General features: G+C 40.5%; 62 protein-coding genes, 2 tRNA genes and 3 rRNA genes (1 of these 67 running past the window's edge). 59 read left to right on the top strand and 8 right to left on the bottom strand.

What is annotated here, in order from left to right:
- From FY534_RS06130 to FY534_RS06155, 6 genes are all read left to right on the top strand, one after another.
- Window positions 1-313 carry the end of a stage II sporulation protein M gene (locus FY534_RS06130; RefSeq protein WP_083574230.1) on the top strand. It extends 347 nt beyond the left edge of the window, so the window shows 313 of its 660 coding nt (coding positions 348-660); its start codon lies beyond the left edge, outside the window; the stop codon is at window positions 311-313.
- Between the two features lie 15 nt (window positions 314-328).
- Window positions 329-664: an RNHCP domain-containing protein gene (locus FY534_RS06135; RefSeq protein WP_072874224.1), complete on the top strand. Its 336-nt coding sequence runs from the start codon at window positions 329-331 to the stop codon at window positions 662-664.
- A 355-nt stretch (window positions 665-1,019) separates the two neighbouring features.
- Window positions 1,020-1,907, top strand: a complete 888-nt coding sequence (xerD, locus tag FY534_RS06140; protein WP_072874264.1) for a site-specific tyrosine recombinase XerD — start codon at window positions 1,020-1,022, stop codon at window positions 1,905-1,907.
- 49 nt (window positions 1,908-1,956) lie between these two features.
- Window positions 1,957-3,147: a phosphopentomutase gene (locus tag FY534_RS06145; RefSeq protein WP_072874225.1), complete on the top strand. Its 1,191-nt coding sequence runs from the start codon at window positions 1,957-1,959 to the stop codon at window positions 3,145-3,147.
- 52 nt (window positions 3,148-3,199) lie between these two features.
- Window positions 3,200-3,406: a DUF1540 domain-containing protein gene (locus tag FY534_RS06150; RefSeq protein ID WP_072874226.1), complete on the top strand. Its 207-nt coding sequence runs from the start codon at window positions 3,200-3,202 to the stop codon at window positions 3,404-3,406.
- A 146-nt stretch (window positions 3,407-3,552) separates the two neighbouring features.
- Complete coding sequence (locus FY534_RS06155; RefSeq protein WP_203115441.1) at window positions 3,553-4,812, top strand: D-alanyl-D-alanine carboxypeptidase family protein; 1,260 nt, start codon at window positions 3,553-3,555, stop codon at window positions 4,810-4,812.
- A 187-nt stretch (window positions 4,813-4,999) separates the two neighbouring features.
- On the opposite strand, the gene FY534_RS06160 is transcribed toward FY534_RS06155, so the two are convergent.
- The gene (locus tag FY534_RS06160; protein ID WP_203115442.1) at window positions 5,000-6,277 is read right to left on the bottom strand and encodes a helix-turn-helix domain-containing protein; all 1,278 of its coding nucleotides are present in this window, start codon (window positions 6,275-6,277) and stop codon (window positions 5,000-5,002) included.
- Window positions 6,278-6,450: 173 nt separating this feature from the next.
- On the opposite strand from FY534_RS06160, the gene spoIIAA reads away from it, so the two are divergent.
- From spoIIAA to FY534_RS06200, 9 genes are all read left to right on the top strand, one after another.
- Window positions 6,451-6,795: an anti-sigma F factor antagonist gene (gene spoIIAA, locus FY534_RS06165; protein ID WP_083574243.1), complete on the top strand. Its 345-nt coding sequence runs from the start codon at window positions 6,451-6,453 to the stop codon at window positions 6,793-6,795.
- 5 nt (window positions 6,796-6,800) lie between these two features.
- Window positions 6,801-7,274: an anti-sigma F factor gene (spoIIAB, locus tag FY534_RS06170; protein WP_203115443.1), complete on the top strand. Its 474-nt coding sequence runs from the start codon at window positions 6,801-6,803 to the stop codon at window positions 7,272-7,274.
- Between the two features lie 13 nt (window positions 7,275-7,287).
- Entirely contained in the window at window positions 7,288-8,043 is a 756-nt protein-coding gene (gene sigF / locus FY534_RS06175) for an RNA polymerase sporulation sigma factor SigF (protein WP_072874229.1), read from the top strand.
- Between the two features lie 160 nt (window positions 8,044-8,203).
- Window positions 8,204-8,665, top strand: a complete 462-nt coding sequence (gene spoVAC, locus FY534_RS06180) for a stage V sporulation protein AC (protein WP_238413692.1) — start codon at window positions 8,204-8,206, stop codon at window positions 8,663-8,665.
- A 14-nt stretch (window positions 8,666-8,679) separates the two neighbouring features.
- Window positions 8,680-9,714, top strand: coding sequence for a stage V sporulation protein AD (gene spoVAD, locus FY534_RS06185; RefSeq protein ID WP_083574232.1), 1,035 nt, complete (start codon window positions 8,680-8,682; stop codon window positions 9,712-9,714).
- The gene (spoVAE, locus tag FY534_RS06190; RefSeq protein ID WP_072874230.1) at window positions 9,711-10,070 is read left to right on the top strand and encodes a stage V sporulation protein AE; all 360 of its coding nucleotides are present in this window, start codon (window positions 9,711-9,713) and stop codon (window positions 10,068-10,070) included. The genes spoVAD and spoVAE overlap by 4 nt, the downstream gene beginning before the upstream one ends.
- Window positions 10,067-10,666, top strand: coding sequence for a stage V sporulation protein AE (locus tag FY534_RS06195; RefSeq protein WP_072874231.1), 600 nt, complete (start codon window positions 10,067-10,069; stop codon window positions 10,664-10,666). The genes spoVAE and FY534_RS06195 overlap by 4 nt, the downstream gene beginning before the upstream one ends.
- A gap of 28 nt (window positions 10,667-10,694) precedes the next feature.
- Complete coding sequence (locus tag FY534_RS14815; RefSeq protein WP_255567434.1) at window positions 10,695-10,826, top strand: hypothetical protein; 132 nt, start codon at window positions 10,695-10,697, stop codon at window positions 10,824-10,826.
- A gap of 96 nt (window positions 10,827-10,922) precedes the next feature.
- Entirely contained in the window at window positions 10,923-11,714 is a 792-nt protein-coding gene (locus tag FY534_RS06200) for a spermidine synthase (RefSeq protein ID WP_203115444.1), read from the top strand.
- A gap of 50 nt (window positions 11,715-11,764) precedes the next feature.
- On the opposite strand, the gene tatC is transcribed toward FY534_RS06200, so the two are convergent.
- The 3 genes from tatC to FY534_RS06215 form a co-directional block, all read right to left on the bottom strand.
- Window positions 11,765-12,526, bottom strand: a complete 762-nt coding sequence (tatC, locus tag FY534_RS06205; protein WP_203115445.1) for a twin-arginine translocase subunit TatC — start codon at window positions 12,524-12,526, stop codon at window positions 11,765-11,767.
- Window positions 12,526-12,783: a twin-arginine translocase TatA/TatE family subunit gene (locus FY534_RS06210; protein ID WP_072874234.1), complete on the bottom strand. Its 258-nt coding sequence runs from the start codon at window positions 12,781-12,783 to the stop codon at window positions 12,526-12,528. The genes tatC and FY534_RS06210 overlap by 1 nt, the downstream gene beginning before the upstream one ends.
- An 82-nt stretch (window positions 12,784-12,865) precedes the next feature.
- Window positions 12,866-13,591, bottom strand: coding sequence for a ferritin-like domain-containing protein (locus FY534_RS06215; RefSeq protein ID WP_072874235.1), 726 nt, complete (start codon window positions 13,589-13,591; stop codon window positions 12,866-12,868).
- 334 nt (window positions 13,592-13,925) lie between these two features.
- Between FY534_RS06215 and FY534_RS06220 the strand changes: the two genes are divergently transcribed.
- From FY534_RS06220 to FY534_RS06275, 12 genes are all read left to right on the top strand, one after another.
- Entirely contained in the window at window positions 13,926-14,498 is a 573-nt protein-coding gene (locus FY534_RS06220; protein WP_072874236.1) for an RNA polymerase sigma factor, read from the top strand.
- A complete protein-coding gene (locus FY534_RS06225) occupies window positions 14,495-15,364 on the top strand; it encodes an anti-sigma factor (RefSeq protein WP_072874237.1) in 870 nt (289 codons plus the stop codon). The genes FY534_RS06220 and FY534_RS06225 overlap by 4 nt, the downstream gene beginning before the upstream one ends.
- A gap of 252 nt (window positions 15,365-15,616) precedes the next feature.
- Window positions 15,617-16,096: a site-2 protease family protein gene (locus FY534_RS06230; protein WP_165611983.1), complete on the top strand. Its 480-nt coding sequence runs from the start codon at window positions 15,617-15,619 to the stop codon at window positions 16,094-16,096.
- 143 nt (window positions 16,097-16,239) lie between these two features.
- Window positions 16,240-17,037, top strand: coding sequence for a segregation and condensation protein A (locus FY534_RS06235; protein ID WP_203115446.1), 798 nt, complete (start codon window positions 16,240-16,242; stop codon window positions 17,035-17,037).
- A gap of 1 nt (window position 17,038) precedes the next feature.
- A complete protein-coding gene (scpB, locus tag FY534_RS06240) occupies window positions 17,039-17,605 on the top strand; it encodes an SMC-Scp complex subunit ScpB (RefSeq protein ID WP_203115447.1) in 567 nt (188 codons plus the stop codon).
- Window positions 17,606-17,686: 81 nt separating this feature from the next.
- Entirely contained in the window at window positions 17,687-18,340 is a 654-nt protein-coding gene (locus tag FY534_RS06245; protein WP_203115448.1) for a DUF2953 domain-containing protein, read from the top strand.
- The gene (gene ytfJ, locus FY534_RS06250) at window positions 18,316-18,744 is read left to right on the top strand and encodes a GerW family sporulation protein (protein ID WP_072874241.1); all 429 of its coding nucleotides are present in this window, start codon (window positions 18,316-18,318) and stop codon (window positions 18,742-18,744) included. The genes FY534_RS06245 and ytfJ overlap by 25 nt, the downstream gene beginning before the upstream one ends.
- A gap of 71 nt (window positions 18,745-18,815) precedes the next feature.
- Window positions 18,816-19,412 (top strand): nucleoside recognition domain-containing protein, encoded by a 597-nt coding sequence (locus FY534_RS06255; protein WP_072874242.1) that lies wholly within the window; start codon window positions 18,816-18,818, stop codon window positions 19,410-19,412.
- Complete coding sequence (locus FY534_RS06260; protein WP_072874243.1) at window positions 19,412-19,942, top strand: spore maturation protein; 531 nt, start codon at window positions 19,412-19,414, stop codon at window positions 19,940-19,942. Before FY534_RS06255 ends, FY534_RS06260 begins: the two co-directional genes overlap by 1 nt.
- A 123-nt stretch (window positions 19,943-20,065) precedes the next feature.
- Window positions 20,066-20,911 carry a pseudouridine synthase gene (locus FY534_RS06265; protein ID WP_072874244.1) on the top strand — a complete coding sequence of 282 codons (846 nt, stop codon included), beginning with the start codon at window positions 20,066-20,068 and terminating at the stop codon, window positions 20,909-20,911.
- Window positions 20,912-20,969: 58 nt separating this feature from the next.
- Window positions 20,970-21,677: a response regulator transcription factor gene (locus FY534_RS06270; RefSeq protein WP_072874245.1), complete on the top strand. Its 708-nt coding sequence runs from the start codon at window positions 20,970-20,972 to the stop codon at window positions 21,675-21,677.
- On the top strand, window positions 21,674-23,425 hold the full coding sequence (locus FY534_RS06275) for a HAMP domain-containing sensor histidine kinase (RefSeq protein WP_072874246.1): 1,752 nt from the start codon (window positions 21,674-21,676) through the stop codon (window positions 23,423-23,425). Before FY534_RS06270 ends, FY534_RS06275 begins: the two co-directional genes overlap by 4 nt.
- A gap of 207 nt (window positions 23,426-23,632) precedes the next feature.
- Here the strand turns inward: FY534_RS06275 and FY534_RS06280 are convergent, their stop codons facing one another.
- Window positions 23,633-24,040, bottom strand: a complete 408-nt coding sequence (locus FY534_RS06280; RefSeq protein WP_072874247.1) for a helix-turn-helix domain-containing protein — start codon at window positions 24,038-24,040, stop codon at window positions 23,633-23,635.
- Between the two features lie 115 nt (window positions 24,041-24,155).
- On the opposite strand from FY534_RS06280, the gene FY534_RS06285 reads away from it, so the two are divergent.
- The 3 genes from FY534_RS06285 to FY534_RS06295 all read left to right on the top strand — a co-directional run bounded on the left by FY534_RS06285 (window position 24,156) and on the right by FY534_RS06295 (window position 26,343).
- Window positions 24,156-24,827, top strand: a complete 672-nt coding sequence (locus FY534_RS06285) for a Sir2 family NAD-dependent protein deacetylase (protein ID WP_238413693.1) — start codon at window positions 24,156-24,158, stop codon at window positions 24,825-24,827.
- A gap of 250 nt (window positions 24,828-25,077) precedes the next feature.
- Entirely contained in the window at window positions 25,078-25,443 is a 366-nt protein-coding gene (locus tag FY534_RS06290; protein ID WP_129583586.1) for a hypothetical protein, read from the top strand.
- A 12-nt stretch (window positions 25,444-25,455) separates the two neighbouring features.
- Entirely contained in the window at window positions 25,456-26,343 is an 888-nt protein-coding gene (locus FY534_RS06295) for a DUF2797 domain-containing protein (RefSeq protein ID WP_203115451.1), read from the top strand.
- A gap of 17 nt (window positions 26,344-26,360) precedes the next feature.
- Here FY534_RS06295 and FY534_RS06300 read toward each other — a convergent pair whose 3' ends face one another.
- A complete protein-coding gene (locus FY534_RS06300; protein WP_083574238.1) occupies window positions 26,361-26,693 on the bottom strand; it encodes a DUF1450 domain-containing protein in 333 nt (110 codons plus the stop codon).
- Here FY534_RS06300 and FY534_RS06305 point away from each other — a divergent pair.
- The 3 genes from FY534_RS06305 (at window position 26,687) to FY534_RS06315 (ending at window position 28,520) form a co-directional block, all read left to right on the top strand.
- Entirely contained in the window at window positions 26,687-26,857 is a 171-nt protein-coding gene (locus FY534_RS06305) for a hypothetical protein (RefSeq protein ID WP_165611985.1), read from the top strand. The two genes, FY534_RS06300 and FY534_RS06305, sit on opposite strands and share 7 nt — an antisense overlap.
- A gap of 148 nt (window positions 26,858-27,005) precedes the next feature.
- The gene (locus FY534_RS06310) at window positions 27,006-27,722 is read left to right on the top strand and encodes a S1C family serine protease (RefSeq protein ID WP_072874248.1); all 717 of its coding nucleotides are present in this window, start codon (window positions 27,006-27,008) and stop codon (window positions 27,720-27,722) included.
- A gap of 75 nt (window positions 27,723-27,797) precedes the next feature.
- A complete protein-coding gene (locus tag FY534_RS06315) occupies window positions 27,798-28,520 on the top strand; it encodes a class I SAM-dependent methyltransferase (RefSeq protein ID WP_203115452.1) in 723 nt (240 codons plus the stop codon).
- A 1,003-nt stretch (window positions 28,521-29,523) separates the two neighbouring features.
- Here FY534_RS06315 and FY534_RS06320 read toward each other — a convergent pair.
- Window positions 29,524-30,213, bottom strand: coding sequence for a metallophosphoesterase (locus tag FY534_RS06320; protein WP_072874251.1), 690 nt, complete (start codon window positions 30,211-30,213; stop codon window positions 29,524-29,526).
- Window positions 30,214-30,325: 112 nt separating this feature from the next.
- On the opposite strand from FY534_RS06320, the gene FY534_RS06325 reads away from it, so the two are divergent.
- From FY534_RS06325 to ndk, 26 genes are all read left to right on the top strand, one after another.
- The gene (locus tag FY534_RS06325; protein WP_203115453.1) at window positions 30,326-31,696 is read left to right on the top strand and encodes a UvrD-helicase domain-containing protein; all 1,371 of its coding nucleotides are present in this window, start codon (window positions 30,326-30,328) and stop codon (window positions 31,694-31,696) included.
- Window positions 31,697-32,424: 728 nt separating this feature from the next.
- Window positions 32,425-33,961, top strand: a 16S ribosomal RNA gene (locus tag FY534_RS06330).
- 146 nt (window positions 33,962-34,107) lie between these two features.
- Window positions 34,108-37,057 (top strand): 23S ribosomal RNA (locus tag FY534_RS06335).
- A 42-nt stretch (window positions 37,058-37,099) separates the two neighbouring features.
- Window positions 37,100-37,216 (top strand): 5S ribosomal RNA (gene rrf, locus FY534_RS06340).
- The 16S, 23S and 5S rRNA genes sit together here with 1 tRNA gene alongside, the layout of an rRNA operon.
- A gap of 69 nt (window positions 37,217-37,285) precedes the next feature.
- Window positions 37,286-37,368, top strand: a tRNA-Leu gene (locus tag FY534_RS06345).
- A 204-nt stretch (window positions 37,369-37,572) separates the two neighbouring features.
- Window positions 37,573-38,550 (top strand): substrate-binding domain-containing protein, encoded by a 978-nt coding sequence (locus FY534_RS06350; RefSeq protein WP_072875249.1) that lies wholly within the window; start codon window positions 37,573-37,575, stop codon window positions 38,548-38,550.
- Between the two features lie 119 nt (window positions 38,551-38,669).
- Window positions 38,670-39,257 carry an adaptor protein MecA gene (locus tag FY534_RS06355; protein ID WP_203115454.1) on the top strand — a complete coding sequence of 196 codons (588 nt, stop codon included), beginning with the start codon at window positions 38,670-38,672 and terminating at the stop codon, window positions 39,255-39,257.
- Between the two features lie 93 nt (window positions 39,258-39,350).
- Window positions 39,351-40,625: a Glu/Leu/Phe/Val family dehydrogenase gene (locus FY534_RS06360; protein WP_238413694.1), complete on the top strand. Its 1,275-nt coding sequence runs from the start codon at window positions 39,351-39,353 to the stop codon at window positions 40,623-40,625.
- Between the two features lie 138 nt (window positions 40,626-40,763).
- Window positions 40,764-40,970, top strand: a complete 207-nt coding sequence (locus FY534_RS06365) for a hypothetical protein (protein WP_072875246.1) — start codon at window positions 40,764-40,766, stop codon at window positions 40,968-40,970.
- Between the two features lie 220 nt (window positions 40,971-41,190).
- Window positions 41,191-42,444: a PepSY1/2 domain-containing protein gene (locus FY534_RS06370; RefSeq protein WP_203115455.1), complete on the top strand. Its 1,254-nt coding sequence runs from the start codon at window positions 41,191-41,193 to the stop codon at window positions 42,442-42,444.
- 83 nt (window positions 42,445-42,527) lie between these two features.
- Entirely contained in the window at window positions 42,528-43,169 is a 642-nt protein-coding gene (locus FY534_RS06375; RefSeq protein WP_072875244.1) for a flagellar brake protein, read from the top strand.
- Between the two features lie 40 nt (window positions 43,170-43,209).
- The gene (gene cmk, locus FY534_RS06380; protein ID WP_083574388.1) at window positions 43,210-43,926 is read left to right on the top strand and encodes a (d)CMP kinase; all 717 of its coding nucleotides are present in this window, start codon (window positions 43,210-43,212) and stop codon (window positions 43,924-43,926) included.
- Window positions 43,923-44,516: a lysophospholipid acyltransferase family protein gene (locus FY534_RS06385; RefSeq protein WP_238413695.1), complete on the top strand. Its 594-nt coding sequence runs from the start codon at window positions 43,923-43,925 to the stop codon at window positions 44,514-44,516. The genes cmk and FY534_RS06385 overlap by 4 nt, the downstream gene beginning before the upstream one ends.
- A gap of 294 nt (window positions 44,517-44,810) precedes the next feature.
- A complete protein-coding gene (rpsA, locus tag FY534_RS06390; protein ID WP_072875243.1) occupies window positions 44,811-45,989 on the top strand; it encodes a 30S ribosomal protein S1 in 1,179 nt (392 codons plus the stop codon).
- Between the two features lie 133 nt (window positions 45,990-46,122).
- Complete coding sequence (locus FY534_RS06395; RefSeq protein WP_072875242.1) at window positions 46,123-47,505, top strand: DUF512 domain-containing protein; 1,383 nt, start codon at window positions 46,123-46,125, stop codon at window positions 47,503-47,505.
- A gap of 93 nt (window positions 47,506-47,598) precedes the next feature.
- A complete protein-coding gene (gene der / locus FY534_RS06400) occupies window positions 47,599-48,927 on the top strand; it encodes a ribosome biogenesis GTPase Der (RefSeq protein ID WP_083574391.1) in 1,329 nt (442 codons plus the stop codon).
- 39 nt (window positions 48,928-48,966) lie between these two features.
- Complete coding sequence (plsY, locus tag FY534_RS06405) at window positions 48,967-49,560, top strand: glycerol-3-phosphate 1-O-acyltransferase PlsY (protein WP_072875240.1); 594 nt, start codon at window positions 48,967-48,969, stop codon at window positions 49,558-49,560.
- Window positions 49,553-50,614 carry an NAD(P)H-dependent glycerol-3-phosphate dehydrogenase gene (locus FY534_RS06410; RefSeq protein WP_370541563.1) on the top strand — a complete coding sequence of 354 codons (1,062 nt, stop codon included), beginning with the start codon at window positions 49,553-49,555 and terminating at the stop codon, window positions 50,612-50,614. The genes plsY and FY534_RS06410 overlap by 8 nt, the downstream gene beginning before the upstream one ends.
- A 118-nt stretch (window positions 50,615-50,732) precedes the next feature.
- Entirely contained in the window at window positions 50,733-51,116 is a 384-nt protein-coding gene (gene gcvH / locus FY534_RS06415; protein WP_072875239.1) for a glycine cleavage system protein GcvH, read from the top strand.
- Window positions 51,117-51,420: 304 nt separating this feature from the next.
- Window positions 51,421-52,899, top strand: coding sequence for a stage IV sporulation protein A (gene spoIVA / locus FY534_RS06420; protein ID WP_072875238.1), 1,479 nt, complete (start codon window positions 51,421-51,423; stop codon window positions 52,897-52,899).
- Window positions 52,900-53,013: 114 nt separating this feature from the next.
- A tRNA-Pro gene (locus FY534_RS06425) sits at window positions 53,014-53,090 on the top strand.
- Between the two features lie 119 nt (window positions 53,091-53,209).
- A complete protein-coding gene (mtrB, locus tag FY534_RS06430; protein ID WP_072875237.1) occupies window positions 53,210-53,464 on the top strand; it encodes a trp RNA-binding attenuation protein MtrB in 255 nt (84 codons plus the stop codon).
- A 145-nt stretch (window positions 53,465-53,609) separates the two neighbouring features.
- The gene (locus FY534_RS06435) at window positions 53,610-54,350 is read left to right on the top strand and encodes a heptaprenyl diphosphate synthase component 1 (RefSeq protein ID WP_203115456.1); all 741 of its coding nucleotides are present in this window, start codon (window positions 53,610-53,612) and stop codon (window positions 54,348-54,350) included.
- Between the two features lies 1 nt (window position 54,351).
- On the top strand, window positions 54,352-55,086 hold the full coding sequence (locus FY534_RS06440; protein ID WP_203115457.1) for a demethylmenaquinone methyltransferase: 735 nt from the start codon (window positions 54,352-54,354) through the stop codon (window positions 55,084-55,086).
- A 39-nt stretch (window positions 55,087-55,125) separates the two neighbouring features.
- Complete coding sequence (locus FY534_RS06445) at window positions 55,126-56,097, top strand: polyprenyl synthetase family protein (protein ID WP_238413696.1); 972 nt, start codon at window positions 55,126-55,128, stop codon at window positions 56,095-56,097.
- Between the two features lie 136 nt (window positions 56,098-56,233).
- Complete coding sequence (ndk, locus tag FY534_RS06450) at window positions 56,234-56,677, top strand: nucleoside-diphosphate kinase (RefSeq protein WP_072875250.1); 444 nt, start codon at window positions 56,234-56,236, stop codon at window positions 56,675-56,677.
- Window positions 56,678-56,723: 46 nt separating this feature from the next.
- On the opposite strand, the gene FY534_RS06455 is transcribed toward ndk, so the two are convergent.
- Complete coding sequence (locus FY534_RS06455) at window positions 56,724-57,644, bottom strand: patatin-like phospholipase family protein (RefSeq protein ID WP_072875233.1); 921 nt, start codon at window positions 57,642-57,644, stop codon at window positions 56,724-56,726.
- Window positions 57,645-57,671 lie beyond the last annotated feature (27 nt).

A 57,671-nucleotide genomic window follows, 5' to 3' on the forward strand; every position in this document is an offset into this window, starting at 1 on the left:
ACTTTTTCTGCGTGCTTTCTCAACGGGTTTCGCCATTGGTTACACTATACTTCATTTTGGTGTCAAAGGGCTATGGATTGCCATGTTAGGCATTTTTTTGCACGAATTTCTCGCATATTCCACTTTACTGGCTGCTGCTTTAACAGCGATTCGTTTTTCCAAGACAATTCTCATTCAGAAAATCCAGTTGAGCGACTTAATTGTCCGTGCTCTGCGATTTACGGGATACTTTATTGTATATCTGGGTGGTTTGGCCATTGCTGATTGGGTACAAGCCAGTGTGGTGCCTCATTTACTGGCAAGCCTGTTTTGAACAGGAGGGATTTTCATGCAACACGCTCGCTTTACGCATCGAAACGAAGGCTTTATCTGCGCCCATTGTGGGGTCGATGTACCACCTTCCACCTCAACTTGTCGAAACCATTGTCCAAATTGCCTTTATTCTGTACATCTTGACAATTTTCCCGGCGATCGCGCTGCAAACTGTGGAGGCTTGATGGAGCCTATCGAGATCATCCAACATTCCAAAAAAGGATGGCAAGTGGTTCATCGTTGTCAACGTTGTGGACATGAAAGTCGAAACACGCTCCATTTTGACGATCCGTTGGCTGCTGATTCATTTAATCGAGCACTGGAGTTGATGAGAAAGGGGCCATCCATATGATCCAACGTCTTTCGTCACTTTGGAGTTTTTTACGAATTTGTTTGTTCTTTTTTTCAATGGCGTTGCTTTTTCATTGGATGGTCTCCATATCTATAGCATGGCGGCATTCTTACCAACTTCCCACGCCTCTTCATCCTCCTTATATTGCTGTGTGGACGCGTACGGACGTACCTACATTCGATTTTATGTTCAATCAATTCCTACAATCGTGCCTCTCTTTTTTCCGATTTGGCAATTGACAACTATACTGTATGGAAGTGTCCTGAAAGTGCAGGACTCTTCATTTATTTATGGAATCATTTTTATGAGGCAGAAAGAAAAAGAGAGTTGGAGAACGATTAAAGGAGTCATATTGATGCATAGCTTGGTAGAACAGTTTATCAATTATTTGTCTGTAGAACGTGGACTGTCTATGAACACGCTGGAATCGTATCGAAGAGATTTAGCAGGGTTTCAGCGTTTTATGGATCAGAAGCTCAAATTGAGTTTGGAAGATGCATTAGAAGAGCATCTACAGGCATATTTAGTGGAATTGACTCAATCGGGGAAAGCCTCTTCCACCATATCAAGAAACATTGCATCAATTCGCTCTTTTTATCGATTTCTGGCCAGTGAAAATCGACAAGTGAAAAATCCCGCTCAGCGCATTGTTTCGCCTAAAATGGAGAAACGCTTGCCGAAGGTGCTCACAGAGCAGGAAATTCGGCTCCTACTGGAACAACCTCACGTTCATACTCCGGCTGGATGTCGAGACAAGGCCATGCTGGAGTTACTTTACGCTACAGGGTTACGCGTGAGTGAATTAATCAATATGAATCTGCATGATGTTAATTTAAGCGCTGGTTTTACGCGTTGTTTAGGAAAAGGGAAAAAAGAACGTATTATCCCAGTTGGTGAGATTGCTCAAAAAGCTTTGCATCGATATATTCACACGGCTCGTCCTCAATTGTGCAAAGAATCTTCTTCTAGCGCGTTGTTTCTCAATCAACAGGGTAAACGAATTTCTCGCCAAGGATTTTGGAAAATTCTTAAAAAATATGCGTATTCTGCAAAAATTTCTGAAGAAATCACACCTCATATGCTCCGACACTCCTTTGCCACTCATCTTCTCGAGCATGGAGCCGATTTAAGGGCTGTTCAGGAGATGTTAGGACATGCTGACATTTCCACTACACAAATTTATACACATGTAACGCGATCACGCATGAAAGAAGCGTATTTATTGGCCCATCCAAGAGCATGAATACGTCTATCGAAAATTGATGGAAAGTAACAAACGGGGAGTTGTAGGGATGACGTCAAAGAAACGATGGATATGGATTGTTTTGGATAGCGTCGGCTGTGGTGCGGCACCTGATGCTAGTCATTATGGGACATCAGATGAAATGTCTAATACATTAGCCCATATTGCACAGGCGAAGGGCGGATTATACGTACCTAATATGGAAAAGTTGGGGCTTGGAAATATATTGGAAATCGAGGGTGTAAAACCAAGCCATCAACCAACCGCTTATGGAAGAATGCAGGAAAAGTCCCATGGTAAAGATACGACTAATGGCCATTGGGAATTTGTAGGTGTTGTGCTGGAGCAAGATTTACCGGTATATCCGAATGGTTTTCCAAATGAGATTATTCAACCTTTTGAAGCATACGTGGGCAAACCCGTACTCTGTAATCGTCCTGCCTCAGGCACGGAGGTTATTGAAGAGTATGGTGCTATTCATATGGAAACAGGTCGACCCATTGTTTATACCTCAGCAGACAGTGTTTTTCAAATTGCGGCACATGAGGAAATCGTCACTGTCCAACAGTTGTATGATTGGTGCGAGAAAGCTCGCGCTTTATTGACCGGACCTCATGCTGTCGGCCGTGTGATTGCGCGACCCTTCATTGGTAAACCTGGTGCTTTTCAACGAACGCATCATCGAAAAGATTTTTCCTTAAACTTTGGCCATACGGTTCTTAATTCCTTACAAACTGCAGGTTGGGATATTATTGGTATCGGAAAAATTTACGATATTTATGGTGGTTCGGGTATCAGTAAGGGAATTCATACCGATAACAATGAAGATGGAATGAAAAAATTACTCCAGGCTATGCGTGAATATTCTTCCGGGCTACTTTACATCAATTTGGTTGATTTTGATTCTCTCTATGGTCATCGCAATAATCCTATTGGTTTTGCACAAGCGGTAGAGGAGTTTGATCGTTGGCTGGGAAAGGTACTTTCAACCATGCAGGATTCGGACGTTCTTTGCATTACAGCCGATCACGGTTGTGATCCGACGACGCCTGGAACAGATCATTCCAGGGAATGGGTACCGCTTTTGGTGTATCACAAGCAGATGAACCAGTTACATTCGCTTGGAGATCGCTCGACGTTCGCTGACTTAGGTGCTACGGTTGCAGAGTTTTTTGGTGTTTCATTGCCGGAGATTGGAGAGAGTTTTTGGAAATCAATTCAAGATGAAGCGATGTTTTAAAAGTATGGTTTTGCCGTTCTCTCTCATACTGAAGTACAAGGAGGGGATGAGCATGCCGAATCATGTAAAATGTGCAGTTGAAGAATGTTTATATAACCAAAATTCAGCTTGTTCAGCAGAGGAAATAGAAATACGAACTAATGGAAATCCTATTGTAGGAACATCCAAAGGTACGATGTGTGAAACTTTTATTTATAAAGATTATCGTGGGCATGGACGAGATGCCTACCATGCGCATCAAGAGTCACAACACTCCTAGGAAGCACTCTTTAATGAACCCTCCAGTATATCAGGAGGGTTTTTTATTTTTCCGTATCATATTCACACGATGGACGAGCAAACTATACGCTAGCCAGAGTCTCTTGTAACTGGACATCATGATGTCAAAGAAAGGAGCAGACAACTATGTCAGAGAAGAAACAGCAATTATCTGGAGTCAAAAAGTTGGCTGTTTTCAGTTGTCTCGTTCTGCCAATTTTCTCCTTTGTTGAACCGCCTCTTATCCAGGCATCTTCGTTATCTCAATCTGCATCCACGTATCATGTTCAAAAGGAAAAAAGTTCTTCAAACGATGATCACCAAGAAATTCAATTAGCTGCTCATGCTCGATCAGCAGTTTTAATGGAAGCTTCTACTGGCAAAATATTGTTTGCCAAAGATGAGCATGAACGATTGCCAATGGCCAGCATTACTAAAATCATGACAATGTTGTTGATTATGGAAGCTATTGACAATGGTAAACTGAAACTCACGGACAAAGTAAAGGCAAGTGAATATGCCGCGAGCATGGGAGGTTCGCAAATCTTTCTCGAACCTGGAGAAGAAATGACTGTTTCAGACATGCTCAAGGGGATTGCCATGGCTTCAGCAAATGATGCTTGTGTGGCAATGGCGGAGCATCTGTGTGGAACATCAGATGCTTTTGTACAAAAAATGAACGAGAGAGCATCTCAATTAGGCATGAAAGATACTCATTTTGTTAATTGCAATGGATTGCCTGCCGAGAACAATTATTCATCAGCCTATGATATTGCTCTCATGTCACGCGCCTTGCTAAATCACCCGGAAATTACGAAATGGACATCGGTATATAGTGATTATTTACGAAAAGACAGTGCGAAACCCCTTTGGTTGGTTAATACCAATAAGTTAGTCAAGTTTTATGAGGGTATGGATGGATTGAAAACGGGATACACAGCAGAAGCCAAGTATTGTTTGTCGGCTACTGCCAAGAAACAAGGTTTGCGCATGATAGCTGTTGTTATGGGAGAACCCAAAACGACCATACGTAATGCTGAAGTTACTGCAATGATGAATTGGGGATTTAGTCAGTATGAATATAAAGCTCTGCACGCTGCCGGTAGTACAATTACTCAGGTGGATGTGAAAGGTGGTAAAGAGAAAAAAATAAATGTCATGGTATCTAGAGCAGTAGGTTTAGTTACTGAAAAAGGTAAGCGTCCTGACATAGATGAAAAAATCATCATACAGCCTTTACAGGCGCCAATTAAAAAGGGTCAAAAGGTAGGCGAATTAGTGGTTGAAGAGAATGACCATGTTGTGGATAAAGTAGCTCTTGTAGCTGCAACATCGGTAGAAAAAGCGTCATTGTCCTATCGACTTGGCCGCTCCCTACGTGCATTCTTTTCATTTGGACAATCTTGATTGTCGAACCATCTCAGTTGTTGACGAATGAGCACAAAAAATATTATTTCTAAGGCAATAAGTAATGAGTAACTTGAAAGTATGTTCAACTGTAGAGAGGGGTTTCCACAAAAGTCATTTTAGGAAACTTTTGAGGTAACCCCTCTTTTCAAACAATATTTGAATTGTATGCGTACTCTTTTCTGATTCAAACGAGTAATTTCTCACGAAGAATACTGTTAGCCAGCTGAGTAGCAATGGTCATCATGCTGGACTGATCCCCTGACCATTTCTGAGTCCAAATCGCTTGATGGCGTTTTAATTCAGTAAACTGCTTCAAATCATTGCTGTCCACCTTTTCAAGAGAAACATCTAAATATTCTAAAGCTGTTTTATAATCTTGTTTTGAGGCTGCAACGCGAGCCAAAATAAAGTTTGCCTGTATTTGCAGTGTTATATTTTGACCGTCTTGTTGAAGAGCCATTTGTGTATCTTCAACAGCATTTTCCAATTCACCAAGATCAAAATACGACTCAGCTCGCTCAATATATGCTCCGGCCAATCGAATGTTGTCTCTCGGAAATTCTCGCAGGTCAATTAATTGTGAACAATAGTCAATAGCCTGGCGATATTGTTTAGCACATCTCAAAATATAGGCTTGATTGATCTGGCATTGACGCATGCCTCTCAATTGTCCAGACTTTTCATATGTCTGAATAGCTTTTTCATTGAAAATCAGTGCATTTTCAAAATCCATAAGTTCCGTGTAAGTATAGGCTAATCCGTGATATGCACGAGCCATATCATTTGTGGTTCCATATTCTTCAGCAAGTTGCGTCATTCGCAAATAAGCTTCATGCGATTGTTGAATATCACCGCGATCGAGATAAAGTCGAGCTAGATTACCATATATCTTCATTTCTAGTGGCATATGCAAGGAAGGATGTTGTGCAAGCATTTCACTGGCACGAGTCCAGTACATTAGTGATAATTTTTGACGTTTTCTGCGTCTTTCCAAATTGCCAAGATGAAAATAAGCATGTACAGCCGTCGCAATATCATTTTTTTCCACTGCAAAACGAATGACTTCTTCATAAGCCATAGAAGCATCTTCCAGTTGTTCTAGCTGAACATAGCATTCTGCAAGTAATTGAAATATACTCTCTAATTTGGCGTTATTTTCTTGAAATGCAGAAAGTTCTTTCAATATAGGAACGGCTTCTTCATAACGTTCTTTGTCCACCAATGAACGAGCTTTTCGGAGGCGCTGTGTCAGATCGGTGGTTGTAGTACGTTCTACATGAAATACACTAAATGGTACTCCTAATCGTTCTGCTAATTGTTCCAAAACTTTTGCAGAAGGAGTAGCTCTATTTGATTCAATTTGGCTTATCATGCTTGGTGTGACAATATTTTGACTTAATTCTTGTTGGGTCATACCTTTCTCACGACGCAAGTTGCGAATCGTTTCTCCAATGCTCGCCATACTCTGCCTCCATTAAATTTTCCTATATTGTACTATAAAAATATGTATCTCGCTCAACGGGAAATTGTCGGATTCAGACGAATTCTTAGAGCTTTTGTCGGCTTGCAGGATTCTTGCTGATGACTTAAGAATTGTTTGCCTGAATCAACAACATGCAGAGAGGGCGGACGTTGGTGTCATTGCAAACCACAACCATATCCGGAGTGCTCGTTGCTCGTTTACAGGGAGAACTCGATCATCACGCTGTAGAAAAAATTAGAGAAGATATTGAACAGACTGTACAGCAAGAGGGTATCAATCGCCTTGTCCTATCTTTCGCCAACATTCACTTTATGGATAGCAGCGGGATTGGACTTGTTTTAGGCAGATTGCGTACCATTCAAGCTCTTGGTGGGAAAATGGCTCTTTGTGAAGTGCAAAACAGTTTACAGAAAATTTTTGAGATGTCTGGTATTTTAAAAGTATTAAAACTGTTCCCTAGCGAACAAGAAGCGATTGAATACGTGAGGGGAGAGTAATATCAGTGACAGAATACCTTCAGGAAAAAGTACATGTTCAAAATTATATTCGCATGCAATTTCCTAGTTGTTCGGCTAACGAGTCTTTTGCCAGAGTAGCTGTCGCCTCTTTTGTCGCTCAACTTGATCCAACCTTAGAAGAATTGACAGAATTAAAGACTGCAGTTTCTGAAGCGGTGACGAACGCAATTATTCATGGCTATGAAAATTCGTTTGGTGAAATACGAATAGAGTGTTCTTTATATGACCAGACTGTAAAAATCACTATAGAAGACGATGGGGTAGGAATTGAAGATGTCGATATGGCTAGGCAACCCCTCTATACTTCCCGTCCCGAACTAGAAAGAAGTGGCATGGGTTTAACAATTATGGAAAGTTTTGTGGATCGTATGGAAATTCAGTCTGAGCCAGGCCAAGGTACGCGAGTGACGCTGGTAAAAAGCATGGGAGGTCAAAAAACCTCTCAACGTCCTTCTTAGGAGTCGGCAAGAGATGGAACAACCAAAAGATAAAACAAAAAGAAATGCAAAGCTGGCGGATGAAGAAGTACGTCAGTTGATACAGAATAGCCAAGCAGGAGATCAAAATGCTCGTGACGAGTTGGTTTTAAGCAATCAGCGTTTGGTATGGGCTGTTGTACAACGTTTTCTCAATCGTGGTTACGAGGCGGACGATTTGTTTCAAATTGGTTGCATAGGACTTATGAAGGCTATTGATAAATTTGATCTGAGTTATGAAGTCAAATTTTCTACTTATGCTGTACCTATGATTATTGGTGAAATTCAACGTTTTCTTCGCGATGATAGTACAGTTAAAGTAAGCCGTAGTCTTAAGGAAACTGCTAAACATATTCGTCATGTCAAAGATGATTTGGCTAAAAAACTTGGCAGGCAACCCCATATCACTGAAATTGCTGAAGAAATGGGTTTAGATCCAACAGAAGTTGTGTTTGCTCAAGAGGCTTTACGAACGCCGGCTTCCATTCACGAAACTGTTTTTGAAAACGATGGAGATCCAATTTATTTAATGGATCAAATAGCGGACGATGAAAATCATGAATGGTTTGATAAAATTGCATTACATGAAATTCTGAATCGCCTGCCAGAAAGAGAAAGATTCATTGTATATATGAGATTTTTTCGTGATAAAACACAATCTGATGTTGCAGAAGTTCTAGGAATTTCCCAGGTGCAAGTGTCTCGGTTAGAAAAACGAATACTCCAGCAGATACGAATGCAATTAGAATGATACGATGGACAATCTTTATGCAAGGCGAGCGTAGGCTCGCTTTTTTTGTTGCATCCTTTTGCGTAAAGCATCGTGAAATGGGAAATCTAATGCTGTTTAGAAAGAACAAGTCATGACTAGTATTTGTTTTGATTCCAACATAAAGGAGATGAACTATGTTTTGACAACAGCAAGCAAAAACGAACAAAAAGCTTATCAACAAACCATCAAAAAATATCGTCCCGCCAAACCCATGGGTAAAAACATGATTCGAGCTTTTTTGGTAGGGGGATTGATTTGTGAGATTGGACAGATCGTGCAATGGTTTTTCGTCAAATTTGCACATTTTTCAATCCAAGATGCGGGTAACCCAACAGTAGCAGTCATGATCTTTTTAGCTGCTTGTTTGACAGCTTTAGGGGTATACGACAAATTTGCGGGATGGGCAGGTGCCGGATCGGCCGTACCTGTTACTGGTTTTTCAAATACGATGACTTCTGCAGCCATGGAACATCGTGCAGAAGGGTGGGTAGCCGGCGTAGGTGGGAATATGTTTAAGCTCGCTGGACCTGTCATTGTGTATGGTGTGGTTTCTGCCTTCTTTGTATCCCTTATTCGTTATCTTTGGATTCATCTTGTTTAAAGGAGTGTATCATCGTGTCCAAGTTGGGAGCGCAAACCTGGGAATTCCAACGTCCTCCTGTGCTCATTTCTACTGGGACAGTGGCTGGCAAATTAGAGAGTGAAGGCCCAATTGGCCATCTATTTGATGTCAAACACAGTTCTGATAGAGTAGAAAATCTTACATGGGAACAGTCGGAGCAAGTATTTTTTCAGGAGGCGGTCCATGTTGCTTTACAAAAAGCCAACCTTTTGCCTCAACAAGTGGATGTGATGGTAGGGGGTGACTTAAGTGCGCAACTGACCTCATCCTATTTAGGCCTAAAACAATTTTCTGTTCCCATACTCGGTGTCTATAGTGCTTGCGCTTCCATTTGTGAATCGCTATTTTTTGCCAGTTTTCTCGTAGAAAATGGGTTTGCCAAAGTGGCTGTTGCCGGAACATCTAGTCATACAAGTGCGGCTGAACGTCAGTTTCGCTATCCAACAGAATACGGTGTACAAAAACCGCCTACTGCACAGCGAACCGTCACTGGAAGTGGTGTAGCCATTCTTGGCGATTCACCAGCGGCTGCCCTTCCTATTCGCATTACCCATGCCACAGTTGGAAAAGTAATGGATTACGGGATTAGTAATCCCTGGGAAATGGGAGCTGCTATGGCACCAGCCGCTGCACATACGTTGACTACTCATTTTAAGGATACCGGACGTTCTCCAGCTGATTACGACTGCATAGCTACGGGCGATCTCGGTCATATTGGTCACCAAATTCTCCGCAAGTTGCTAGCTGATGAAGGTTACACTCATCTGACTCAACTAACCGATTGCGGAATACTGATTTTTGATCCTAATCAACCAGAAGTGTTTTCTGGTGGCAGTGGTGGTGCGTGTTGCTCTCTTGTAACTTTTTCGCATCTTATTGACAGAATGATAGATGGTCAATACAAACGGCTCTTGATTAGTGCTACCGGCGCTTTGCTGTCTACAATAAGTGCCCAACAACATGAGACAATTCCAGGAATTTCACACGCTATCGCGTTTGAACGTATAGAGGAGGAAGAATTGAAATGAGCCCATGGATTTTTCTTACAGCCTTTGTGGTCGGTGGATTGATTTGTGTGGTAGGGCAGCTCATTCTCGATTTGACGAGTTTAACTCCTGGACATGTCATGGTCATTCTTGTTATAGCTGGTGCTGTATTGGACGGATTTGGACTGTACGATCCACTCATTAAATTTGCTGGAGCAGGAGCTACGGTACCTATTACATCGTTTGGGAATGCTCTTGTACATGGTGCGCTGCTTGAAGCATCAACGCACGGACTGGTTGGCATTATCACAGGCATATTTGAAGTGACAAGTGCAGGAATTTCAGCCGCTATCATTTTTGCTTTTTTGGCAGCGGTGGTGGCGAAACCGAGGGGATGAGAAATCGACAGAGAAAGCGGCGCGTCATTGTAGTCACAGACGGCGACTCCATGGCTTTAAGAGCTTTAAAGATGGCGGCCAAACAGACTGGCTGCCGATTGATTTCAAGGAGTGCTGGAAGTCCAACTCCGCTCTCAGGTCCAGAAATCGTACATTGGATCCTGAGGGCTCAATCAGATCCAGTTATTATTATGTTTGACGACAATGGTAATCAATTGGACAATACTGCAGAAATCTCTATGTCGTATGTCTTGTCTCATCCCAGCATAGAAGTTATTGGTGTGTTGGCAGTTGCTTCGAATGCTCAGAGTCAGCAAGGAATTCAGGTTCATTGTTCGGTTACCCCAGATTTGCGCATTGTAACGAGTGCGGTGAATAAAGAGGGATGGCCAACACAAAGGTTTAATCTAAAAGGTGATACAGTAGACATATTAAGAAAATTCTCTATACCTATGATTGTCGGTATAGGTGATTTGGGGAAAATGCATGGAAACGATGCACCAGCCAAAGCGTCTCCAGTGACCACTAAAGCGATTCAACTTATATTAAAGACGCAACAAAGCCCACAGCATTCCTGCTTTGAACACATAGAATAAATCGGAATCGTTGGGAGGTGTCAGTATCGTGATATCCATGCTTATGTTTTTACCACGACTGTTTCGTTACTTTGGCATGTTCCAAAGTTTTATGGGTTTTGTTCGACCGCTATTTCCCCAAATGAAAAGAATTTTACGTCCTTCTTCTGCTGCAGCATGATGAGTTATATCCAGTATGTGATGAAAATGTGGACTTTTGCAGCCCCTGTCACATTAAAAATATAATGATATAGAAAGAAGGCAGGGGGAGAGTTGAATGACTTCACAAACGCCAATGAGCCTGCTTGCGCCACAAGAAAAGCAAATGCATGTGGCGCAAAAAGGACAACTTCGTTATATGCGTTTTGGTTTGAATGGGGGCTGGCAAGGAGCACTTTCTCTTCGTTTTCCAACTCGTCCTGTATTTCCATATCAACGTGCATTTGAATATCTCTCTGCCTCTCTCAAACGTTCTCCGCAACGTTTTCTTTCACTTGGTGTTGGGACAGGCACTGCGTTAGCCACTATCCAACGTCTATATCCCCAAACACTTTTGTATGGTGTTGATATCGTAGGGGAAGTGATGGAAACAGCTATCCAGCATTTTCAGGCTCCAGATCACTCAGCATGTCAATATTATCAATGTGATGCTATCCAGTTTGTCGAACAGACCCAACTTCGTTTCGATTTCATTTTTGTAGATGTTTATCTGGAGGATAGAATTCATCCAATTATTATACAATCGTCATTTCTTGATGCTTTAGAACGAATCCTCAACAATAAGGGAACTGTAATTTTTAATTTGATTGCTAAAACTCCACCAGTCTACCCTTATACTTTGTTTTTAAAATATAGCCAGACTTTGTTTAGAAGTCGTATATGGCTGCCTGTTGGCATGCCTTTCATTGAAGGAAACTTATTATGCGTACTATCCAAAGATGCAAACCCTTTTCAATTTCATTCAGACTATCTTAGAAATATAAGATCTAGAGCGAATTTTTACTATAATTGGTTTGATCAATTAGAGTGTAAGTTGTGGATGCATCGATTACAAATTTTGAATTCATAATCATCATTTTTGTAAAAAAAAAAGCCGACAGTTTTAGACATATCGGCTTATTAAATACCTTGAATATTTTTAGATACTACGCTTGATGAGTTAGAAATATTGATATTTTTGGCCATACGGCGAGCTTGCAGACGACAAAGCATAATACTGATTTCATAGAGAGCCATCATAGGTGTTGCCACACTCAAATGAGAAACAAGTTCTGGTGGACTGATGAGTGAGGCAAATACAATAATTGCAAAATATGCATATTTTCTCATTTTCGATAGCATTCTTGGTGTAACAACATGAATTCTTGTAAGAAACAAGAGCGCTATTGGCATTTCAAAAATCAAACCAAAAGGCAACGTTAAATTGACCAAAAAAGAAAAATATCGATGAGCAGTCATCACGACTATGAAATTTTCAAATGACAGTTGAAGCAAGAAATGTAATACAATTGGAAAAACAACGAAATATGAAAATGCTACTCCTCCTAAAAACATCAGGAACGCAAAAGGGAGCATGGTCATGGCTGCTCTGCTTTCTTTAGGCGATAGGGCGGGTTGGATGAATTTCCACAATTGATACAAAATAAATGGTAATGACATGCCCAATGACCCAAATCCAGCAATCATAAAGTAAATTTGAATAACGTCTCCTGGGCCAAGAACAGCAAGTTTAACATGGCCCAAAGGAGCTTCTAGAACAGAGCATATTTGGTGGACAAAGACAAGAGAAAGGATAAAAAACAGCACAACCAAAATGAGTGAATAGACGACTCTGCGACGTAATTCGGAAAGATGTTCAACTAGCGTCCATTCATTGTCCATTATTCATTCGACACCTTGGACTCAGTGTGAATTATATTTTCTCCCATATCTTCTGTTGGTTTTACAGTTGCCGCAGCAGTCGTAGCAGAAACTTCTACGGTTTCTTCGTCGCCAGTCAGTCCTTTGGTTGCTGATTTAAATTCCTTTAGCGTTTTGCCCATTGACCTTCCTAACTCCGGCAATCTTTTCGGACCAAATACAATTAGTGCAAAAAGAATAATCAGTATAAGCCCAGGAACACCAATATTTGATAACATCAGAATCTCTCCCTATTTAAAATTTGTGTGGAAGATTCTCCGGACTCTTGAATTGGAGTCCGGAGAAAGAAAGTGGAAAGAATTAGTTAGGATTATAGACACCACTGACTACATTTTGAATTTGTGACTGAGTTGGTAACCAAAATGGTCCATCAGGATTACTGTCGTTTTTAGATAAGAACGGAATGAGCGCTTTAGCTACATCCGCAACAGTAGAACCTTTTGGGGGAGCTTTTTCGAGTGAAATGTTATTTGGAACACTTTCATTGGTAATCACTCTGCCCAGAACTCTATGTTCCGCTTCAACTCCCATGATCTGACCAGCTAACTGAGCAAGGTCATTCCGGCCATTGCTCGCAAATTGATATATAGCTGCAAGATAAGCTTCAATAAATGCCGTTTCCAAAGCTTCAAGAACAGCTGCAAAGGTTTGATCACTTGTAAATGTTCCTTTTGGAAAATAAAATTTCGGGTTATCTCCTGCAACGGATTTTGCTCCAGCTCCAGAAAGAATTTGCGCATGAATATTTTCTTCGTCTAGCGCTGCTCGAAGATAGGGCTGGTTGTCTTGATTGTTGGTGACTGGCAATGTAGCTGCATTCATAACACCATTGTAGTAAAATGTAGTTGCGAGTTGTTCTGCCGTTAAGGCGAGATTAATAATTTCTTGTGTGGGTTCGGCGGTAGCTGCAAAAACTTTGGTTGGTCCAGATAAAATGGGTTCAGCCAATCCTCCAAGAGTTACAGCAGCTCCCATGAACCCTGCTTTTTTGAGAAATTCTCTGCGAGTTGTACGGCTTTCAGTCAATTTTTTCACCTCATCTGTGAGATTTGTTTGATTTCGCCTCTATATACGTAGCCTGCCAAATAAAAGATCACGCAAAACCATAAATTTAAAAATTTTTTAGTAAGTATCTTAAGAATAGACTCAGATCATTTTGATAAATAATTTCAAAACGGAGGGTGCTTCACATCGTTATTTTGGGTGTAACCTCACCGGCTAATATTGCGAGCGTTGCGGATAAGTACGAAGTATGTCAAAATTCTTTAGAATGCTATTCGGATTGGAGTTATGCAAAGAGGTGCATGAATTCTTATTTTATGGAAGATAAAGTCCTAATTGAGAAAACAGGAGCGGCGGCATGGTAGAAACTTGTTCAGATGGCGAACTATTAAAAAGAATAGCTAATCGAGATCGAACCGCTATGGAAGTTCTTTATGACCGCTATGAGCGATTGTTATACAGTTTTGCGAGAAAAGCCGTTCCCGATGATTTTGTTGCGGAAGAAATTGTTCAAGATGTGTTTATTAAAGTATGGGGTGCTGCGCATACCTATGATGAACGTCAAGCTAAATTGACAACCTGGCTTTTGACCATAGCAAGGCGTACCGCTATTGATCATGCAAGAAAGCGGCAAAAATTGATTCATTCATCGACTAATGATGAAGTATTACAAATACTACCTGATGATACTAAACAACCGTACGAGTGGACAGAAGTGCTCGCTTTGCGTCAAACAATTCAAGATGCGCTTAATGAATTGCCTGGTGATCAAAAACTTCTGATTGAACGTATATACTTACAAGGCCTATCGCAACGTGAAATGGCCGAATTATTACAACTTCCCATAGGTACGGTGAAGAGCAGAATTCGTTTGGGATTGGCTAAATTAAAAGATAAATTGACAGCAACCGGATGGGAGGTGACACCATGAACGAACAGCAGGTGTGCTCTCTTCGGGAGTTATACGTGTTAGATGGTTTAACTAAAGAAGAGCGGCAAATGTTTGAAGAGCATCTGACAAATTGTAAAGAATGTCAAAATGAAATCAGTTTGTTGATGCCGTTGAAAGATTGGTTGCTATATGATTTTGAAATGGCTATGCCACCTAAGGATATGAAGCAGAGAGTTTTGAAAAATGTTTACGATGCCATAGATAATGAAGAAGGAACAGAAACTGTAGTTCTATCGAGTCATCAGATAAACGATTTGAAAGAAATTACGTCCGTATTACCTGATCAAACATCTAATGACTCTGATCGTGAAAAGTTTGGGAAAATAAATGATGGTCATCGAATTCCTATAACTTCTGGTTTTGGAAAGTATCGAAATAGATACCGTTGGTTTATACCCATGACGGCAGCGGCTGTGCTATTCATTGTGTCAGGCATTGTCTATTATACTGAAAATCCAGTTTTCCAAAATCGATCCCAATTGACTGATAGAAATCCTTTGGGGCAAATGACAGAGGCGATACAATTAAAGGCTACTGCGCAATTTAATACCACTAGTGGGCAAGCTTTGATAGAGAATGGACAGATGGGCAGGAGTCTTTTCATCCATTTTTCTGGGTTACAACCGGTATATGGTTCTCAGGTTTATCAAGTTTGGTTGATTAAAAAAGGTCAACCTCCAGTTTCACTGGGTGTTTTTACACCCAATTCACAAGGTAAAGCTATTTTTGCAAGTTTGATCCCATTCAATGAGACCTTTCAAACTGTTGGCATCACTCTTGAACCTAGAGCTATAGATAAAACACCCAAAGGTCCATTGGTACTATTGGGGAGTATTTCTGTTTAATTCTATATGATAAATTGAAATTTAATTTGGACCTATGTCTTTTCTGTAGTGAAGTAATTTCCAATTTGTTTTATTGGCTTGAGAATTTTTTGACTATGGAGGCGACAATACATTTTAGCTAATCTTACTCAGCCGCTATTTATTGTACAAATTTTTATCGTGCTGGCTAGCTTAGTCGTCCACGAATTCAGTCATGCCTTGGTTGCTGATCTGCTAGGTGATCATACAGCTCGCCTGGAAGGTCGATTGACCTTGAATCCATTAGCACATTTACAACTTGTTGGACTTCTGCTGATGTTATTTGGGCCTATAGGTTTTGCCAAGCCAGTGCCTTTTAATCCTTCTAATCTCAAGCATCGTCGGTTAGGCACGATTTTAGTGGCTGCTGCAGGTCCATTTTCTAATTTCTTACTGGCATTGATCGCCTTAATCATATGGCAATGGGTTCTGTTTGACCCTTATTCAATGTTAGGACAAATTATTGAATTGATTGCACTGGTGAATGTCAGTCTGTGTCTCTTTAATCTTATTCCCATTCCCCCTTTGGATGGGTCACAAATATTGCGTAATTTATTTCCTGATTCAACGCAAAAGTGGTTTTATAAGCTTGATTTTTATGGTCCCTTTATTTTAATAATTCTTTTTTTAATTCCTTCAGTTATCGATAATTTTTATATCCCACTCATTAACGAAATTGTAGGGTTGTTATCTCAAGCAGTCGCGAGGCTTTGAAATAAATATAATATATCAATGAGAGAAATAGCTATGGGAGTACAAAGGCATGTTATGTTTTAAGGTAAGCAGCAGTTTTGGATGAAAACGAGTTCGAGAAACAAAAAGCAAGGACAGTTCGTCGATAAAGCGAGGTTCTTTTTATGGAATCGAGTGAAGGTGTCTATATTTTAAGTATTGGTGATTTTAATGGACCGCTCGATTTACTTTTGCATTTAATCCGCAAACAAGAAATTGATATACACAATATACCCATCGTTCAAATTACAGAGCAGTACATGGCCTATCTTGATACCTTACCTGAGAGCTACTTGGAACAAGCTAGTGAATTTGTGGTTATGGCAGCCACATTATTAGCCATTAAAAGTCGCATGCTCCTGCCAAAAAGCAAAAAACAAGATGAAGATGAAGAAGAAATGGATCCACGCGCTGAGTTGGTGGAACAGTTGATTGAATATGAGAAAATTAAAATAGCATCGGAATTATTGAAAGAAAAACAGCTTCTTCGTTCGGATTTATTTGGTCGGCCAGCTACCGACTTATCTCCTTATGCACCTGAGCATTTGCCTCCTTTATCTGAAATGAGTGCTTGGAAACTATTTGAGGCTATGCGCCAATTATACCGACGTAGGCCTAAAGATAAACCCGTAGCTGCAATTCGCGCTTATGTTGCTCGGGTGGAAGATGTCATTGAAGAAATAAAGGAGAAATTACTGCGATTGCAACACTGTACATTGCGTGAGCTTATGTACAATGTCTATTCGCGTAGCGAATGGGTAGCTTATTTTTTAGCGTTATTGGAATTAATGCGCTATCAACAAATTTATTGTTACCAATCAGAACTTTTTGGCGATATTACTATTATTTCCAAATTATCAGATGAGAGTTTGCAAACTATGGCTGAAACAGCAACAACTTCAGAAACTAAAAATGGAGGTTAAGATGCTCATTAATTTGATCTCTGCGATTGAAGCTATTTTGTTTGTTGCTGGAACAGATGGACTCAGTACGGAAGAAATTGCTGATATATTGCAAATACCTCAACAAGAGGTAATTGCTTCTTGTAGACAATTGCAATTAAAATTACAACAACCAGAATCAGGAATACAGTTGATTGAGAGTGCAAACACTTGGCAATTGGCAACAAAACCTGAACATGCACTTTACTTACGAAGAATGGCGGATACTCCTATTGCTACTTCATTATCTTCCGCTGCTTTAGAAACATTGGCTGTAATTGCCTATCAACAGCCCATAACGAGATCGCGTATAGAAAAAATACGTGGGGTAAGTTCGGAAAGAGCGATTCAAACATTGCTACATCGTTTATTAATTCGTGAAGTTGGAAGAGAAGAAGGACCAGGAAGACCTATTTTATATGGTACGACGGATCACTTTTTAAAAACATTCGCTATTTCTTCTCTAGAAGAACTACCTGAATTGCCAATTACAGATCGTGATGAAACGACTCTACTCTTTGAGAGAGAGAGTCATGTACCTCAAGAATAAAATTTAGATTCTCATTTCATGCGTATAGTAGGCAGGGGCTTGACACAAACTTTAGTTGTCCAAAAAGGTGGGCGATGATTTGTGTTAGGCGCTATTTTTTTTATTGTTGCTGGACTGGTTGTATTTGTTCTAATCATAGCCGTTCTTCCTATACGTTGTACACTACAGTTTATGCGCACTGGACATGATGATGAGGGTATAGTAACCATCAGTCTTCTTTTTGGTCTGATTAAAATTAGGCATCAACTTTTGAAAATCCAACCTAAAGTAACGCATCATGGACCAAGTCTTCATGTCGATGGACACAAGAACGGCAATCATGCTACAGAGCATTTTTCTCTAGAAGAGATTTTTAACTTTATTGAGAATATTCCTCAATGGAGTCATTTTGCTCGTGTCTGTCTAAAAGAGCTTAAACCGGTATTGCGCAGAATCAAGATTTTGACTTTTCATTTCAAAGTTGCCATTGGTTTAGAAAATGCTATGTACACCGGGGTTTTAACAGGATTTTCATGGACAGTATTGTCTCTTGTGACTGGAGAAATGTCTAAAATGTTCAGGCTCATGGTAAAACCGAAAATTCAAGTTGAACCTGTGTATCACCGAAATTCTTTGGAACTATCCGCGAAAGGCATATTTTCAATTTCCACAGGGCATGCTATTGTCGCTGCGATTCGTTTCTTTTTTGTTTGGAGGAGGATGAAAAGTTCATGGAGCATCCCATTCAAGGATTAATGCAAACCGCCATGGCCAATATAAGAGAAATGGTCGATGTCAATACTATCATTGGCGATCCCGTTGAAACACCAGACGGTACCGTTATTTTGCCAGTCTCTAAAGTGGGTTTCGGGTTTGCTGCTGGCGGCAGTGAATTTTCTGTAGATCACGATCGCGGCCATGTATCCGATGATGACAATTTACCATTTGGCGGTGGCTCAGGTGGTGGAGTGTCTATTACTCCCATTGGGTTTCTTATTGTTCATGGCAACCAAGTCAGGCTCTTATCTACTGACAACGAAAATCAACTTTACGATCGACTTATGGATATGGCTCCAATTGTTATGGAGAAAATTCAATCAATGTTTAAAGGCTCTTCGAATAAAAATCAAGGTAAATCTGATCAAACCCCGGTTGTTTGATAAATTTCGGTCATGCCTGTCCCTCTGTAAGCATACTTTCAATCAAAGGATATGCTGCACGGGGGATACGCATGATTGATTTTATTTGGCTTCTTTTGTTTCTGGTTGGAATTGGAACTGCTTTACTAACTGGTAAAATGCCTGCTGTCTCAAGTGCTATTCTGACTGGAGCAGAACATGGTGTAGAGCTTTGTTTTGGTCTGATAAGTGTTATTGTTCTCTGGATGGGATTAATGCATATTGCAGAAAAAGCTGGAGCTATTACTTTTCTGTCGCGATTAATGAGGCCGGTGGCCAAAAAAATATTTCCATCCGTTCCTTCTGACCATCCAGCTATGGGAGCTATCTTAGCGAATATGAGTGCAAATATACTTGGGATTGGTAATGCTGCGACACCACTTGGGTTGCGCGCTATGAAAGAATTACAAGATCTTAATACAAAAAAAGATACTGCAAGTGATGCAATGTGTACGTTACTTGCTGTCAATACAGCAAGTATTACTCTGATTCCAACCACTGTTATTGCCATTCGCATGCAATTGCATGCACAGCACCCCACCTCTGTCATTGGACCTACTTTACTAGCAACTTTTATTGGCACTATAGCTGCTTTAATCTTTGATAAAATATTTCGATCCTGGTCACGTCGTTCCGGGAGATGGGTATAATGCAACAATTTTTCATACAAATTTCCGAATGGTTACTCCCTATTTTAGTTTGCACTATTCTAATTAGCGGTTTTATTCGACGTGTTCCTTTATATAATACGTTTGTCGAGGGAGCTAAATCGGGTTTTGCCACTGCGGTTAAACTTATTCCTCATCTAGTTGCTATGATGGTTGCTGTTCAAGTTTTTAGTGCTTCAGGAGCTATGGGGATATTGATTCATTGGTTAACCCCAGTCTTAAGCATTTTACATATTCCTCCCGAAGTGGCTCCGCTTGGTTTGCTCCGTCCGATTAGCGGACAAGGAAGTCTCGCTATGATGATCCAGGTACTGAAAAGTAAAGGACCAGACAGTACGACGGGAGTATTGGCTTCGACTATGCAGGCAAGTACAGACACTACGCTCTACATTTTAACAGTTTATTTCGGCAGCGTAGGAATTCAAAAGTTTCGTTATGCACTTACAGTAGGGCTTTTATCTGATTTGGTTGCCATTGTGGCTAGTGTGTTTGCAGTGCATGTTTTTAAATAAGAGTAAAGGATATCATTTTCAAGTCAGTTTATTTCTTGTCAAGCCACTCCTTGAAAAAGCGTGGAAATGCGTGTAATTAGGGTATAATGACTCCATGTCCCATAGAAATGGAGATATTCATACATGGAAGAGCGATTACAAAAAGTCTTGGCGTCCGCAGGAATTGCTTCAAGAAGAAAATGTGAAGAGTATATTCTATCTGGTAGGGTGGCCATTGATGGAAAGATTGTTAAGGAATTGGGAACCAAAGCCGACCCAATGATTCAAGAAATCACAGTGGACGGACATCCAATTGCTGCAGAACCTAAAATATCTATTCTGTTGCACAAACCTACTTCGCGTATTTCCTCTGTTACCGATCCAGAGGGAAGAAAAACAGTTATGGAGAAGATATCATCATTGCCTTTTAGACTTTATCCCGTAGGAAGGCTGGATTATGATTCTAGTGGTTTATTGCTACTTACAAACGATGGGGAATTAACTCATAAACTTCTTCATCCAAGTCATCATATTGGCAAATTATATCGAGTGACAGCTTTAGGTATGGTGGATAAAAAAATTGTAAGAAATTTGGAGCAGGGAATTGAGCTGGAAGATGGCGTAACTGCTCCAGCAAAAGTCTGGGCTTTGCGTCAGCATCCTAAAGAATCTGTTGTAGACATAGAAATTTTCGAAGGAAAAAACCGTCAAATTCGACGGATGTTCGAGAAATTGGATTTACCCGTTAAACGTTTAAAAAGAATAGCATTTGGTCCTCTCCAGTTAAATGATTTAAGAGTTGGACAATGGAGATTTTTAGATGAAAAAGAATGGGAAGACATTTATAGAATTTGCAATTTACCCATACCTGACTATCCTAAAGAAATCATTCAAACTTATAAACTTGCTTCGGAGCGACGTATAAGAAATTTGCAAAATCAATCAGATAAGAAAAAGGGCAATGGACAAGCCCAAAGAAATAAGACTTAGAACGAAACCAGTCGAGATGTTACATCATTAAATAAAAATTTCGAGACGGGGGATGAGCATGCCACAGAAACCGCGTATTCTGGTGGTGGACGACGAAGAACGAATACGTCGCTTAGTAAGAATGTACCTCGAGCGTAGTGGTTTTGAAATTATTGAAGCAGATAATGGTAAAGATGCGTTGGAAATTGCACTTAATGAACCGTTGTCTCTTATTATTTTAGATCTTATGTTACCTGAAATGGACGGGCGTGATGTATGCACTCAGGTTCGCCAACATGCTGAGACGCCTATTATGATGTTGACTGCGGCAGGGGATGAAATGAGTCGAGTACATGGTTTTGAAATTGGAGCAGACGATTATGTCGTTAAACCTTTTTCTCCTCGTGAGCTTGTCATGAGAGTGAAGGCACTTTTAAAAAGGTCTGGAGAGACTGAATTTTTCAAGGCGGACTTACAACAAACTCTTTCTTTTCCGGGGCTTTTAATTCATATCGATGCACGGCGTGTAGAAGTCGAAGGAAAAGAAGTGAGTTTGACTCCAAAAGAGTTTGATTTACTTGTGTATATGTCTCAGCGGCCTGACAAAGTTTTTAGTCGTGAAGAATTACTTAGAGATGTCTGGAATTATCAATTTTATGGTGATCAAAGAACTGTAGATACTCATGTAAAAAGATTACGCGAAAAACTTGGACAACTTTCCGAAAGAGTTAGCCATTATATTGTAACTGTCTGGGGAGTAGGATATAAATTTGAGGTTATCGCGTGATTAAGAACAGTATTGTTTTAAAACTTTGGCTGACGATTGTTGGTATGGTTGTCGTGGTGCTTGTGTTGTTATCTGTTTTGCTACAACAATTTTTTGCAACATATGTGGAAGATAATCAATCCTCTTCCCTTATTCATTGGACTTTATCCATCTCTGATGAACTACAGAAAAACGATAATCTAGAACATTTATTATTATCGAAAAATCTTCTCAAAAAAGTTCAAAATGCGGAAATGAGTTATACGCCTTCTTTAAAAGAGAACAATGCATTGGACAAGCAGTTTCGTTCACTGAGCACATCAGAACGCTATCAACTTCAATCGGGTAAACCCATTATTATTCGACAAATTGGAAATGGTTCACCCCAAATCACGATTTACGATTTAGTAAAAAGGCCTGGTCAAAACCCTGGCCTGCTTGCCGTTTCACAACAAATGAGTGTATTAGATGCTCCGCTTGACCATATGCGTAATCTCATACTTTTTGATGTATTGTTGGGTGTGTTTTTGGCTACTGGATTAGCTTTTGTAGTCTCAAAGAATCTTTCTAAACCACTTGTTGAAATGAACCATGCAGCCGAATTGATGCAATCAGGTGATTTTAAGCATCGAGTCAATGTTGTGACCAGTGATGAAGTTGGACGTTTGGGAAGTACATTTAATGCAATGGCTGCTCAACTCGATCACACCATTCATGCACTTTCAATGGAAAGAGATCAACTGAGCACCATTCTCCAATCCTTGCAGGATGGTGTGATGGCAACCAATACCTTAGGACAGATAACATTAGCCAATCTTCCAGCATTGCGAATTTTACGTCAGATGTCACTTTCAGAGAGAGGAATTGTAGATGTCTCACAGTTGCCAGATGCCATGCAAAGCCTCTTACAAGCTGTGCAGAATCATGGCGAATCAATGAGCCGTGAATGGCTATGGCAAGATAGGAATATTCTTTTACATGTCATCCCTCTAAGAGAACCGGACAGTCAACTGGTACGTGGGACCTTAACAGTTCTCAGGGATATTACTGAAGAACGACAAATGGATTCTCTCCGGAAAGATTTTTTAGCCAATGTTTCACATGAATTAAGAACACCACTAAGTATGCTGCAAGGTTATAGTGAAGCTTTGTTAGACGAATTGGATAATGATCCAGAAATGCGTCGTGAATTAGTACAAATTATTCACGAAGAAGCTATGCGCATGAAAAGATTGGTTAACGATTTGCTGGATTTAGCTTCACTCGAATCGGGCCAATTTCAAATGAAATATGCACCCGTAGAGATCAATTCATTAATTAAAAAAGTATCAAGAAAATTTTTCACCTTATCCTCAGAAAAGGGAGTATCTTTACAAGTTCATTTATTTGACAGACCTATTTTACTTGAGGCAGATAAAGATCGCTTAGAACAAGTATTTACTAATCTTTTGGATAATGCGTTTAGGCATACAGAAAAAGGTAAAATCGAAATTTCTATCGAAACAGAGACGCATTATGTCTATATACAAGTTAAAGATACAGGTAGTGGTATACCTCCTGAGGACGTCCCATATGTTTTTGAACGCTTTTATAAAGCAGACAAAGCTCGTACACGTTCTGCAGGAGGGACTGGATTAGGACTTGCAATTGCTCGATACATTATTGTAAAGCATGGTGGAGAAATTATTGTTAAAAGCGCACTTCATGTTGGAACTACATTTACAGTTGTATTACCCTTAAAACGGCAAGTAACTGAAAATAGAATATAAATTGAAATCAATTTACAAGAAAGAAGAAATCATAAAATGGCTTGGATATATCTAAGTAAATTGTATGACACCAGATTTCAAGCTTCTTGCCTAGTGGCCAGAATTGTAGATCAACCTAATCATCAGTTACTTTCGTATTTTCCACCTCGCTACGTAGGTATTTTTCAAACGCAGCGAGGGCGCTACGGTGTTAAAGTCTTATTGTGATCATTCATTATGTTTTGATTTATAAGTAAATTTCTGAACAAGTAAATCAATAATTAATGATATAAACTCAGATTCTTCTTTTGGAAGAATACTCATTTGCTGTGCTGCTTCTAAATAGGGAGCAGCTTCTTCATTCAAAATTAAATTTTGAATTTCTACCGGCCAGTCTTCTGTTGATTCTAAAATCTTAGGCATTTTTAGTTCCTTCGTGTTATCACATAGTGCGGTTAAGGGTACTCCTAAAGCATTGGCTAATCTTTTGGCGTATTCCAATGAAGGTTGTCGAATATCCCTTTCGAGAGAAGAGATATGTGGTGTAGATATACCTGAACGAAGCGCTAATTCTTGTTGTGACCAATCTCTTTGTTGTCGAATTCGACGTATACGATAACCAAAAGAATCTTTCAATCCAATTCCTCCATTTTAAGTAATTTTGCCTTACAACGATAATATATTGAACATTATCGGATTTGTAAAGTATGGATCAAATATAAATATAAAATTATGAGTGAGTGATGGATGCTTGATTTATGATTTGAGTCACAAAGATTGGGTTGAAGTAGCGAAAAATATCAAAATGCTGCTGTTAAAGGCTAATTTTCCAGTGTGTATAACTGGTGCAGGAATTAGCGTAGCGAGTGGTTTGCCTGTAAATGAGATGAATTTTCAGGGCAAAACAGTACATCAATTATTTTTAAAAGATTTTTGGAGAAGAGAACCTGAGAGGTATTTTGATTTTTATTATCAAATTTTCTTCGAATGGAAGAAAGCACTACCAAACAATGCTCATCTATATCTCCATGAAAAAAATTTCAAAATTATTACACAAAACATTGATGGACTTCATTTTGAAGCAGGTTCAAAAAATGTAATAGAAATTCACGGTAATTTAAGAGAGTTACGATGTGAAACTTGTGCTATAATTCTAAAATCTGATTTTCTTAAACATCATGGTTTTAATTGTCCAAATTGCAAACAAATTTTAAGACCTGGCTTTGTATTTGTTGGTGAAAAAGTGAAAGGAGTTTCTCTTGCAACCCATTGGATATGCCAATCTGATTTGTTACTGATTATTGGAACTGAAATGGATGCGTTACCTATTCGATATTTCCCTAAAATAGCCACCACAAAACAAGTACCTGTTATTTGGATTAATCAAAATTCCGAAACAATAATACCTTATTTATGCAAATAAAGTGAATTAAGGTATTTTATAATAAATAAAAAAACTCATGATATCAGTTTCATCAATTGAAAGCTATCTTGATAGTAGACACACTATAATTTACCTATTTCCATTTTGAATAAACTTAGCTATAATCTAATCAGACTTTCCCATATCCTTTTTCCTCGCCCCTAATCTGGTTGGTTTACCAAGGGGGCGTTGGCTTTATGGTTTGATAGAAATGGGTTTAAAAATATGGCAAGCATGCGGAGGAAAGAGTTTGACATTTTACGCATTCCTAAGTGACCAAAGTAGGAAATCTAAAATGGCTCGATATTTATTTGACGATTTGTGGTACAACTCAACCCCTCAGCAAAGACTGTCAGTTTCATCTGTTGAGGGTTATAATGTCTTCCAGGGAATTTCTTTGTCTGTGGATGATAGACAGAAAGTATTAAACTTGCATCTTAAAGATGAATATCTAAGTCCTTATTTAAAAACGAATATGAATTTATTTCATCTATTAATGATGGATGAACAAGCAGATATCAAGTTTTTTAAATTGGAAAATGGATGGCTATTTGAATTTGATGGAATACCTGCTGGACCCAAACCTTTTGGTCAACAAAAATACGATACTAGATAATATCTTGTTTGGGTGAAAAAGTTTTTATCTGATAGGAACTTTTATATTTATAAATACATTATGAAAGATGGGTTGATAGTTCTGTATCATTCTGCATCTGGTGTTTATTATAATTTAAAACTAGTTCCCAATGAGCCTGTTGATTATTACATCAAATTAAGTGAATCTGAAATTCATTTAAATAAATTGTTAGGTCGTACTATCCGTATGAAGATTACGGGGGAAATGTTTTGTATTCATTGCCATAGAAAGGTAAAAAAACTATACAACAACGGATATTGTTATCCATGTTTTGTGAGTTTAGCAGAATGTGATTTATGTATATTAAAGCCAGAGACTTGTCATTTCCATCAGGGAACATGCCGTGACGAGAACTATGCTTTGAATCATTGTATGATACCCCATTATGTTTATCTTTCATATACTGATAAGTCAAAAGTTGGATTGACAAGGGCTGGTAGGGAGTTAGCGAGATGGATGGAACAAGGAGCGATTGCTGGTAAGTTACTTTGCTCTGTCTCTACTCGTAAAGTTGCTGGTGAAATTGAACATTTATTGACTGAATATGTGGCGGATAAAACCAATTGGAGAAAGATGATTAATACGCATTTCATAGACGAAGATGAATTTGCTTCTACATATCAACTGCTTTTTGAAAAAATAAAGATATTAAATGTAGATGAGATTGAGATGGTCAATCATTCCCGATGTTATCGTTTTTTTTATCCCATGGATCCCCTATATTCACAATCCAAATTGCCAGTTTCGCCTGCTTCGTTAAAAGAAAATGAAGAATTTGAAGATACACTTATTTCCCTGAAAGCACATTATTTAATTTTTAAAAACTGCGTTATCAATATGAGAAGATATCAGGGATATATGATAAACGTGAGCTATTAACTTGAAACTTTTTTGCTTCAAATTAACTTAAGTTCTTCTATGATTTTTTTTAAAAGTTCCTGATTAGATGAAGCACTCATGATATCTCCTTCCAGTAATACATAACTACACTCAGAACAGGTTTCACAAAACCCCAAACAATCATAGGTAATCGTTGTTATCCAATTTTTTTCCTCCATTGTTTTGAGTTCCTGTTGTAACAGGGTTACAGCAGGGTTAGATATACATATTTCGAGCAATTTATTAAATTCCATTTTAAGAAAATCTCCTTTGAAAAAATAATTCTCAGAACATATCATAATTTCTGATTCATAGGGAATATTATGGCCGGGAGGCGATTTTTTTGTCATGGCTGTATTATTCTAAACTTTTTCAATCTCAATCCGTAGCTCATTATTTTGCATTACAAATGCAAAATGAGTCCCTTCATCATCAGCAAAGAAAAGTCGAAGTTCGAAAAACGAGATCAGGAAAATATGCTGTGCGAGCAAAAATTTATAATGAAATTTCTTAATATGCAAAATAAAGTAACAGAGACTGAATAAGTTGTCTCAAAAAATGTCACTTCTTTGATTATAATACATAAAGTTTGATCACAGGAATGTATCTTGCCTCATACGATCCGTTAGTCTTTGTTTTTACTGACGGTGAGGTGACATTTGATGCAGAAAAAAAAACCTCTTAATCGTTCAAAGTTAAAGAATGGACCAGCTCGCCAAAATCCTGATTTCGTATCCATCATAAATAAATGGAGCCGCTCTGTATTTGGTATTGAAGTAGTTCAAATACAAAATTCCTCTCGTCCATTTCAGTTTTTCGGCCCTTTTGGACAGCTTCCTGAACGTTCCTATTCAAGTGTAAATATTGGTACAGGGTTCTTGGTGCATGCTAATGGATATCTTTTAACTAATGAACATGTTGTCCATGGTGCTAATCGAGTAATATTGCGAGCTGTAGATTCAAAAAAAACACTTACAGGCACGGTTGTTTCTACCGATGAAGAACATGATATTGCGTTGCTTCATTGTCAAGCACTCCAGGATAAATATCCTGTGTTAGAGATTGCCCAAATGAAAGACATATCTGTTGGACAATGGGTACTTGCTTTTGGTTCTCCACTTGGATTGGACAATACGGTGACTGTCGGCATCGTAAGTGCCAAAAATAGACCCTTATCCATTGGTGAACGTCATTATGAAAATTTAATCCAAACAGATGCGGCTATAAATCGTGGTAATAGCGGAGGACCATTACTCAATTTGCAGGGCAAAGTTATTGGAATGAATACTGCAGTCTCACAAAGTTCACAAGGTATTGGTTTTGCGATACCCGCCGATATTCTAAGAACAGTATTAAAAAAATTAATGCCTGTTGATTGAAAATCTGCTGCTACTTTAAATGATTGATTATGTGTGTTTTTTAATGAATTGCATGTGAACAGGAGTGATCAGTATATGAATTATCACGAAGCATTAGCTGAGTTAAATGTTTCTCATGCGCATCCCGGTGGGAAATATTCAACCGATCAATGGATTTCATATATAAACCCAACTGCAGGGCTTAAAGTTTTAGATGTAGGATGCGGAACCGGTGCAACAGCTGTTTTTCTGGCCAAGCATTATGGATGTAGTGTTACAGCTCTCGATATAAGATATAAAATGTTAGAAAAATGTAAAATTAGAGCAAATCAAGAAGGGGTAAATATCGATATTCAAATGGGTGATATTGAAAATTTGAAGTTTGATAATGACACTTTCGATGTCGTTTTATGTGAAAGTGTATTAGTTTTTGTCAAACAACAGAAGGCTTTGATGGAAATATATAGAGTTCTTTCTGAAAAAGGTAGGTTTGTAGATGTCGAGATGGTTTTAACTATGCCCGTTAATCAGGAATGGAAACAAACAGTTTTTGAAACCTACGGAGCAAAAAACGTTTGGGATAAAAACGGTTGGATACAGCTTTTTCAGAAAGCAGGATTTAAAAAGACCAAAGTTTTATTCATGCAACCTCTTCGTTCAGTTGTTCAATCTACTAACTATTCACAGACACTTGACTTAAATAGCAGTATGGGTAATGCCATAAACCAGCAGGCATTAAGCGTTATCCGGGAAAATGCAGAGTGGATGGAAAAATATTCTCATACCATTGGTTACGGTATTTTTGTTTCTAACAAGTAAGCTTAAATTCTATAGTTTCGCACCCTAGGCAACCAGGTTTTCCTTGATAGATCTGGATAAATAGTTGATAAACTGTTCAACAGTCCTGTAGATAACGTTGTCATTTTGGATATCTGCCGTATTCATGATGGATTTTGGCCATTCGAGCAGTAGACACATGGCGTCAGTGAACCGGATGTTATTGAGTTTGTCAAGGCAATCGAAGAAGAGCGACCCTATCGTTCTTGGGTCTTGCTCGTCCCGTGTCGAGTTTTCAGTATGATGTACTTCGTGAAAACTATGTGGTGTGGGCAAATATTTGGTTGTATGTGCGCCCCTGCAGTTCCTTTGCCAATCGCAGATTGGATTACTGATCTTGAAAAAACACTCAATGTCCCACCGCTTGAAGTAGATGCGAATCATTTCGTCGTCTGACAGGTTTACAACTGCGGAAAGAAGTTTGAGCCATTGACGGGAACAGTTCCTGTCTCGTACAAACACCATCTTGATAGGGAGTGGGTTGTTATTCTCATTTTGACCAATGGCGACAATCACGGAAGCAAGGATTTTCTCCCGCCCATAGTGCTTTCTCTTTGAGCGTCAAGCGGCGTCCTTCGTGTTCGTAGCCAACTTTAGGCAACGCTTTGAGCACATGCACACCACATGATCTAATGGTCTAATGCCTTGAGGATGACTGCTAGATACGCAAACCAAAATGTCGAATAGCAAGTGTTTTGCGGTAATCTCATGGCTCGTGCCTGGGCCAGCAATTCAAAGAGAGCATCTGTTGCCTTTTGCATGCACTCTTTCTAACGCCTGTAACCGCAAGTACGATTGTCGATGGAATCTTCCATATCACGGAGGCGGTTGCGCTCATTCTCAGAACTGAGCAACGAAAAGGTAAGTGGTGCAAAGGAATTCCTATCCACTTAGCAGAAAATGAGGGTGTTTTTTGCTTTTTTATTGTATAGAATCCCAAGTTGTACCGGTGCATTACCGGATTAAATCGGGTGTGAGACTCGAGTTAGATATTTAATTTTACGGGGCTAAAATCTAAGTAGTCAGCACTTGTTAGGCGATATTCTATACCATTTTTAAAACCCTCAAAAGCATATTGATGTGCTTGAGCATGAAGATGACCATATATACATAAATCAATATGATTTTTTTCTAATAATTCAGTAATCTCCGTGGAATCACCATTCGAGCTTAATGGCGGATAGTGAAGCATCACCATTTTTTTTTGGCAATTTTTAGGTGCAGAAAGCAAGGATAATTTTAGTCTCTCCACTTCTCGAGCGTATAACCTTATATCATCTGATGTTGTTTTGGGATGTGAGGGTAATTGCCATCCTCGAGTACCACAAATACATAGATCGTCGATTAACATTGAATCATTCTGAATAGCGAATACATTCTTTGGTAATATGGATCTTACCTTTCCGATACCATTCCACCAATAATCATGGTTTCCTTTAATTAAAATTTTTTTTCCTGGTAATGTACCGAGCCAATTCAAATCTTCTTGTACTTCATCTAAAGTCATTGCCCATGATATATCACCTGCAATTAATACTAGATCTTCATGATGAATATGCTCGATCCAGTTTGCTTTAATTTTTTCCGCATGATTATCCCAACAATCCCCAAAAATCCCCATGGGTTTTTCTGATGAAAAAGATAAATGTAAATCTGCAATGGCAAATACATTCACGTGTTAGTTCTCCTTAATGATTTATTCTAAAATCAGCTTTTGATATTGTTTTTTTTACTATTCAATCTGGTACTTGAACTTGCGAATCATCTATATTTTAAATGGTGATTACATGGAGCGTTGGACTTCAGAACAAAGTCTCATTTTAAATCAACCTATTCAAAATACAGTTATTTTTGCTGGTCCGGGAAGTGGTAAAACAACTGTATTTACTGCTTTTCTTGCTCATCAGCTTGATAATAGACAAATTTATTCCGATCAAACAATGGCTGTAACGTTTACCCGGAAATCCGCTCAAAGCATGATGTCAAAATTAACTGGTCAAATTCAACACAAACAACTGTTAAAAAAATTACGAATTGGAACTTTTCATGGTCAATTTTTCAGATTTATACTCCCATTTGTCAAGGAAATGCCAGTTCTCTTAAAATCGCATGAAGAACGAAAACTTATTGAGAGTGCACTTCGAAAATTATTGCCTATTAGTCAACCTTTTTCCACTCAACTTATAGATGACGCTGTACAAATCATCATGCGTATGAAAAGTCGATATCCCATTCATGGAAATTCTCAATTTGAGATGGATTTATTGGAAATATATGAAAAAAATAAAAGTGTAGAAAAACGATGGGACTTTGAAGATATTTTGCTCTTTAGCCTATTTTTATTCACACACTCTAAGTCATTTCAAGATGTCATGAGAAAATGGGAATTCATCATGGTTGATGAGTTTCAAGATACAAATAACATTCAGTGGTATGTTTTAAATGAATTAATCAAAATTTCTGACGCTAAGCTTTTTGTAGTTGGCGATGATGACCAAGCCATATATTCATTTCGGGGATCATCCAGTTACTGGTTGCTCCATTTGGATGAGCTTATTCCTAATACGTCTAAATATTTTTTGCAGTATAATTTTCGTTCAGATATAGATATCTGTAAATATTCATCGAATATTATCGAAAAACAAAGTCATCGATCTGAAAAAATTATGATTCCAACAAGCTCCATGTATGGTAATTGTGCGGCCGTCACAGTTAAGAATGAAGAAGAAGAGTATTATTTTATTGAAAAACTGCTTTTGCATTTTTTTAGTTTAAAAAAGAATATGAGCATAGCTATTTTAGCTCGAACACGAAGAGAATTGATACCATTTATAAAACTGATTCCAAAATACTATAGTCGGCATTTTTATCTGACAGTTTGTACGTTTCATGAAGCAAAAGGACTGGAGTGGGATGTGGTTTTCTTACTGGGAGCCGTAGAAAAGAATCCATTTCTGCGAAATGTGGATTCTCATATTCTCATCCCAACTAGAGATAATCAAAATTTAACGAGTGAAGATGATGAAGAGCGGAGGTTATTCTTCGTCGCGTGTACAAGAGCAAAACATGTTTTAATTACTTTTTTTCCACAACGTTATGGTGGGAAAAAAATGAACATTTCTCCTTACCTTCTCGAAAGTCAAATGTCCATTCATTGAAGACAATTTCAATTATTAAAACTTGAATTTCTAAGGTGAGTGTACTGTAAAATTTTAAATCCATCTGATACAAGGGATTTGAAGGCATGAAAAAGGACTTCACCCCAACCTTCGAGAAGATTTCAAGTGACGAAACTAGAAATTTCCGATGAGGGAAGTCCTATTTGTATCTTCTCCAACCATCGCCTGCTTCTGTTTTTTGGGGCTTGGCTCTCCAACCGTATGCTTTTGAAGTTAAGAAAGCCGTCAACCCAAAAGCACAAGATCTATCCATCGTGAAGCGATTCTACTTGCACTTCTGTCGGCTTCGCTTGAAGGAATAATCAAGGTAAAGATACACATGCTTATCAACGCGATCGCGATACTCGCATCAGCACTAGCCGTAAACCAGATGGAACAACACCAGAAGACTGCGTAAGCTAAAACAAGTTCATCTGATGAGAACAGCATCGATCACCAGTATATGAAATATGCTTGCTACGCTGGGCTTTTTCCTTTTTTCGCCTCTACCCAAACGACCATTTTGCAGCACGATCAGGTAAAAAAAGGATTACAAAAAGGGGTTGCAAAAAAGTTCGGAGGGAGGTAAGATAGTCGCTGTCGCTGCAAGAGGGGACGCGAAAGAGAGTCTTGGCAGTGAGAGAACCTTGAAAACTAAACACGCACAAGAATCACCAAACGCCAGAGAAGAAGTGCCCGAGCTCGAGAGAGCGAGGGAGAAGGAATAAGACATTGAGAGTTTGATCCTGGCTCAGGACGAACGCTGGCGGCGTGCCTAATACATGCAAGTCGAGCGGGTATCGAAAGATACCAGCGGCGGACGGGTGAGGAACACGTGGGGAATCTGCCTAACAGACCGGAATAACGCCTGGAAACGGGTGCTAAGGCCGGATAGGCGCATGGGGCGCATGCCTGATGCGGGAAAGGATGCTACGGCATCGCTGAGAGAGGACCCCGCGGCGCATTAGCTAGTTGGTAGGGTAAAGGCCTACCAAGGCGACGATGCGTAGCCGACCTGAGAGGGTGACCGGCCACACTGGGACTGAGACACGGCCCAGACTCCTACGGGAGGCAGCAGTAGGGAATCTTCCGCAATGGGCGCAAGCCTGACGGAGCAACGCCGCGTGAGCGAGGAAGGCCTTCGGGTTGTAAAGCTCAGTCAAGGGGGAAGAGCGGCAAGGAGAGGGAATGCTCTTTGCGAGACGGTACCCCGAGAGGAAGCCCCGGCAAACTACGTGCCAGCAGCCGCGGTAATACGTAGGGGGCAAGCGTTGTCCGGAATCACTGGGCGTAAAGGGTGCGTAGGCGGTTCTGCAAGTCTGGGGTGAAAGGCCAGGGCTCAACCTTGGGAATGCCTTGGAAACTGTAGGACTTGAGTACTGGAGAGGCAAGGGGAATTCCACGTGTAGCGGTGAAATGCGTAGAGATGTGGAGGAATACCAGTGGCGAAGGCGCCTTGCTGGACAGTGACTGACGCTGAGGCACGAAAGCGTGGGGAGCAAACAGGATTAGATACCCTGGTAGTCCACGCCGTAAACGATGAGTGCTAGGTGTTGGGGGGGTACCACCCTCAGTGCCGAAGGAAACCCAATAAGCACTCCGCCTGGGGAGTACGGTCGCAAGACTGAAACTCAAAGGAATTGACGGGGGCCCGCACAAGCAGTGGAGCATGTGGTTTAATTCGAAGCAACGCGAAGAACCTTACCAGGGCTTGACATCCCTCTGACGATACCAGAGATGGTAGGTCCCTTCGGGGCAGAGGAGACAGGTGGTGCATGGTTGTCGTCAGCTCGTGTCGTGAGATGTTGGGTTAAGTCCCGCAACGAGCGCAACCCTTGACCTGTGTTACCAGCACGTAGAGGTGGGGACTCACAGGTGACTGCCGGCGCAAGTCGGAGGAAGGCGGGGATGACGTCAAATCATCATGCCCCTGATGTCCTGGGCGACACACGTGCTACAATGGGCGGCACAACGGGAAGCGAGAGAGCGATCTGGAGCGAACCCCTGAAAACCGCTCGTAGTTCGGATTGCAGGCTGCAACTCGCCTGCATGAAGCCGGAATTGCTAGTAATCGCGGATCAGCATGCCGCGGTGAATCCGTTCCCGGGCCTTGTACACACCGCCCGTCACACCACGAGAGTTGGCAACACCCGAAGTCGGTGGGGTAACCCGAAAGGGAGCCAGCCGCCGAAGGTGGGGTCGATGATTGGGGTGAAGTCGTAACAAGGTAGCCGTATCGGAAGGTGCGGCTGGATCACCTCCTTTCTAGGGAAGAGAGAGGGGTTTGGTGGAGAGGCGTGCGTGTTTAGTTTTGAGGGTTCTCGGGAGAGAACTTAGCGAAAGCTACTTATGCCTTGAGAGAGGGATAAGCTCGAAGGACCTTGAGAACTGAATCAGCAAGAGGGAAGAAAGGTGAAGGTAGAAAGGGCGCACGGAGGATGCCTAGGTGCCAGGAGCCGAAGAAGGACGGGGCGAACACCGAAATGCCTTGGGGAGCTGTACGCGAGCGAAGATCCAGGGATGTCCGAATGGGGGAACCCACCGGTCGTGATGGGCCGGTACCGCTATCTGAATGTATAGGATAGACGGAGGGAACCTGGGGAACTGAAACATCTCAGTACCTGGAGGAGAAGAAAACAAGAGTGATTCCGCAAGTAGTGGCGAGCGAACGCGGAAGAGCCTAAACCATGATGGTGGAGAAGGGGACCCCCGTTGCCATCATGGGGTAGAGGGGATGCGCAGCCAGGCAGGGTCTTGCCTGGGCCGAAGGAGACAAGGGAGCCAAACGACATGGGAAGGTCGGCCAGAGCGGGTGAGAGCCCCGTAGGCGAAGCTTGTCGAGGGAGGTAGCGCAGGCCCCAAGTACCGCGGGACACGAGGAACCCCGTGGGAATCAGGGAGGACCACCTCCTAAGGCTAAATACTCCCTGGCAACCGATAGCGGAGAGTACCGTGAGGGAAAGGTGAAAAGAACCGCGGGAGCGGAGTGAAAGAGAACCTGAAACCGTGTGCTTACAAGCAGTCGGAGTCCGAAAGGATGACGGCGTGCCTTTTGTAGAATGAACCGGCGAGTGATGGTGATGAGCGAGGTTAAGGCAGGGAAGCCGGAGCCGAAGCGAAAGCGAGTCTGAAGAGGGCGAGAAGTTGATTGCCATCGACCCGAAACCGGGTGAGCTACCCCTGGTCAGGGTGAAGTGCGGGTAACACCGCATGGAGGCCCGAACCCACCGGCGTTGAAAAGCCGGGGGATGAACTGGGGGTAGGGGAGAAATTCCAATCGAACCCGGAGATAGCTGGTTCTCCCCGAAATAGCTTTAGGGCTAGCGTCACGGATGAGGGACGGAGGTAGAGCACCGATGGGGTGCGGGGCCCGACCAGGGTTACCAAGCTCCGTCGAACTCCGAATGCCGTTTCATTGAACCGTGGCAGTCAGACTGCGAGTGCTAAGATCCGTAGTCAAGAGGGAAACAGCCCAGACCAACAGCTAAGGTCCCCAAGGGTGGTTAAGTGGGAAACGATGTGGCGGTGCATAGACAACCAGGATGTTGGCTTAGAAGCAGCCATCATTGAAAGAGTGCGTAATAGCTCACTGGTCGAGTGACGCTGCGCGGAAAATGTAACGGGGCTAAACCACACACCGAAGCTATGGCTGTGGGAAGACCACAGGGTAGGGGAGCGTTCCATAAGCGGAGAAGCCTTCTTGAGAGGGAAGGTGGAGGTTATGGAAGTGAGAATGCCGGTATGAGTAGCGAAAAGAGGGGTGAGAATCCCCTCCGCCGAAAGCCCAAGGTTTCCTGGGGAAGGATCGTCCACCCAGGGTTAGTCGGGACCTAAGGCGAGGCCGAGAGGCGTAGTCGAAGGAGAACGGGTTGAGAATCCCGTACCAGATGGATTTGCATGACTGAAGGGGTGACGCAGGAGGCTAGAGCGAGCGGCCGGATGGAAGAGGCCGTCCAATCCGCAAGGGGGTCGCGCAGGGAAAACCGCGCGGCGAGAACTCTGAGCGGTGATGGGGAGGGAAGAAGAGTACCGAAGCGCTCGAGGTCACACTGCCAAGAAAAGCCTCTAGGGAGAATGCATCTGCCCGTACCGGAAACCGACACAGGTGGGCGCGTGGAGAACACGGAGGCGCGCGGGAGCACTCTCGTTAAGGAACTCGGCAAAATGGCCCCGTAACTTCGGGAGAAGGGGCGCTCTGAAGAAGAGCCGCAGTGAAAAGGCCCAAGCGACTGTTTAGCAAAAACACAGGTCTCTGCGAAGCCGAAAGGCGAAGTATAGGGGCTGACGCCTGCCCGGTGCTGGAAGGTTAAGAGGAGGGGTGAGGGCGAGAGCCCGAAGCTCTGAATTGAAGCCCCAGTAAACGGCGGCCGTAACTATAACGGTCCTAAGGTAGCGAAATTCCTTGTCAGGTAAGTTCTGACCCGCACGAAAGGCGTAACGACTTGGGCGCTGTCTCAACGAGAGACCCGGTGAAATTGTAATACCTGTGAAGATGCAGGTTACCCGCGGCTAGACGGAAAGACCCCGTGGAGCTTGACTGTAGCTTGATATGGGAGACGGGCATGTCATGTACAGGATAGGTGGGAGACACAGAAGCATGGGCGCCAGCCTGTGTGGAGTCGATGTTGGGATACCACCCTTGAGATGCTAGTCTTCTAACCTGGCACCCTGAATCGGGTGTGGGGACAGTGTCAGGCGGACAGTTTGACTGGGGCGGTCGCCTCCTAAAAGGTAACGGAGGCGCCCAAAGGTTCCCTCAGCGCGGATGGAAACCGCGCGGGGCGTGTAAAGGCACAAGGGAGCTTGACTGCGAGACGGACAGGTCGAGCAGGGACGAAAGTCGGGCTTAGTGACCCGGTGGCACTGCGTGGAAGGGCCATCGCTCAACGGATAAAAGCTACCCCGGGGATAACAGGCTGATCTCCCCCAAGAGTCCACATCGACGGGGAGGTTTGGCACCTCGATGTCGGCTCATCGCATCCTGGGGCTGAAGTCGGTCCCAAGGGTTGGGCTGTTCGCCCATGAAAGCGGTACGCGAGCTGGGTTCAGAACGTCGTGAGACAGTTCGGTCCCTATCTGCCGTGGGCGGAGGATACGTGAGAGGGTTCGTCCTTAGTACGAGAGGACCGGGATGAACCGACCGCTGGTGGACCAGTTGTCCTGCCAAGGGCACAGCTGGGTAGCCAAGTCGGGGAGGGATAAGCGCTGAAAGCATCTAAGCGCGAAGCCTGCCTCAAGATAACGTATCCCATTCCGTCAAGGAAGGAAGACCCCTTATAGACGATAAGGTAGATCGGTCCGGCGTGGAAGCGTCGTGAGGCGTGGAGCGGACGGATACGAATCGGTCGAGGCCTTCACCAAGGAAAATCCCTCTTGCTGAGACAGTTGGAAAGGAAAGAAGAGTCTGGTGACCATAGCGGAGGGGATACACGCGTACCCATCCCGAACACGACCGTGAAGACCTCCAGCGCCGAGCATACTTGGGGTGAAGACCCCTGGGAACCTAGGTCGTTGCCAGGCGATTTGTTTTACTTTATATTTGGTTGTAAATAAATTTTTATTATGTTAGAGTTTTCTTTGCTATTTCTTGCGGGTGTGGCGGAATTGGCAGACGCACCAGATTTAGGTTCTGGCGGGAGACCGTGGGGGTTCGAGTCCCTTCACCCGCACCAGTAAAATAAGCATTGTACAACCTTTTATAAAGCCTACTTCGCACATGGAAGTGGGCTTTTCATCTGAATAATATTATCTAACAGTAAAGATTCAGGAATTCTCCTGTTAATATTGATTCGAATATTTTTGTAAAATCACCTTGTAACTGTCCTCTATTCATTGTTATCATTTTCATAATCAATCCAGCTTGGGAGTGGGCACAAATGAGCGTAACAATATATGATGTTGCCCGTGAAGCCAATGTCTCAATGGCAACTGTTTCTCGAGTCATCAATGGTACGGCTGTTGTTAAGGAAGAAACCAAAAAACGTGTACAAGATGCTATTGAACGTCTTGGATATCGACCTAATGCAGTTGCTCGAGGCTTGGCCAGCAAGCGTACACGAACTATTGGAGTTATTGTGCCTGACGTCTCAGCTGCCTTTGTAGCTGAAATTGTTAGAGGTATTGAAGATATCGCTAATATGTATAATTACCACATTATTTTAACGAATTCAGATGCCGATACCCATCGAGAGGTCTCTTTAATCGGAACCATGTGGGAAAAACAAGTCGATGGTATCCTATATATGACAAATATTTTAAATCAAGAACACATAACTGCTTTTGAACAAGCTGAGATCCCAGTAGTTTTATGTGCAACTGAGGATCCAGAAAAAAGAATTCCATCTGTAAATATTGACAATCGTAAAGCTGGTAGTGATGCTGCAAATTATTTAGAAAAGAAATCTTGTCAGAACATAGCTATTGTTTCACCGGATATTGGAACATCTTTAATTGCTGATCACCGTATTGAAGGTGTACGAAAAAAATTAGGAAATAAGTGTACTTTTATTCATGTGGGGAAAGGAAAATATGAGCAGGCTTTGCCTATTCTAAGAAATATATTTCAAAATAAAAATTATGATGGTGTCATCGCTATGAGCGATGAATTAGGATTGGCATCTGTGCATGCTATTCATGATAATGGATTTCAAGTACCTCATGATGTACGCATCATTGCTTTTGATAATACAAGACTAGCTACAATGGTACGTCCAGAATTGACTGTTATTGCTCAGCCGATGTACGATTTTGGGGCTGTTTCTATGCGTCTGTTGACAAAAATGTTATTAGATGAGCCGGTAGATACCTATAATGTTATATTGCAACACAATATTATTGAACGACAATCGAGTTGATGTTTTTCGTTTAAATAATGCAGAAAGTAAAATGAAACAAGTTTAAAAAGATCGGTGTATTTGTTTAAGAATTAACAGTTTTAAGACCTGCATCGATTTGAAAGTGAGGGATAATGAACATGAGAGTCGAGCGGATCGCCAAAGATAAAGTACGAATATTTGTAAGCTATGAAGACTTGGCTATGCGTGGTATTGAAAAAGATGAATTGTGGAAAAGTGGAAAAAAAGTACAGGAACTTTTCTGGGATATGATGGAGACGGCATACGCAGAAGTAGGTTTTGAAGTATCTGGGCCTATTGCCGTTGAGGCCTTTACCATGCCTGCTGAAGGCGTGGTAATTATTGTCACCCGAGTTCCTGCTGTACCTAATATTACTGAAGATGATCCCGATCTTGAAGACGAGGATTTTGAAGACCCATTTTATAGTTTTCCAATATTGGCTTATCAATACAGTGATTTTGAAGACGTATTAAGCTTGGCTTTTGCAACTGCGAAAGATGATGTTAAGTGTTCTTTATTTTCATATGAGAATGCTTACTTTGTCGTTTTGGATGAAATAGAAGAGTTTGATAAAAACCCCAATATCCATTCAGTGCTTTGTGAATATGGTGAGCCTTCTAGCTTAACCAAGGCATATCTGGACGAATACGGAAAATGCATTTTTCCTGAAAAAGCTCTAGAAAATTTAAGAAATTCTTTTCTCTAAAAAATTTTTCATTAACGGCCATGAAAGCAGTAATGACTTTCATGGCTTTTTGTAGGAAAATACGATTGTATATTTTATTAAAGGGGACTTATTGTGAGTACAAAAGACGTATCCATCCAAGAAAAACAAGAAAATTTAAATGTTCTAGAGTCAACTCAACAGGTTTTTTTAGAAGCTCTCAAAAAACTTGGTTATACTCAAGAAATGTACGAGCTCTTAAAAGAACCTTTACGAATCTTGACTGTTCGTTTTCCTGTAACTATGGATGATGGAAGTGTTAAAGTTTTCACTGGATTTCGAGCTCAACATAATGATGCAGTCGGACCTACGAAAGGTGGAATACGTCTTCATCCTGATGTTACTCAAGATGAAGTTGTAGCACTTTCAATGTGGATGTCTGTAAAATGTGGTATAGCCAATTTACCTTATGGTGGAGGTAAAGGTGGAATTATTTGTGATCCTAGAGAAATGTCTTTTTCAGAAATTGAACGTTTAAGTCGAGCTTATGTGCGGGCTATCAGTCAAATTGTTGGACCTGCTAAAGATATTCCAGCTCCAGACGTCTTTTCAAACTCTCAAAATATGGCTTGGATGTTCGATGAATATTCTCGAATTAAAGAATCTGATTCTCCCGGATTTATTACAGGTAAACCGACGGTTTTAGGTGGGAGCTTGGGGAGAGAACGCGCTACTGCACGAGGCGTGGCAATATGTATTGAAGAAGCTTGCAAAGTTAAATCCATCCAAATTGAAAAAGCTCGTGTTTGCATTCAAGGGTTTGGAAATGCAGGAAGTTATTTAGCTAAGTTCATGCATGATATTGGTGCCAAAGTCGTTGGTATTTCAGATGCGTATGGTGCTCTTTATAATGAAAAAGGGTTAGATATTGATGAGTTATTAGAGAGAAGAGATTCATTTGGGAGCGTTACAAAATTATATAGAAATACTATTAGTAATCGTGAATTATTAGAATCAGAGTGCGATATTCTGGTGCCTGCAGCTATTGAAAATCAAATAACCTTAGAAAATGCAGATAAAATTAAGGCATCTATTATTGTGGAAGCAGCAAATGGCCCCACAACTATGCCTGCAACAGAAATTTTAGACAAAAAAAATGTGCTGATTGTTCCAGATGTTCTTGGAAATTCTGGTGGTGTCATTGTTTCTTATTTTGAATGGGTACAAAATAATCAAGGATTTTATTGGACAGAAGAAGATATTGATCAAAAATTAAAAAATTTAATGCAAAAAAGTTTTCATACGGTATATTCTACTGCTCAAAAGTTTAAAGTGAATATGAGGTTGGCTGCCTATATTGTTGGAGTTAAACGTATGGCTGAAGCTGTTCGGTGGAGAGGATGGATTTAAGATTCAATCCGTCATCTAAAATTGTTCATTGAGTGATTGATAAGCTATCGAAGTATTTTTTATTTCTGTCTATTTTAATGTATATTTGAATCTTAGTATCCATCAAACTTTGAGTTTAGAAAATGGAGGTTAAATCGTATGTCACTGGAGACACTCACTTCTGAAGGAGTGAATGAAGAAGTGGTGGTTCAAAACCAGAGAATTAAAGTTCATATTCGTTGTAAAAAATGTGGTGAAACTTTTATTTTAAGAGGAGTAAGAGATTCAAAAGGCAATATAGAGACGGGCTTTAAGCGTTGTTTATGCGATAATGAGAATGATTTTGAAATAGAATTATTACATTAATTGCTTTAAGCATTCATAGATGTAGATGCGAAAAAATACGACATGTAAGATTCAATTCATTGAATAATGATAGATGTTCCTATATAGCATTCATTTCAAAACATAATTGAAAATGTGATCTAAGTTATTATGCTCATTCGTCTTAATTTTGAAAATGAGCATAATAACTTTTTTATTTTGGGATATTAAAGGCATCATTTCTCATGAGGAGAGAATTCTGATGTCTAAAGTTCATTATCAATATGCAACGATTCTTGCTGTAGTATCAGTGGCTGGATTGTGCGCTTTAATTTGGGGATTAAGCGAATATGACAAAAACTTGTCTTTGCAGTCTCAAATACAAACAAAAACACATGCTGAAATGGCTCAAGCGGCTTCAGACGTAAAAAAGCTTCAAACTGCTTCTCTAGAAGCGCAAATTTTTGCTACTAAAACTGATTTTCAGCAGTCTCTTCCTCTACTTTTACAACATAGTAGTCAAGTTCAAAATGATTTTGAAAGGCTTAGTCCCTATCAAAGTTGGGTTGGAGATCAGCTGCCAACAGTAAAGAAAATGAATGAAACTATTTCTGTTTGGATGAAAAACCAGTCCAATCCATCTCGAAATGATACAGAGAGCACATTAACAGATTGGGAACTAAAAACAGACAACTGGTACAATAAATTAGAAAAATCAACGGATACTCCTGTTTTCAAAGCAAACTTAATTGACTTGTATTTTGCAAAGCCAGTAAATAACGCATTCAACCATTTACGCAATTTGTATCAAAATAGAGTCGCAGTAAAAAATCAGCCTATTCAAGCTGATATTGAAAAAATGGATAACCATGATGAAGTGGCCAAACAGCGAATCCAGCAATTTTTTTCTACTCGCTCTGTCTCAAAAGTAACTCCAGTTTTCCATCAATCCGGTGTAAATGGAGTAATAACGACCTATACTGCAGAAATTGATGGTCAGCCTGCTTATATTATTTTCAATTCTTCTCAAGAGATTATAGGTTTTTCTAAGGAGAATTTGCCTGTTGGGAAAATAAGTTTAACTTTAGAACAAGCCAAAGAAAAAGCTATTTCATTTCTAAAGCACTTGAGTCCAGGAATTTATACAGAAGTACATGCTCAACAATTGGGTAAAATAGGGTACCTTACTTATTCACCTGTTCAAAATCAGAAAACAGTTTTGGGAGAAACAATTACAGTAAAGGTAAATTTAACTGATGGCCAGATTTGGGGATTTGTAAATCATTCGAATAATCAACATGTGAAAATGTCGGAAGGACCTATTCCGTTTATGGATACACAAACTAAGTTTAACCCATCTTTTCATGTTAAAATGACAACTCCCGTAGTAATAAAAAATACTGAAAATCATTGGATTTCTGGAATAGCTGTTTACGGTACTCTTCATGGACATACTTTCCGAGTCATTATAGACAGTAGAAATCAGAAAGTATTAGATATTCAGCACTTATCCTAACGTTCAATTTTCTTTAAATGCATGTACCCAAGATGACTATATTTTGTATAATGACATCATGCTTTTATGAAGGGGGGAGGCATGTGTCATTATTCACAGTAGGTCAGCTTGTTCATATTTCATTAATGCCAAAAAGTGAAGTGTACTATAAAACAAATATTTTTGAAATGGATGAAAAATATTTTTATGCAAGTGCACCTTTGAATCATGAAAAACATGAATATTTAAGAGCAAATATTGGACAATCGTATTTTTTTGAATACCACTCACAAGATGGGGCCCTTTGCAGATTTGATTCGGTTTTAATGGATTATACTCAAATTCCAGTTCCAACGTGGAAGTTTCAAATACCGGAGACTCATAAAATTTCACGTGAACAGAGAAGGGAATTTGTTCGCGTTCCAGCTGATATTCCTGTAAAAGTCAGATGGATGAACGGCAATGATAAGCATAGTGCTGATGTATATTCAAGAGATATTAGTGGCGGTGGCATGGCAATTCTCATTCCTAAAAACGTGTACTTTCAATTAGGTCAACAAGTTTATATCCAATTTAAATTACCCAATTATCATTCTGAAGTTATGCTTGCTGCAGAGGTCACTCGAGTTAGTGAGCGAAATGACCGAGGATATGCATCTGTTTCATTACAATTCCTTGGATTGCGTGAGGGAATTCGTCAAAAAATCATTCAGTACACATTTTCCAGGCAAAGAATGATAAAGTGAGTGGGCTTGTCAAACGTTTACTTATGTGGAGTTGTTTTATTTGAAAGATACTCTTAATCAATCACAAAAAAAGTTTATGAAAATTGCAATTGACGGACCTGCTGGTGCCGGGAAAAGCACTGTAGCTAAAGCAGTAGCAGAAAAAACAGGATTTTATTACTTAGACTCTGGGAAAATTTATAGAGCTTGTACCTGGGTTTTAGTTAATAATCAGTTACATATGAGCGATCTCGATAAACTTTTGCATCAACTTCATTCAGGAAATCTAGAAATTGTGCAGCAAGGGCAAGAAGGAGTCACTGTTTACTTTGAAAATCATAAACTAGATGACGAGCTACGTACCCCACAAATTAATGATCTTGTCTCGACAATTGCTTCACAACCTAAGATAAGAGAATATGTGACAAGTGTATTGCGGCATTTCTCATGCCATCATAATGTAGTAATGGATGGAAGAGATATCGGTACTGTAGTCTTTCCTGATGCGGATGTCAAAATCTATTTAACTGCTGATCAACGTATTCGTGCCCAGAGACGAGTTGAAGAATTAAAGACTTCAGGCATACTTAGTACGGTTGATGAGGTTGAGAAATCTATTGTCAAACGCGACTTCCAAGATCAAACACGCACGCATTCACCACTCCAAATTGCAGATGATGCTGTCGTCATTAATTCAACCTATTTGTCCGTTCAAGAAGTTGTAGAAAAAGTAATTCGTTTAATTAGTCATGCAAATTCTCAGGAGGGAAACCATTGAGCGCTGGACAGTATAAGCCCCCTATTCCGTATCCGCTTTACTGGTTCTGTCGTCTCATTGTATCACTTTTTTTTCACTCCCTTTTTCGAATAGAAATTATAGGATCAGAAAAAATTCCAGATGGTTCGGTTATCTTAGCCAGTAACCATATCAATAACTTAGATCCTCCTTTATTAGGAATAACCACAAAAAGACATTTAATGTTTATGGCCAAGGCGGAATTGTTTAAATATCCCATTCTTTCGTGGGGGCTCAAATTATTAGGTGGGTTTCCGGTTCGACGTGGAGAGAATGATAAAAATGCCATGCGTTACGCCATTCAAATCTTACAACAAGGTGCATGTCTAGTTATTTTCCCTGAAGGTCATCGTTCCATGTCAGGCCGTCTTGGTAAACCAATGCCAGGAGTTGGTCTAATTGCCAAACGTTCTGAAGCTGCTATTGTACCTATAGCAATATCTGGAAAATATAAAATTTTCCATAAAATAACCGTTCGCTATGGAGATCCTATTTTTATTGAACCATCACAATCCAGTCAAGAAATTGCAAATAAGATTATGGAAAATATCAGTGAACTTTTAGAGAAATAAAATACCTGCCAAACCTCCATATTAGAAAACTTGCATTAAACAAGTTACAATAAAAATACAGCATTGCTCGACGTGTTTCTGTGGGCGATAATGGGAAACATAGCAATGGCTTCTCTCAATCGTTCTCTGTCGTTTGGCGCAACTAAATCAGTTTGGGTAGATGGTATATGTAAGAGCCGTTGTCCTTAAACGTAGAGATGTGCTCCTGTGTGAGCGAAGAGAAAAAGCCTTTTACTGCACAGAAGCGTTGTAAAAAGCTTTGCGAGTTGAGGAGAATCGGGGAGGCAAGTCAGTATGTCAGAGGATTTACAGCAAATGTTGACTGAATCAAATCTACAGGTAGGCGATTTGGTCACCGGCGAAGTTGCATCCATCGATTCGAATGGAGTCACTGTGCATTTGGAGCATGGGTTTGAAGGTTTTGTCCCCATTCGAGAACTTTCCGTCTTGCCGGTAGAAGACGCCTCTACAATCGTTTCGATTGGCTCTAAAGTGAATGCCGTTGTTAAGAATATCGATCGTGAAAGCGGTCAAGTGACTCTTTCTAAACGTCTTGCGGACAGTCGAGAAGCATGGGACAAACTACAAAATGCGTTTGCGAATCAAGAAACGTTAGAAATCACTGTTCACGATGTTGTCAAAGGTGGTTTAGTGACTGACGTTGGAGTTCGAGGGTTTATTCCGGCTTCTCTGCTAGACACTCGTTTTGTTGGTAATCTAGAGGAGTATAAAGGCCAAACTTTACAAGTTAAAATTGCAGAGATTGATCGCGATAACAACAAACTTATACTTTCACGTAAAGCTGTTTTAGAAAACGAGCAAAACCAAAAAGTACAAAAAGTGATCAGTGAATTACATGAGGGGGATATTCTAGAAGGTGTTGTTCAACGTCTAACATCTTTTGGAGCTTTTGTGGACATTCATGGAGTCGACGGTTTGGTTCATATTTCGGAATTGTCCTGGAACCATGCTGATCATCCTTCAGATGTTGTTAACGAAGGACAAACAGTGAAGGTTAAAGTATTGAAACTAGATCCGGAAAAGGGAAAAATATCACTCTCCATTAAGCAAGCAGAGCCCGATCCGTTTGAAAAATATGCAACAGAGCTTCAAGTTGGCAGTGTGGTCAATGGAGTTGTAAAACGTGTTGTTGACTTCGGAGCATTTGTTGAATTAAAGCCTGGGCTCGAAGGATTGGTTCATGTTTCGCAAATCTCCCATCAACGAGTCAATCATCCGTCCGACGTTTTACATCCGGGTGATAAAGTAGAAGTAAAAATTCTTGGTGTGGATTATGAACGTAAGAGGGTTTCGCTTTCCATCAAGGACGTTCAAGAGAGGCCTGTTGTATCCAAAAAAGATGTAAAATCTAAACCTTCTGCACCAGCAAACAAAGAGTCGGAGAGTGTAACTGGTACAGGCGCAACGTTAGGAGATTTGTTTGGCGATCTATTCAAAAAAGGAAACGATTAATTTTTAACTCTCTAATATCATGGGGCTGTCCCAAAAGTCATCGTAGATGACTGAGGGATGGCCCCTCATTATTGACGACATGGTCTTTAATTGCGATAATGACGGAATGAATAAAAAGATTGGAGTGTACAGCGTGCCTCGTATACAATCTGTGAAGCCGGGTTCGTTAGCAGAAGAACTGGGCTTGGAAACAGGCGATGAACTGTTACGAATTGGAGAAACACAAATTCGTGACTTAGTTGATCTTCAGTTTGCGATGGCAGCTGAAGAAATAGAGATTGAAATAAAAAAGCCGGACGGAGAAACTTGGATTTTTGAAATTGAAAAACACTATGATGAAGATCTCGGTGTGGAATGGGAACATCCAACTGTAGATCGTGTAAAACTGTGTCATAACAAATGCGTATTTTGTTTTGTTGATCAAATTCCAAGTAATATGAGGCAAACTTTAAATGTTCGGGACGATGACTATCGATTGTCATTTTTACATGGGAATTTCGTCACTTTGACCAATGTTAAAGAAGAAGATTTACAAAGAATAGCAAAATTAAAAATGTCTCCACTCAACATTTCCGTTCATACAACCAATCCAGATCTTCGAGTTCGAATGTTAGCTAATAGACGTTCTGGTGAAATTTTAAATCAGATTGCTTTTCTTGCTGAGAACGGAATTGAAATGAATACTCAAGTAGTATTGTGCCCAGAATGGAATGACGGACCAGAATTGGATCGAACCATTAAAGATTTGTCACAGTTTTATCCACATGTCCGAACTTTGTCGGTTGTACCTGTTGGACTGACCAAGCATCGTCGCGGGTTACACAAATTAAGAGGTTGTACGCCTGATGAGGCAAGGACCGTAATCGAACAGGTCAGCAATTGGCAAAAACTTTTACGACAAAAATTAGGAGTTTCTTTTGTTTATGCGGCTGATGAACTTTATGTAATGGCTGATAGAACTGTACCAGAAGCAGACTATTATGACGACTTTGGACAGACCGAGAATGGTGTTGGAGTTATTCGTACTTTTTTAGAAGAAGTCAAAATAGCAGAGAAAAAAATTCAAAACATATCTATTTGTGAGAATCGAAAAGTTGGCGTTATAACCGGTATTTCCGCTAAAAAGGTTATTCAGCAAGAGTTGGATCGATTATTTAACAATCAATTTCATTATGAAGTTTTACCTATTGTCAATGATTTTTATGGACATAATGTAACAGTTACAGGTTTATTGACTGGAACTGATATTGTTGCTCAATTAAAGCAAAAGGTCGCTCATTTGGATACAATTTTGCTTCCAGATATTATGTTGAAAGACGATGCAGATATATTTTTGGACGATATGACGGTTGAAGATGTTCGAGATTCGCTGGAGATTCCTATTACCATTGTACCGGCTACAGGTATTGGGTTGTTATTGGGGGCAATCGGAGAGACACAAAGTTTGCCTCCACGTAGACGCTATGAAACCACTTTGCAGTCTGAATCCATCGCTCATAATCGTTCTGTTTCTTAACGAAAGTCCTAGTTTGGATTGAATTATTTTTGTACTGGAAGGTCAATAGCTCAAAGAGTACATTGACCAGGTGGTAAGTGAGGATGGATGATATTGAACATGCCCATGGTAGCTATTGTCGGACGAGCTAATGTAGGAAAAAGTACACTCTTTAATCGCTTGATCGGCCAACGATTATCCATAGTGGAAGATACACCTGGGGTAACAAGGGATCGATTGTATGCTGAAATGGAGTGGAACGGAAAATCATTTCAGTTAATTGACACTGGTGGAATAGAGCTAAGCGAAGAAGATGAGTTTACGAATCTGATTCGCATACAGGCTGAGTTGGCCATTGATGAGGCTGATGTCATCATTTTTTTAGTAGATGGCCATGATGGATTGGTAGAGACTGACAGAGCAGTAGCAGACTTGCTTAGAAAATCAAAAAAGCCAACTATACTGGCAGTAAACAAGCTCGATCATCCAACTCATCATATGCATCGCTATGAATTCTATGAATTAGGTTTTGGCGATCCAATTGCAGTGTCTGCTGAACACGGTTTAGGTACGGGAGATATTTTAGATGCTGTTGTCTCTGAATTTCCTGAAGAAGAGAATGCAGAAACAGGTGATCATGATACTTTACGTATAGCTTTTATAGGACAACCCAATGTGGGTAAATCTTCACTTGTAAATGCTCTTTTAGGTGAGAATAGAGTCATGGTGAGTGACATTGCAGGCACAACAAGAGATGCAATTGATACTTTCTTGGAATTTGAAGGGAACCAGTTTCAACTTATCGATACAGCCGGTCTCAGAAAAAAAGGTAAAATATATGAGAATATCGAAAAATACAGTATGTTACGTGCCATTCGAGCACTTTCCAGAGCTGATGTTGCCATGGTGGTGATTGATGGTAAGAAGGGCATTACAGAGCAGGACAAAAGAGTTGCAGGCTATGCATTGGATGCAGGATGTGCCATTGCAATGATTGTAAATAAATGGGACATTGTTGAGAAAGATGATAAAACAGCACATCAATTTACTCAAAAGATTCGTACGCAGTTTCCCTTTATGAGATGGGCGCCTGTTCTATTTGTCTCAGCCAAAACCGGACAACGAGTGACCAAGATTTTATCTCTTGCATCGGACATAGCTAATTACCATTCTATGAGAATTTCAACTTCTACGGTTAACCACTTATTACAGGAAGCCATGGTAGCCGTTTCGCCTCCAAGTGACAAAGGAAGGCGTTTAAGAATTTATTATGGAACTCAGGTTTCAGTTAAACCACCTACTTTTGCACTCTTTGTTAATGACAAGGAATTAATGCATTTTTCTTATGAACGTTATTTAGAAAACCAGTTTCGTGAAGCATTTGGCTTTGAAGGGACACCCATAAGGTTTTCGGTAAGGAACAAAAATAAAGATAAAGATTAAAAATTTTAGATTTACTTTCAAAAGAATGGGGGATGATACATGGGATGGTTAGCTATTTTAATTGCCTATCTTCTTGGTTCTATATCGGTAAGTACTTTGATGGTCAAAGCAGTAAAAAAGGTAGATATTCGAAATTATGGCAGTGGGAATGCCGGAGCAACCAACACATTGCGTTTATTGGGATGGAAATATGGAGTACTTGTACTTCTTCTAGATGCTTTCAAAGGTGTGCTGGCTGTCTGGATAGCTAATCTACTTGGACACGGGCAACCCATTTATGATTATCTCAGTGGATTGTCCGTTATTCTAGGTCACAATTGGCCTCTCTATTTTGGATTCCGAGGTGGTAAAGGAATTGCCACAACTATTGGTGTATTTCTATGTTTATTGCCGTTAGCAACTTTAATTTCAGGATTTATCGCAATAGTGATTATCTTTATGACTCGCTATGTATCTCTTGGTGCAATTGTATTTGTAGTTCTTTCTCCAATTTTTTTAGCGCTTTTGTCGCATAAAACCGGGGCATTGTTATTTGCTTCAATTGCAGCTGTACTTGCGATTATTCGTCATAGGGAGAATTTAATTCGACTGGTACAAGGCAGGGAGAGAAAATTATTTGACCATCATGCTTGATGACCAACTGCCAAATCGTGTAGCAGTCATTGGAGCAGGCAGTTGGGGAACAGCGATTGCCCATACGTTAGCTAAAAAGAATATGGAAGTTACACTTTGGGCGAGAAACGAAAGTATAGTAAATGAAATTAATCAATCAAAATGCAATTCTAAATATTTGCCAAACTGTTTATTGCATCCTAATATCCATGCAACAACTTCTTTACAAGAAACTGTGGACGGTAGCCCATATGTCTTTTTAGTCGTTCCATCAGCTGCGGTGCCTCAGATCGTAGCTTCACTACAGTCTTTTGCATATTCTCCAATGACCATTGTTCACGCTATAAAAGGCTTTATTCAGCCGAATGAAGATAGAGTAAGCTTGTATCTTCAAAAAAAGCTTGCTGTGAATGAACAACAAATTGCTGTCATTGGAGGGCCAAGCCATGCTGAAGAAGTCGTTCGCTCAATGCCAACAACTCTTGTCGTTTCCAGTCCAAGTAAAAATACCGCTCATAAACTTCAAGATATGCTCATGTCCAATTATCTTCGTGTATACACGAATCCAGATTGGATCGGCATTGAAATAGCGGGTGCACTGAAAAATATCATTGCTCTTTCCGTTGGCATGGCGGTAGGTTTAGGATTTGGCGATAATGCAAAAGCTGCCATCATGACAAGAGGTTTGGCTGAAATTGCTCGTTTGGGTATTGCTATGGGAGCTTCACCTCTAACATTTTCTGGGCTCGCTGGCGTAGGAGACTTAATAGCTACCTGCATCAGTGAACACAGTAGAAATTTCCGTACAGGACGATTGCTTGGACAAGGTATGACCTTGAAACAAGCAGTAGAGGCTCAAGGTATGGTTGTAGAAGGAGTACGAGCTACAGAGGCTTGTTTAAGATTGGCCAGTCAATATCATATTGAAATGCCGATTACTGAAGCAGTAGCCGCAGTGCTCTTTGAAGGCAAACAGCCTAAACAGGTAGTATCGCTTCTTATGGATAGAGATAAAACAACTGAGATGGAAGAATGGGTACTCTCAAGTGAAAATACGAGTTGGCGTTTTGTATAGCATGTTTTGAAAAGAGATATCTTTTTCTTAACCAGTTTGACAAGGTGATAGATTTCAAACAGTGTTCTTGTTACACTGATGCTGTTTGCATATATTTTGTGAATGGAGGAACAGTTAAATGAGCCATGTTCCAGAATCCCTGAGATATTCTAAAGAGCACGAGTGGGTCAGAGTAGAAGGAAATCTGGTCTACATAGGAATCAGTGATTTTGCCCAAGATGAACTAGGTGATATCGTTTTTGTGGAACTTCCGGATAAAGGAAGTGAATTGAAAGCTAACGATACTTTTGGGACAGTAGAATCTGTCAAAACAGTCTCTGACTTATTTGCGCCTGTCAGTGGAAAAGTCGTCCAAATTAACGAATCATTGAATGACTCGCCTGAACTAGTAAATGAAAGTCCTTATGAAAAGGGCTGGATGATTGCAGTAGAAATGAGTAACCCAGATGAATTAAACCAATTGTTAAGCGCGTCTGAATACACGGATCATATTCAAGGTTAAGGATATTGTAAGCATTTAGCACAGATCGAATTTATATCATTGAAAGGTTTGACCTGGAATTCTTTGTTGACTTTCGGGTCAAACCTTTTTCTCTCCTCTTATAGCTCCTAAGTTCTGAACTGGACATCCTCCGCATAGTATGAACAATAAGTCGACCTGGCAACTATCTGCATATCAGCGGGCCGCTCGCATATACATGTACTGTCCTACTGAGTATTGGACATCCACGGAGGGATTGTCAGTGGCTCGGGGCGGTTTGTACGGGCGAAGCAATCTGCGCCGGTCATCTTGAGGAGGGAGAAGCGTGGAAAAATTCGACGTATTCAGGGACATAGCTGAGCGGACTGGGGGAGATGTCTATCTCGGCGTCGTCGGCCCCGTGCGCACTGGAAAGTCCACTTTTATTAAAAAATTTATGGAATTAATTGTTCTTCCCAACATTAAAGAAGATAGTGATAGGCTCAGAGCTATTGATGAACTACCACAAAGTGCAGCAGGGCGAACCATTATGACCACGGAACCGAAATTTATTCCCAATCAAGCGGTAGAAGTTTCAGTAGCCGAGGGGTTGGATGTCAATATCCGCATTGTTGATTGTGTGGGATATGCTGTTGAAGGTGCTCGCGGTTATGAAGACGAGAATGGACCAAGAATGGTAACAACACCTTGGTTTGACGAGCCTGTAGCCTTTCAGGAAGCTGCCGAAATCGGTACTCGAAAGGTCATTGCCGACCATTCAACCATTGGTATTGTTGTTACTACAGATGGTAGCGTAGCAGAAATTCCTCGTGAAAATTATATTGAAGCAGAAGAACGCGTTGTTGAAGAATTAAAAGAACTGGGGAAACCATTTGTTATCCTTGTGAATTCGTCCAATCCAGAGCATCCAAGAGCACAGGATCTTAAAGCGGAACTGGCCATCAAATACGATGTACCTGTCATTGCTCTCTCCTGTGCAACGGTAACTTCTCAAGAAATTTACAATGTTCTGCGTGAAGCATTGTATGAATTTCCTGTTAAAGAAGTAAATGTGAACCTGCCCAATTGGGTCATGGTCTTAGATGAAGAGCATTGGCTACGCAGACAATTTCAGGATTCTGTTCATGAAACCATTCAAGATATTCGTCGTATTCGAGATATCGATCGAATTGTTGAACAATTCTCTACGTATGAGGTTATTTCCTATGCCGCATTGTCTCATATGGATATGGGGCAAGGTGTGGCAGTTATTGAGCTATCAGCTCCAGACGAATTGTACGATCGCGTTTTAACTGAAGTTGTGGGTGTGCAAATTACTGGACGTGATCAACTCCTTAAAATGATGCGTGATTTTGTCCATGCCAAAAAAGAGTACGATAAAGTAGCTGAAGCTTTGCGTATGGTTAAATTAACAGGATATGGAATTGCTCCTCCTTCTTTAGAAGAAATGACTTTAGATGAGCCTGAGCTGATTAAACAAGGCTCAAGATTTGGAGTGAGACTAAAAGCAACCGCTCCATCGATTCATATGATTCGTGTAGATGTGGAAAGTGAATTTGCACCAATAGTTGGGACAGAAAAACAATCCGAAGAGCTAGTTCGATATTTGATGCAGGATTTTGAACAAAACCCACTTAAAATTTGGGAAAGTGATATTTTTGGCAAATCTTTAGCGGCTATCGTTAGAGAAGGAATTTCCGGAAAACTATCCTTGATGCCTGAAAATGCTCAATACAAATTAAAAGAAACATTACAAAGAATCATCAACGAAGGTAGTGGCGGCTTAATCGCGATTATTCTCTAAATACAGTTTCACTTTTGACCAGGAGGCAAAATAAAGTTTTGCCTTCCTGGTCCCACATTTGCTTGAATTGCAATTTACAGACAAACCTAGTATAATGATTTTCAGTGTCAATTACGGGATGTGGCGCAGCCTGGTAGCGCGCTACCTTGGGGAGGTAGAGGTCCCGGGTTCAAATCCCGGCATTCCGACCAATGAAACCAGCGTTCTTGGCGCTGGTTTTTCGTTTATGAATACAAATTCTCATATTTGATTTTGTGTTATCGTGATCAATCTAAAACCATAGCAATTTTAATTTGACGGAGATGAGATAATGGGAAGTTCAATGGAACAAGGGGATTATTTTGTCATCCGAGCTCTTGAAAATGGTGTTCAAGTTTTTGGAATGACACGTGGACAAGAAACAAGATTTCATCATTCGGAAAAATTGGATAAAGGTGAAATTATGTTGGCTCAATTTACCGAACATACATCAGCCATCAAGATAAGGGGTAAGGTAGAAGTATACACCAAACATGGAACAATTCTTCCACTTGGCAACACTTCTTCTCTGCAGGAAAAAGGATAAAAGACTTTGATACTCATAAGCCTTATGCTTTAGGGGATATGATATGGAAACTGACGTCAATTGCAGAGAAGACGCATGAGGGTGTGCTATAATCTCACTGAGCGTGGATGAATGATAGGTGTTCTAGGTGCAAGGAGATGACTGAATGCCCAGAGAAATAAGCGAGCGATATCTCTCTGTAGCGCAAAAATTTTACCGAGAGATAGAGCATCCATATTTAAAAACAAATCAAGTGCTGCAAACTCCTAGCCGATTTCATTTTGAAGTGGGTTTGGGCATTCTGAAAGCAGCTTCTGTACCGGAACACCAGTGGGATCTTATACTGACCGCTTTACTATTGTTGCAAAAAGGTCTCTCTATGCATGATGAGATTGATGAGAAAATCAATCGCACACGACAGTTAACGATTTTGGCTGGTGATTTTCATAGCAGTCAATATTATCGATTAATTGCTCAAACTGGCGAGTTTCCACTGATGGATTTACTAGCTGTCTCAGTGGCGGAAATGAATGAAGCAAAAATGACTTTGCTTATATCTCAACAGAAATTATCTTTAGAAGAACAAAAACAACTACGAATCATTATTGAAGGCAGGTTGCTTGAAGCTTTAGCAGAGTACTATTTACGACATGAAACACATTGGAAATCTGACATTCGCTCACTTGTCGAAGCTTATATACTGCATACTGACATTGAGTTTAAAAAGTTCAATTTACGTCCGGCTCACTTACGACAGGCATATGATTGTTTGACCAACATTTTGGACAGAGTCTGGGCTCATTCGCCCATCTCCTTGGACGATCCATTGCATGCTTTACTGATGGATTATATTCAGCCCATTCAGGAACTCCTTGAAGTTAGACAATGGGTGGAAGGAAGTTCTTAAAATGAAGACGAATGTCTCGAAAGCAGATTATGTACATGAAGTTTTTTCTCAAATTGCTGATCGCTACGATTTTATGAATTCCGTTTTAAGTTTTCAACAACATCATTTATGGCGACGTTTTACCATGAAAAAACTCAAAATTCAACCAGGTGCCCAGGTTCTTGATGTGGCGGCGGGGACTGGCGCATGGACGTTTTCGCTAGCTGAGGCTGTAGGACCAAAAGGAAAAGTCATTGGACTGGACTTTTGCAAGGAAATGCTGGATGTGGGCAGAGAAAGAAAAATAAAAATGGGGCAGCGGGCTAACCATATCGAATTTATTGAAGGCGATGCCATGCAGCTGCCATTTCCAGATAACTCATTTGATGCGGTAACTATTGGTTTTGCCTTAAGAAATGTACCTGATATACATCAATGTTTACGTGAAATGAGAAGGGTAGTCAAACCTGGAGGTCATGTTGTTTCGCTGGAATTGTCAAAGCCGGAGTCAACTTATTTTCGAAAACTTTATTATTTTTATTTTTATAACATCCTTCCTAAAATAGGCTATCTTGCAGTGGGAAAAAAGGCACCCTACGCATGGTTGCCAGAATCACTTACCAATTTCCCTAATCGTCTCGAGCTGGAACATATTTTTCACGAAGTTGGATTGGTCAATGTGAAAAGTTATGCTTTAACGGGTGGAATTGCAGCTTTACACATGGGAGAGAAAGGGGAGGAACCGAATTCGATCTAACGGATGGTTGTTCGGTCCGCGAAAGCGAGGGGATTGTGTTTGCTAGAATTTGTCTCCGTCTATAGCCGTTATCAGTCTCAACTAAACAAGGTAGAAAAACGTTTGCAGTTTGAAGTTGCCTCAGTTCAGCAAGATATTCACTCAGCAGCTTCTACATTATTAACGGCAGGCGGCAAACGAATTCGTCCCCTATTTACCTTGATTTGTAGCCAACTGGGTAAGCCTCATCAATACTGGGATGAAATTGAGCGTGTGGCTTGTGCATTAGAACTTATTCATATGGCAACTCTCGTTCATGATGATGTAATTGACCATGCGGATCTGCGTAGAGGTAGTCCTACTGTGCGATCACGTTATGGTAATCTAGCAGCTATGTATGTGGGAGATTACCTGTTTGCTAAAGCTATTTCGCTTCTTAGTGGGATCCAGAACGCTCGAGTACACTTTGAATTGTCGAATGCCATTGTTAAATTATGCAAGGGTGAAATTGAACAGATTCGGGATTTGTTCAATTGGGATCAAACACTTCATAACTATCTGCGAAGGATTGAAAGAAAAACAGCTTTGCTGATATCGGTCAGTTGCTCACTTGGTGCCATCGTATCAGATGCACCAGAAAGAGATATTTATTTGTTGCGCAAATTTGGTTACTGGACAGGAATGGCGTTTCAAGTCATTGATGATGTTCTGGATTTTTCTGGAGAACAAAGTACTGTAGGAAAACCAGTTGCTGGAGACTTGCGTCAAGGTAATTTAACACTCCCAACTTTGCTCGCCAGAAGAAAATCAGATGGCAAACGTTTAATGAAGTTGGTTCGTCCTGAAATGACAGCTACAGATGCAGACGAGGCCATCGATATCGTACGTCAGTCTGGTTGTATTGAGGAAGCTAGAAACTTTGCAAAACTTTGTATGGAAAAAGCGATTGTATATTTAGATCAAATTACGGACTTGGATAGTCGAAATGAATTACAGATCGTCGCTCAATTTGTAAATGAAAGGTTATTCTAATCTATAACACTATCAATCAGTACCCATATTTCATGTGTACCATCTTAAATCTTCCGTAAAACTTGCAGTTATTACGCTACTGACTTACAATACGGAGCGGTATATCACCCAGCTAAGGAGCTGATAAAGGTTGGCCATTGAAAAAACGTTTGTCATGATTAAACCAGATGGAGTCCAACGTGGTTTAATTGGAGAAATTGTCGGACGCTTTGAGAAAAAAGGGCTAAAATTGGTAGCTGCTAAATTGCTTGCTGTGGACAGCAAAACCGCAGAAGCTCATTATGCAGAGCACAAAGAACGTCCATTCTTTGGAGAACTCGTTTCTTTTATTACTTCATCGCCAGTTTTTGCTATGGTTTGGGAAGGAGAAAATGCCGTATCGGTTGTACGCTCCATGATGGGCAAAACGAATCCGGTAGATTCTGCTCCTGGAACTATTCGCGGTGATTTTGGATTGTCTATTGGAATGAATATCATCCACGGATCGGACAGCGTGGAAAATGCCAATCGAGAAATAGGGTTATGGTTTGCGGAGAATACGTTAACCTACAGTAAATCGGGAGACGTTTGGATTCAGTAAATTTCTGCTATGTACCTTTGCGATTGTCTCATGTTTTGGCATCATATTATTTGGCCATTTTATGAGGCAATCGCGGATTGATTTTTAAAAATTGCTCAATCTGTAATTGTTGTTTTACCACAGCTTGAACGCCAACCCGGACTGATTGGATCATCTCTGTAAACTTCCACGTTTTAATTTTTGCAAAATCAGGTTCAATAACCAATACATCTCCAGAATTAACCACATCATTATCGATAGATTCTCTAAGGAGAATTTCAAATGATCTCGCCAAAACATCCACAAAAGTTGTTAAGTACTCTCGATATTGTAATTTATATAAATTTATAGCGAGAATATGAGTACACCCGCTTTCACGTAAAGCCTGTACAGGAATATAGTGGCGCATAGCGCCATCTGCTAAAAGATACTCGCGAAAGGGTACTGGGCTAAAAATAGCTGGTAATGCACAGGAACCTAGTAGACATGCTGGCAGTTCCTCCTGATGAATGGGTAAAGCACGTGGGAGTTGGGGAATACTGACGTTCGAAGGTTCTATTCTCATGATTACCGGATCGCCCGAAAGTAAGTCTGTGGCAACAAATAGAACTGGAATTCGGCATTCTCTTCCAATAAGCAATTTATGAAAATATTTTTTGAGTTTGTTGCCGTGGATGAGACCGCGTGGGTATACTTGAATTAATCTGTTCCGATGAGGAATAGCGTGAAAAAATGTTGACATCACTGCCGACGTAAGAGGGAAACCGTAGTCTAAAAGCTTATAGCCAGGAAATTGTTGGATAAGATGCTTCAATTCCTGATCACGATAACCATACGCATAGAGAGTTGCCACAATGGAACCAGCGCTTGTTCCAGCCAGGTGATGGGGGCGTATTCCCATTTCTTCTAGTGCAGAAAGAACGCCAATATGAGCTGCAGCTTTTAAAGTGCCTCCACTTAGTGCAATGCCAATGACTGGATTGGACATGTTGGAACACCTCTGTGTCATTAAGAT

This window comes from Alicyclobacillus sp. TC (assembly GCF_016804365.1).
Lineage (GTDB): Bacteria > Bacillota > Bacilli > Alicyclobacillales > Alicyclobacillaceae > Alicyclobacillus_I > Alicyclobacillus_I tolerans.

Bases quoted from the DNA above. Each gene is read 5' to 3' on its own strand.
- FY534_RS06220 (WP_072874236.1), top strand. From the start codon at position 13,926: ATGGTAGAAACTTGTTCAGATGGCGAACTATTAAAAAGAATAGCTAAT.
- mtrB (WP_072875237.1), top strand. From the start codon at position 53,210: ATGGGAAGTTCAATGGAACAAGGGGATTATTTTGTCATCCGAGCTCTT.
- xerD (WP_072874264.1), top strand. From the start codon at position 1,020: ATGCATAGCTTGGTAGAACAGTTTATCAATTATTTGTCTGTAGAACGT.
- FY534_RS06355 (WP_203115454.1), top strand. From the start codon at position 38,670: ATGAGAGTCGAGCGGATCGCCAAAGATAAAGTACGAATATTTGTAAGC.
- FY534_RS06350 (WP_072875249.1), top strand. From the start codon at position 37,573: ATGAGCGTAACAATATATGATGTTGCCCGTGAAGCCAATGTCTCAATG.
- rpsA (WP_072875243.1), top strand. From the start codon at position 44,811: ATGTCAGAGGATTTACAGCAAATGTTGACTGAATCAAATCTACAGGTA.
- ytfJ (WP_072874241.1), top strand. From the start codon at position 18,316: ATGGAGCATCCCATTCAAGGATTAATGCAAACCGCCATGGCCAATATA.
- FY534_RS06255 (WP_072874242.1), top strand. From the start codon at position 18,816: ATGATTGATTTTATTTGGCTTCTTTTGTTTCTGGTTGGAATTGGAACT.
- FY534_RS06210 (WP_072874234.1), bottom strand. From the start codon at position 12,783: ATGTTATCAAATATTGGTGTTCCTGGGCTTATACTGATTATTCTTTTT.
- FY534_RS06155 (WP_203115441.1), top strand. From the start codon at position 3,553: ATGTCAGAGAAGAAACAGCAATTATCTGGAGTCAAAAAGTTGGCTGTT.
- FY534_RS06235 (WP_203115446.1), top strand. From the start codon at position 16,240: ATGGAATCGAGTGAAGGTGTCTATATTTTAAGTATTGGTGATTTTAAT.
- FY534_RS06315 (WP_203115452.1), top strand. From the start codon at position 27,798: ATGAATTATCACGAAGCATTAGCTGAGTTAAATGTTTCTCATGCGCAT.
- FY534_RS06310 (WP_072874248.1), top strand. From the start codon at position 27,006: ATGCAGAAAAAAAAACCTCTTAATCGTTCAAAGTTAAAGAATGGACCA.
- FY534_RS06325 (WP_203115453.1), top strand. From the start codon at position 30,326: ATGGAGCGTTGGACTTCAGAACAAAGTCTCATTTTAAATCAACCTATT.
- FY534_RS06150 (WP_072874226.1), top strand. From the start codon at position 3,200: ATGCCGAATCATGTAAAATGTGCAGTTGAAGAATGTTTATATAACCAA.
- FY534_RS06410 (WP_370541563.1), top strand. From the start codon at position 49,553: ATGCTTGATGACCAACTGCCAAATCGTGTAGCAGTCATTGGAGCAGGC.
- FY534_RS06370 (WP_203115455.1), top strand. From the start codon at position 41,191: ATGTCTAAAGTTCATTATCAATATGCAACGATTCTTGCTGTAGTATCA.
- FY534_RS06225 (WP_072874237.1), top strand. From the start codon at position 14,495: ATGAACGAACAGCAGGTGTGCTCTCTTCGGGAGTTATACGTGTTAGAT.
- FY534_RS06455 (WP_072875233.1), bottom strand. From the start codon at position 57,644: ATGTCCAATCCAGTCATTGGCATTGCACTAAGTGGAGGCACTTTAAAA.
- gcvH (WP_072875239.1), top strand. From the start codon at position 50,733: ATGAGCCATGTTCCAGAATCCCTGAGATATTCTAAAGAGCACGAGTGG.
- FY534_RS06135 (WP_072874224.1), top strand. From the start codon at position 329: ATGCAACACGCTCGCTTTACGCATCGAAACGAAGGCTTTATCTGCGCC.
- FY534_RS06270 (WP_072874245.1), top strand. From the start codon at position 20,970: ATGCCACAGAAACCGCGTATTCTGGTGGTGGACGACGAAGAACGAATA.
- sigF (WP_072874229.1), top strand. From the start codon at position 7,288: ATGGAACAACCAAAAGATAAAACAAAAAGAAATGCAAAGCTGGCGGAT.
- FY534_RS06300 (WP_083574238.1), bottom strand. From the start codon at position 26,693: ATGACAAAAAAATCGCCTCCCGGCCATAATATTCCCTATGAATCAGAA.
- FY534_RS06195 (WP_072874231.1), top strand. From the start codon at position 10,067: ATGAGAAATCGACAGAGAAAGCGGCGCGTCATTGTAGTCACAGACGGC.
- FY534_RS06200 (WP_203115444.1), top strand. From the start codon at position 10,923: ATGACTTCACAAACGCCAATGAGCCTGCTTGCGCCACAAGAAAAGCAA.
- FY534_RS06160 (WP_203115442.1), bottom strand. From the start codon at position 6,277: ATGGCGAGCATTGGAGAAACGATTCGCAACTTGCGTCGTGAGAAAGGT.
- plsY (WP_072875240.1), top strand. From the start codon at position 48,967: ATGGGATGGTTAGCTATTTTAATTGCCTATCTTCTTGGTTCTATATCG.
- FY534_RS06145 (WP_072874225.1), top strand. From the start codon at position 1,957: ATGACGTCAAAGAAACGATGGATATGGATTGTTTTGGATAGCGTCGGC.
- FY534_RS06440 (WP_203115457.1), top strand. From the start codon at position 54,352: ATGAAGACGAATGTCTCGAAAGCAGATTATGTACATGAAGTTTTTTCT.
- FY534_RS06435 (WP_203115456.1), top strand. From the start codon at position 53,610: ATGCCCAGAGAAATAAGCGAGCGATATCTCTCTGTAGCGCAAAAATTT.
- FY534_RS06260 (WP_072874243.1), top strand. From the start codon at position 19,412: ATGCAACAATTTTTCATACAAATTTCCGAATGGTTACTCCCTATTTTA.
- FY534_RS06365 (WP_072875246.1), top strand. From the start codon at position 40,764: ATGTCACTGGAGACACTCACTTCTGAAGGAGTGAATGAAGAAGTGGTG.
- FY534_RS06265 (WP_072874244.1), top strand. From the start codon at position 20,066: ATGGAAGAGCGATTACAAAAAGTCTTGGCGTCCGCAGGAATTGCTTCA.
- scpB (WP_203115447.1), top strand. From the start codon at position 17,039: ATGCTCATTAATTTGATCTCTGCGATTGAAGCTATTTTGTTTGTTGCT.
- tatC (WP_203115445.1), bottom strand. From the start codon at position 12,526: ATGGACAATGAATGGACGCTAGTTGAACATCTTTCCGAATTACGTCGC.
- spoVAE (WP_072874230.1), top strand. From the start codon at position 9,711: ATGAGCCCATGGATTTTTCTTACAGCCTTTGTGGTCGGTGGATTGATT.